Raw genomic sequence first — 56,977 nt, 5'->3', positions numbered from 1 at the left:
TCGATCGCGATGATCGGAGCGCTGCCTGCGGGCTTCGGCTGCTGTGCCCGCGTGATGCCGAGGAAAGTCATCAGCACGATGCACAGGCAGATGAAAAACCTCATGACAGGATGCGGGGCGCGATGGGTGGCGATGGAGCGGATGCGGGAGCGCAGGGCTGCCCCGCGCTGAAAGATGCCGACAAAACCGAGGCTGAGGCCGCGCGGACAAAAGGCGGTTTCGACCTTGAGAAGCGCGTGGCCGTAGGCAATGCGGCGGTCATTGGGCGCGTCGTGAAGCACCTGGGCATCGCACGCGGCTTCGCGATCGGCGCGGATTTTGAAGAAGGCGATCCAGAGCAGGGGATTGAACCAATGCAGCGCCATCAGCACGCACATGACGGCATTGAGGGGGAGGTCGCCGCGTTTGAGATGCATGAGCTCGTGCCTGAGGACGAGCCGTGCCTCCTCGGGTGTGAACTCGCGGTCAAACTCGGCGGGCAGCAGCAGGGTGGGACGCAGGAAACCCGTGACAGCGGGGCTGCTGATACAGGGTGCGATCATGACACGAGGGACCTGGCGCAGATGTATCTCGCGGGAGATTTGGGCGAGCGTGGCAAGGAGCTCCGCGCTGGCGGGCTGGCGCGCTTGTTTGAAGCGGCGCAAGGTGAGCACGAAGGAAAGGCAGCCGAAGACGAGCATGGCCGAGGAAATACCGGCCCAGGTGAGCTGGCAGGCCGCCTGCCAGTTGATGGGAGCAGGCGGCGGGGAGGGGAGGACAGGCGTTTCTGAAGCTGAACGGACCACCGACGGCAGATCGGCCAGGGGCATTGGGTCAAATGCCGGAGGAGGAGCCTGGAAAACCTGCTCAATGCTCCAGCGGCTCTGCGGCAGCACAGGCATGAGCAGCACGACGAGGACCGGCAGCCAAAGTGCGTAGCGCATGCGGGCGCTGAGATGGCGGTGCAATGCCGCCTGGATCAGCAGCGCGGCGAGGGTGAGCAGCGACGCACGGAGGCTGGCGGTGAGAAGCCAGTCGAAAAGCTGAGTGAGCATGTTCATGGTTTTGGTGCGGTGAGAGTGACGCCCTCCTGAACGGCCCATTTGGGAGCCGGATCCTTTTGGTTTTGAGGAATGAGGGTGAATGACACTCCCGGCTTCATGCGGGCGCGGTCATTCGTGGAAATATAGAGGGCTATCTCGCACTCAGTGCTGACGGTATAGAATCCAAGGGTCAGACGTGCCGGTATCTCGGTGCCGTCGGCCCCTTTGAGTACAAACGACGGATCAGATGCGTCAATGAAACGCCGGTACTGGCGGTGGTTCTGATCGGCAAAGTGTTCCGCCGGACGTGCCAGGATGAGTACGCGGTCCGGGATGGTGGAATGCAGCATTTCCTGCGTCAGCCACGCCGGGCGCTGGGGAGAGTCAGCCCAGATGAGACGCTGGACAGTGAGCACGGTGTGGTCCGCCAGAGACTTCACGACAGGATTTGGAATCTGTGCATGCGAGCCAAAGAGGTCGCTCACTTCCAAAGCTGTGAATGGATTGGCGGTGGGGATCTCCGCGCTGCGCTGGCCCAGCGCGTAGCGTTTGCCCCAGGTGGGGGACAGTCCTGCTTCGCTGAGGTCTCGAAAAGTGAGGGTGTGAGTAAGGAGGCCGTACAATTTCTCATCGAGGATGTTTTGCCCGAGCTTGTTGTAGTTCAGCCGTACCCAGCGCCCGCCGATGAAGACTTCATTGAAGGTATGGGCCACGAATCCGCGCAGTCCTTCCATGCCTTCAAGAATGGTTTTGCGCACGCCGTGGTGGGTGACGCCGTGCCTGATCATTTCGAGCTGCGCAGGGTCGTTCCCATCGACAGCCGGTATGCACAGCACCTGGCGCGCGGGAAGACCCAGGGCACGGAAAAGGGTGGTCCAGCACACGGCGGAGGAGGTGCAGGTGCCACGCGATTTGTGGTCGAACATTCCCGCGCCGAAAACTTCGTGCTGAAGCTGCTGCTCAAAGGTCCAGCCCATCCTGCCTTTTTCTCTTTCAAACGCCTTTTCGCAGCCGCTGAGCAGCGCGGGCTTCTCTCCGGAGAAGTCGATGAAAAAGGTGGTGAACATGGTCGCTGGAGGCCTGATGCGCTGGAGCATCCAGCGCGAGACTTTCTCCGCGACTTCGCGGTCGGTGAGCTTTTCTAAATGGATGTCTTCGCTCTCCAGTTCGGCGAGGAGCTGCGTGCGCATCTGATGCGTCCAGTTCGTGGTGATGCCGGGGCGCAGCCAGTCCTGCATGCCTGCGTATTCAGTCCGCCAGGAAGGATTGGCCGTGATGGCTTCAGCCACAGTGTTCAGGGGATAGTGGACCACCTCGATTTCACCGTATTCAGAAGTTTCCTTCAAGAGGGTGGCGTCCTGATAGTCGTCATTCATCGAAGCGAGGTCATAGGGCTTCAACACGCGGATGAGCGTGCGGATGCTGTAGGCGTATTCTCGCCGCTCCTCTGGCATGCCGTCGGGTCTCCCGTCCCCATCGCTGTCTGCTTTGGCAGGGGCGGTAAAGTATTTGTGCTTTTCCGCAAAGTCGGAGAGGCCGTCGCCATCGGTGTCTGGCTCCTGGCTCAGAGCGGCCTGGGCTGACAGCAAAGTCGCTGCGAACAGCGACATGTGAAAGCTTAAGGAGGCAGTTTTCATCCTCTTCACGAATTGAGAGATTGATCGAGCAGCTTTTTGAGCTCCTTCACCTCCTCGGCGGTGAGCTTGCTGTTCTGGGCGAAATGGACGAGCAGGGGCTTGGCGGCGCCACCAAAGATGCGCTGCATGAAGGACTCGCTCTCGGCCCGTACGCAGGCCTCGCGCTTCACGGCGGGAAGGAAGGTGCGGGTGCCGCTGGTGTTCTCGGCGGTTTTGAGCGCCCCCTTTTCCACCAGGCGCGTGAGCAGGGTGCGGACGGTGTTTTCCGCCCAGTTCATGGTGGGGCGCAGGGCTTTGGTCACTTCCGAGGCGGTCTTCGGCGAAGACTCCCACAGGGCCTCCATGATGGCCCATTCAGAGTCGGAGATGTCGGGTGCGGCAGGCATATTTAATGAATTAAAAGCATTTCACTACATCTGTCGTGAAATGGCAACTACAAATGTAGTGAATCTGAATGACCGAGGCTTTTGAGGCGCTGTTTTAGAGTGGTCTCAAAACATAGCTGCCACCTTCAAGCGAGAGTTGATGGCCGGAAAGCTCCGCGATGTATCGGAGCGTCTCATGAATGGAGATGCTTTTCAGCGAGAGGGTGATGGCCTGGCTGGCGGCCCCCGGCTTCACCGTGATGGAAGTTTCACGTTGGTCAGGGTTGAGTTCACGCGACTTGATGCGGACGAAGTCGAGAGCCTCCGCAAGGGTGGCATCTTGGAAATCCACCGTCCGCAAAATCGGCGAAGCTGTGGGGGCGTTCAGCGGGGAGGTTTCCGTTTCGATGTCGGTGATCATGACCGCAGCCGTGTCGTAGCGAAGCCCTGCGTTGGAGATTTCAGCGCAATAACGAAGCGCTTCACTCATGGGAATGTCCCTCAAATCAAGAGAGATAGAGGGGCGTTTGATGCCGGCACGAAGATGCAGGACAAAATTGAGGGGGATATCCATGACCTGCTCGTCCGCGGCATCAATGCAGCCTTGGCTGACCCGAAGATATTCCACGGCTTCCGCAAGGGTGGCGCCTCCAAAACTGACGGTTGGCCGGATTCTTTTTGCCAGGCGCTGTTCGAGTGCGGACGCAATCTGGCTGCTGGGTGTTCGCATGTCTTGTGGCTCGCGGATCGCCACAGCATGCGGCTCGATGGTGTATTTCAAATCCACCAGCTCCGTAACATGCCGCAATGCTTCGCCCAACGGGACGTCTCTTAATGACAGGCTGGAACTGGCGGGCAGCCTCCTCTCGCTCCCTGTGATGATGACGATATTGACGCCGCGGTCCCAAGGTTCGGGAGCCGCCGTGTCGTGTTCACGGCTTTGGATCCGCAGGAATTCGACGGCTTCTGCCAGCGTGACTTTCTCAGTGGGATAGGTCGGAATGATGATGGTGTTCAGCTTCTCTGCGACAGGTCTGTCACGAGGCGCTTTGCTCTGTGCCACCGCTGGCATGGCCTTGCCCTGCCAAAACCAGGCGACGGGCAGAGTGATGCCTGCAACCAAGATGACCGCAGCGGCGAACCTATTCATAGGAACAGACTATCGCAGGACCTGACGGCAGGGGAAGCCTATTCCGGCTCGAATCCTGCTGCCTCGGCGGTTGACACCCCCTCCCCCCGGCGGTAAGCCTGACTCCCCTCAAAATCCAAACTACCTCTAACTAACATGGTCAAAATCGGCATCAATGGTTTCGGGCGCATCGGCCGCCTCGTGTTTCGCGCAATCTGTGACCAGGGCCTCCTGGGCAAGGAAATCGACGTCGTCGCCGTGAACGACCTCGTGCCTGCTGACAATCTGGCCTACCTCGTCAAATACGACTCCACCCAGGGCAAGGCCCGTGAGAACGTCTCCTCCAAGAAGTCCAGCCCCGAGCTGGCCGAGGACGACATCCTGGTGGTCGATGGTCATGAGATCAAGTGCCTCGCCGTGCGTGAAGGCCCTGCCGCCCTGCCATGGCGCGCACTGGGTGTGGACGTCGTCATCGAATCCACCGGCCTCTTCACCGAGCGCAGCAAGGCCCAGGGCCACATCGACGCAGGCGCCAAGAAGGTCATCATCTCCGCCCCTGGCAAGGATGAAGACATCACCGTTGTCATGGGCGTGAACCATGAGAAGTATGACGCCTCCAAGCACCACGTGGTCTCCAACGCCAGCTGCACCACGAACTGCCTGGCCCCGATCGTTCACGTGCTGCTCAAGGAAGGATTTGGCGTGGCCGAAGGCCTCATGACCACCATCCACTCCTACACCGCCACGCAGAAGACCGTGGACGGCCCGTCGAAGAAGGACTGGAAGGGTGGCCGCAGCGCCGCCATCAACATCATTCCTTCCGGCACCGGTGCCGCCAAGGCCGTGGGCCTCGCCATCCCGGAAGTGAAGGGCAAGCTGACCGGCATGTCCTTCCGCGTGCCGACGCCGACGGTTTCCGTGGTCGATCTCACCGTGAAGACGGAGAAGGAAACCAGCTACAAGGAAATCTCCGCCGCCATGAAGAAGGCCAGCGAGACCTACCTCAAGGGCATCCTGAACTGGACCGCCGACGAAGTGGTGAGCACTGACTTCATGCACGACCAGCACAGCTCCATCTTTGACGCCGGTTCCGGCATCGAGCTGAACAGCAAGTTCTTCAAGCTCGTGAGCTGGTACGACAATGAGTGGGGTTACTCCAACCGAGTGGTCGATCTCGTGAAATACATTGTGAGCAAAGGCCTGTAATCCTTAACGAACACAGCAACCTTCAAAGCCTTCGACGGGCCGGCTCACCTGAGCCGGCCCGTTTTGCGTTTCTGCTCATCACCCTCTTTCCCATGCATCTCTTTTTCTGTTTCCAACCATGTCTCTTTTTTCTCAACTGCAGCTCCTGCCCAGATCCTTCTGGGTTCTCGTAGGCGCGACCTTCGTCAACCGGTTCGGCGTTTTCGTCGTGCCGTTTCTCACGCTATTCATCACGGCGAATGGCAACACAGCCGCGCAGGCCGGCTATGCCGTGGCCGCGTACTCACTGGGCGGCTTTATCGCCGCGTGGATCGGCGGGTGGATGGCAGACCGGCTGGGACGGAATGTGACCATGGCTGTCTCGGCGCTCGCGGGTGCGGTCTGCATGATGGCCATGTCCCAGGCGGTGGACTGGCGCACACTGGCCGCGCTGGCCTTCATCACCGGCGCGATCAACGAGGCAGGCAGCCCGGCCGGTGCGGCGCTGGTGCAGGACATTGTGCCGCCGGAGCACCGCGTCACCGCTTATGTGGTGCAGAGATTTGCGGTCAATCTCGCGTGGTCCCTCGGGCCGGCCGCCGCGGGCTTCCTCGCACAATACTCATCCTTTTTCTGGTTGTTCGTGGTGGATGCGACCACATCGGCGGTGTTTGGCGTCATCGCATGGATGTTTCTGCCAAGGGGGCGCCGCACCCCGCGTGAGCACGCAGGCTGGGGCCATGCGTGGCGGTCCATCCGTGCCAACCACGCCTTCCTGGCTCTGTTTGGCGCCTGCGTCTGCGCGGCCTGGGTCTTCCGCCAGACAAACACCACCTTTCCGCTGCACTTTGAGCGCAGCGGGCTGCCGCTGGATCTTCTGGGGCTCGTGCTCGCGCTGAATGGCGTGATGATCTGCCTCTTTGAAGTGGCGCTGGCGAATGGCATGCGCCAGTGGCCGGTCAGGTGGGTGCTTGGGCTCGGCTACATCCTCATGGGGGCCAGTTTCCTCACGTTCCTGATCAGCGGGTCGCTGACGGCGTTCACGCTGATGATGGTGGTGTTCACCCTCGGGGAAATGTCCGCTTTTTCGCGGCAGCAGGCGTACTCGGCGAGTCTCTCGCCGGAGGACATGCGCGGGCGCTACGTGGGCTTTTTGAGCCTGGCCTGGTGCGCGGGCAATACCGCCAGCTCCGCGCTCGGCATGATGCTCTATGATCATCACCCTGAAGTGCTGTGGGTGCTGAATGCCGTGCTCGGCCTGGTGGCGGCGCTGCTGATTCTCTACACACGTAAAACCCAGACGCATGAATCCTGACAAACCCTCTGCCAATGCGGTGCTCAGCGCCGTGGTCGCCTTCGGCCTGTGGGGCGTGCTGCCGGTGTATTGGAAGCAGCTCGGCCACCTGGGCAGCGATGTGGCGCTGGCGCAGCGCGTGGTGTGGACCATGGCCACCGTCCTGCCCGTGCTCGCTCTCTGCGGTGAGTGGTCCGGCTTTCTGCGCTCACTGCGGGAGGCGCGCCTGCTCAGGGCGCATGCGTGGTCCGCCTTTCTGCTGGCCATCAACTGGGGCGTCTTCGTCTGGGCCGCGCAGCATGGGCGCATCATTGACTGCAGCCTCGGCTACTTCATCAATCCGCTGCTGAATGTGCTCATCGGCAGCCGCATGCTGGGAGAGCGCCTGACCGCGCTGCAAAAGCTCAGCATTGGCTCCGCGGCGTTTGGTGTGCTGACCCAGCTCATGCTGGTGGGCAGGTTTCCATGGATCGGCCTCCTGCTGGCGGGAAGCTTTGCGCTCTATGGTCTGGCGCGGCGGCGTTCACCGCTGGGCTCCTTGCCGGGGCTTGCGGTGGAAACCGTGGTCGGCGTGCCTGTGGCGGTCACCTATCTGATCTGGACGCAGCAAAGCGGCATGCCCATCTGGGGTGCGGCCACGGCGCATGACCTGTTCCTTATCGCGGGGCTTGGCATCATCACAACGATTCCGCTGCTGGGCTTTGCGCATGGGGCGCGGCAGCTTCCGTTTGCCCTGCTCGGCGTGCTGCAGTTCCTCGCTCCCACCGGCCAGTTTTTGGTGGGGGCGCTTCTGTATCATGAACCAGTCAGTGCCGCGGCGATGGTCTCGTTTGGCCTGATCTGGCTCGGGGTGCTGCTGTTTTGCAGCGATCTGTGGCTGAGGAAACCACGCAAGGCCTGAGCCACTCAAGGCCGTGCGGCAATCGAAAGCTCGATGATCTTCGCGCACAGATCCGGGAACTCGATGCCCACGGCCTTCGCGGCCTTGGGCAGCAGGCTGCTGCTGGTCATGCCAGGGATCGTGTTCACCTCCAGCACAAAGGGAGCCTGGTCGCTGTCACGCAGCATCACATCCACGCGGCCATAGACTTCGGTGCCGCAGGAGATGAAGGCTTTCATGGCGGCCTCCTGCACGGCCTTGGTCACCTCGGGGCTGAGGGCGGCAGGGCAGTTGTAGTTCGTCTTGCCGGTACCGCTCATCCACGGGTACTTGTTGTTGATGTCGTAGAAGCCCTCGACGGGTTCGATGTGGATGATCGGCAGCACCTGATCGCCGAGAACGCCGACGGTCAGCTCTTTGCCGGCCACGTAATCCTCGATCAGCGTGTCGTTGCCAAATTGCTTCGCGTCCTCGATGGCGGCCTCAAATTCTGCCTGCGTATGACAGATGTGCACGCCGACGCTGGAGCCTTCACGCGGTGGTTTGACCACGAGGGGCAGCGAAATGGCCAGCGGCTGACTGCCATCCAGCGGGTAGGTCTGTGAGCGCGGGGTCGGCACCCCGGCGGCGAGAAAGCGCTCCTTGCTCAGCAGCTTGTCAAAGGCGATGCGGCTGCTCTCCACGCCTGCACCCGTGTAGGGAATGCCGTGGCGTTCCAGAATGGCCTGAATCTGCCCGTCCTCGCCAAAGGTGCCGTGGATCAGGTTCATGGCGATGAAGACATCTTTGGGCACTTCGAAGTCGGGGCCGGTCACGTCCACCTCGACCACGGTGGCGCCTTTGCTGCGCAGCGCCTCGGCCACGCTTTCAGCCGTTTTCAGGGAAACTTTGCGTTCGGAGCCGGGGCCGCCCATCAGCAGGGCGATTTTCTTGTTCGTGAGGTCGAGCATGGTGCAGAGATATGGAATGCGGAGGCCAGATTGGCAAAAGGATTCCTGGCAATGTCCGTGCCATCCGCCACGTCTTTCCCTCACCCCCATGAGTCTTCGCCTCCTTTTTTCCCTGCTGCTCGCCGGCCCCGCCCTGGCGGCGGATTTTGATCTGCTCATCACCCATGCGCAGATCGCGGACGGCAGCGGCGGGGCGCTGGCCGCGGGCAGCATCGCCGTCAAAGGCGGGCGCATCGTGGCGGTGGGCCAGGTCGAGGGATCGGCGGCGGAAGTCATTGATGCCGGCGGCAAGGTGGCCGCGCCGGGCTTCATCGACGCGCACACCCATTCGGAGGACATCTGCCTGATTCCGGTGGCGGAGAATTTCCTGCGCATGGGCGTGACGACCATCATCACGGGAAACTGCGGCCACTCGCGCACGGATGTGGGGAAGTTCTTTGAGGAAATCGAGGAATCAAAAGTCGCGCTCAATGTGGCCACGCTGATCGGCCACGGGTCCGTGCGCGAGCAGGGTATGGGCGGGAGCTTCATCCGGGCACCCAATGCGGAACAACTGGCGACGATGACAGGTCTCGTCGATCAGGCCATGAAAGATGGCGCTGTCGGCCTGAGCACGGGCCTGATCTATGTTCCCGGCTCATTCGCCAAGACAGATGAGCTCATCGCGCTGGCAAAGGTGGCCGCCGCGCACGATGGCATCTACGTCAGTCACATGCGCTATGAGACGGCGCGCATTTTTGAAGCGCTGGATGAGATCGTCCGCATCGCCACGGAGGCAAAAGTCCGCGCTGAAGTCTCGCACATCAAGCTCTCCGGCCCCACCGCCTGGGGAAAGGCCGGCGAAGTGCTTGCCGTGCTCGACAAAGCGCGGGCGAAGGGATTGAAGATCACGCACGATCAATACACCTACACCGCCTCCAGCACCGGCCTGCGCCAGACCCTGCCAGACGCCGCACTGGAGGGCGAGCATGCGGACTTCGTGGCACGCATCAGCGATCCGGAGAAAAAAGCCGCGATCATCGCCAGGATGGCCGAAATGCGCACCCGCCAGGGGCGCAAGGACTACAGCTACGCGGTCATCGCGCGCTGCAAGGCCGATCCTTCGCTCAATGGCAAATCCATTCCTGAGGCCGCGAAGATTCGGCGCGGGAATGATGCGCTCAATGACCAGATCGAAGTCATCCTGGAGATCGAAGCGCAGGGCGGAGCCAGTGCGATTTTCCACGGCATGAATGAGGAGGACCTGCAGATATTCATGAAGCATCCGCTCACCATGATCGCGAGCGATGGCGGTCCGCGCCGCCTGGGCGAGGACGTGCCGCATCCCCGCAGCTATGGCAACAACGCGCGGGTTCTGGGCCGCTATGTGCGGGAGCTGAAGATGTTCACACTGCCCGAGGCCGTGCGCCGCATGACTTCACTGCCTGCACAGAAGTTTCACCTCAAAGACCGCGGCATGATCAAGCCTGGGGCGCATGCGGACATCGTGATCTTTGACCCCGGGAAAGTAGCGGATCCCTCCACCTTCAGCGATCCCCACCACTACGCGGAGGGATTTACTGAGGTCATCGTCAATGGCGGCGTGGTGATTCGCGACAGCAAACTGACGGAAGTACGAAGCGGCGGGCCGCTGCGCATGAACCGGTAGCGGCTCAGGGCTTGCTGGTATCAGCACCCAGATGCCCGTTGCGGAAGAGCCATGAGGCGGATTGATAAAGCGCAATGGTGTCGTCCAACCGGGACTGCAGTGCCGCCGATTTTTCTGGCGTGATCGTCCCCGCTTTGAGATCGACTTTGCCCAGAGTGAACTCCTGCTTGGGCTTGAGCATGGCAAAGTCCCCCTGCGTGATGTAGGCGATCTTTTGGTAGTTGGAGACATAGATGCGCTCCCTGTCCGGCGTGTAGCCAGCAGAGAAGACGTCCTGGCCAAAGGTGCGCGTGGTGTAGCTCCAGTTCATCATGCCAAACAGCGTGGGCACCACATCGATCTGGCTGCACAGGCGGTCATAGGAGCGCGGCTGGATGAGCTGAGGATTCCAGATGATGCAGGGGATGTGGTACTTGGTCACGTCCAGCTCCATCCTTCCGGCGCTGCCGTGGCAATGGTCCGCCACCACGATGAAGATCGTGTTGGCAAACCACGGTTTGGACTTAGCCTTTTCCAAAAAGTCGCCGATGCACCAGTCCGTGTACTTCACGGCGGCCTCGCGCGAGCCTTGCGGCATGTCGATGCGGTTTTCCGGAAAGGTGAAGGGGCGGTGGTTCGACACCGTCATGACGTGCATGAAAAAAGGCTTGTTCGCCGCATGGTTGGTGTCCGCCTCCTGCATCGCCCAGCGGAAGAGATCCTCATCCGCCACACCCCAGGCGTTTTGAAAAGTGATCTCGCTCTTCGGCTTGGTGCCGCGGTCAATCACGCGGTAGTTGTTGCGGGAGAAGTAGGTGCGCATGTTGTCAAACATGGCGTCGCCCCCATAGACGTAGCTCACATCATAGCCGCGGCTGCGGCAGACGGAGCCGGAGGTGAAGAGGTTCGTGTTCAGCGGCCGCCAGACGATGGACTGCCCCGGCGTGGGCGGCACGCTCAGCGTCAGCGCCTCCAGGCCGCGCACGGTGCGCGTCCCCGTGGCGTAGAGATTGGTGAAGAGGATGCCCTCATCCGCCAGACGGTCCAGATTCGGTGTCAGGTAGGAGCGGATCTTGAAGTTTACCTTGAAGTGGCTCATGAAGGCCGCGCTCAGGCTCTCCACGGAGACAAAAACGATGTTGTGCCGCTTCTCCGGACCTTCGTGTTTGATCACGCGGCGCAGATCCCGCGGGTCATCGCTGGCGGGCGGCGTGTCAGCCAAAATCAGAAGCTCTTTGGCACGAACAAGCGCTTTTTCGATGGGGAACTTTAAATAGAAGCGTTCGAATTCGATCTCACTTTCCCAGAAGGCTGCACACCAGGCATAAGGGCCATTTTTGGCTAGCTCACGATTGAAGTTGTTGCTGAAGCGCGGGAGCTGAGACTCTGAAAAAACATTGGAGATGCCCACCACCAAAGCGGCGATGCCCAGAACGGGCACGATGCGCAGCCTCCAGGCGGGATCTCCCGCGCAAATCCAGCGCACCGTGCCCAGCCGCCACGCCACCCAGACCACGCCGGCCCCCGCGAGGGCCAGCCCGGCATAGATCAGCGGCATGGGGTAGGACTGCTGAATGTTGTCGATCACCTCCTGGGTGAAGACCAGATAATCCACCGCGATGAAATTGAACCGCACCTGGAACTCATCCCAGAAGAACCACTCGGCCACGCCGATGAAGATGAAGACCACCGCGTAAAGCAGCAGAAGCAGTGACACCACCCAGCGCGCCGCCCTGCTGCGCCACAAAGCGGCCGGCAGGAGCAGGGTGAGCAAAAACCAAGGCACCACCGCGTAGCAGGCCGCCAGCAGATCATACCACAGACCCAGGCCGAAGGAGCCCAGCAGCGAGGCATCCCATGCGATGTCGTGCCGCCCTTGAGTCATCAGCGCAATGCGGGTGAGCAGCGCAACCGCCAGAAACATGACGGCGGCCACCAGGGCGCCGCGGGCAAGGACTGAGCGGGGAGTCAGGCGCATGACTGAGGATTGCTGGCACGGGGTCATGGAAGGAGGCGGCGGTCGGCCGAAGAGTATCGGGCCCCGATGAAATGCCGAATGATGAAACGGCTTTCAAGATGAAAAAGCTCTCATCAAAGCCCGCGCCGAGGGACCGCATGACAACTTCATCATTTGCCGTCATGGTGGTGCGCGCTTCCTTGCATGCCATGCACATCCTGATCGTCGAAGATGACTCCAAGACCGCCGCGCTGCTGACCAGCGCGCTGCGGCAGGAGGAGTTTGAGGCCAGTCATGTGGGAGATGGGGAAAGCGGCCTGCAGAAGGCGCTGAGCGGAGGTTTTGACGCCCTGCTCGTGGACATCATGCTGCCGCAGCGCGACGGCCTGAGCCTGGTGCGGGAGCTGCGCCGGCAGGGACGCGGCACGCCCGTGATCATGCTTTCCGCCCGCGGCGAGGTGGAGCAGCGCGTGGAGGGGCTGAATGCGGGCGCGGATGATTATCTGCCCAAGCCCTTTGCCATGTCCGAGCTGCTGGCGCGCCTGCGCTCGCTGCTGCGGCGGAATGTGGCGCTCAAGCCCACGGTGCTGGGCATCGCGGACCTGACATATGACACCGGCACGCGCGAGACGCGGCGCGCGGGCAGGCGCATCGAGCTCTCCTCACGCGAGAGCCTGCTGCTGGAGTGCCTGCTGCGCGCGGAGGGCCGCGTCGTCAGCCGGCGTGAGATCATTGTCAGCGTGTGGGAGTATGACTTTGATCCGGGCACCAATCTTGTGGACGTGTATGTGCGGCGCCTGCGGGAAAAGATTGATCGCACCCACTCGCCGGTTCTCATTCACACCGTGCGCGGCCTGGGATACGCGCTGAGCCTCCAGTCATGACACTGCGCCGCCGCATCCTGCTGCACTACGCCGCCACGCTCAGCGTGTCCCTGGTCATCGTGGCGTTCTGGAGCTGGTTTGAATTCACCGAACAGCAGGAGGTGGCCAGGCATGACGGGCTGGAGGCCAGCCTGCGGGAGTCGCCTCTGAAGGAGACGTTTGAGATCATCCTCTTTGGCGGGCTGCCCGCGCTGCTGCTTGGGATCATCGGCGGGAGCCTGCTCATGCGGCATGCGCTGCGCCCGATGGAGGAGCTGACGGAGGCGCTGGAAAAAACCACGACGTCCAACCTGGCCGAGCCCGTGGCACGCAGCGGCAACGGGGATGAACTGGACCGCATGGCCGCGGTTTTCAACGGCATGAAAGAGCGCCTGGGCGCCTCCTTCACCCAGACACGCGAGTTCACCCTGCATGCGTCTCACGAACTGAAAACACCGCTCACCATCCTTCATGGCACTCTGGAGCAGATGATGAAAGACAGCGCCACTCCGGCGGCGCAGCGGGAGCGCATCGCCTCCATGCTGGAGGAGGTGCAGCGGCTCTCGGTCATCGTGAGCCAGCTCGCCTTTCTGGCCAAGGCGGATGCCGGCATGCTGGAGTCCGCGCATGGCGCTGTGGCCCTGCATGACCTCGTGCGGGATCTGGTGGAGGACCTCACGCTGCTTTCCGCCTCGCAGCACATCTCCGTCACCCTCCAGGCATGCCAGCCCGCGCAGGTGACGGGAGATCGCATGCGTCTGCGGCAGCTGCTGCTGATCCTGGGGGACAATGCCGTCAAGCATAACCACAGGAATGGCAGCATCGTGCTGGAGCTGCAGGTGGAAGGGGACCGCGCCGTTTTTCGCATCACCAATACCGGGCCGGTGCTGCCCCCTGAGCTGCGCTCCCGTGTGTTTGAGCGCTTTCTTCGCGGAGATGCCTCCCATGGCAGCACCGTGGAAGGCAGCGGCCTGGGCCTGAGCATCGCGGAATCCATTGCCAAATCACATCGCGGCAGCCTCGCATTTGAAGTTTTGGCGGAGGAGCGCACCCGGCTTGTTCTGAGTCTTCCGTTCAGTAGGTTCTGAGCCCATTAATGACAACCTTTTCACTGGTGGGTTGTTACGAATTTAGCTTGGGTGGAAGACGTTCGTCATGAAATGCTTTTTGTCCTGGCTCACCCTCTCCGCCGCTCTCTCGACCTCATGCATGAGCTATCGGGCGCGTCCCCTTTCGGCGGAGGCCTCTTCGGCGGCATTTGCCGGACGTTCCTTGAGCGATCCCGGCCTCCGGCAGTTTCTGGCAGAGCAAAAAGCCGGGCAAGGCGCCTGGGGCGTCAACCGGCTGGCTCTGGCCGCGACGTATTTCCACCCGGATGTGGCTCTGGCGCGCGCCGAGGCGGACGAAATGGCAGCCGCCATCAAGACGGCGAAACAGCGGCCCAATCCCATCTTCACCTTCGGGCCGCAGTATGCCAGCTTTCAACGCAACAACCTCACGCCCTGGTTCCTGGCGGGAAACGTCTTCTACCAGATCGAAACCGCCGGCAAACGCACGCGCCGCACCGAGCAGGCGCTGGCAGCGGCGGAGGCGGCCCGCTGGCGTGTCTCTGCGCGCGCCTGGGCGGCACGCTCGCGGGTGCGTGCAGCCATGCTGGAACTGCACAGCGCGCGGGAAAACATCCGCCTGCTGGAGACAGAGCAGCGGCTGCATGACGAGGCGATCAAGAAACTCACGGCGCAGATGGAGGCGGGGGATGTGTCGCCGTTTGAGCTCACGCAGGCGCGCCTGGCGCTGAACCGCACACGTCTGGCGCTGCAGGATGCCCAACGTCTCGCGGCTACCGGAGAGGCGAGGCTCGCTGCTGCGGTGGGAGTTCCATTGTCAGCTTTGAAAAGCGTCTCGCTGGACTTTTCCAGCTTCACGCGCCTGCCGGCACAGAGCACCAGCAGCAGCCGGCGTCTGGCTTTGACTCAACGCGCGGATCTGATGGCGCTGCTGGCGGACTATGCGGCGGCGGAGTCTGCGCTGCGGCTGGAATACGCGAAGCAGTACCCTGATGTGCGCCTTGGTCCCGGCTTTGATTACAACCAGGGGCAGAACCGCTGGCAGCTCGGCGTGAGTTTTGAACTTCCCATCAATGGCAACCGCGGCCCCATCGCGCAGGCGGAGGCGAAGCGCAAATCGGCCGAAGCGCGCTTTCTGGCGCAGCAGGACACGATTCAAGGCGAGCTGAACATCGCGCTGGCCGCCTACGAAGCCTCGCGGAAGAAGGCGCAGACCGCCGCCTCATTGTCCCAGGAGGCCGGCGCTGCCGCAGGCACGACGAAACGCATGGTGGAAGCCGGGGAGCTCTCGCCGCTGGAACTCACGCGCCGCCAGATTGAAGCCAGCACGGCGAATCTTGCCCGCATGGCCGCGGAGATCGAGGCGCAGACCGCCGCCGGAGCGCTGGAAGACGCCATGCAGGCCCGCCTTTGATTTTTCACCCGAGCACATCATGAAAATCTTCATCCCATTCGCACTTCTCTTCGCAGCGAGTTTGCTGCACGCCGCAGATTCAGGCGGTGCTGCTCCTGCCGCCGTGACCAAGGAGGGCGACCTTGTGGTCGTCACGCTCAAGCCTGATGCCGAGCAGAAGCTGCGGCTGAAAGTGGTGCCTGTGGAAAAGAAGCGCGTACCAGGCTCACGCCTGTTTTCGGGCGAGGTCGTTTATCCGCTCGCTGGAGAAGGCAGCGGCGTCGCCCCTGTGCTGGGTGGCACACTCGATGAGGTGCTGCGTCTCGCAGATCTGCAGGCCGCTGCGGATGGCCGCATCCTCCAGGCCAAGGTGCAGATCGAGGCGGCGAAGATCGCCCTGGAGCGCGCGCAGAAAGTGCTGAATGCCGAAGCTGGCAGCGTACGTTCGGTGGACGAAGCGAAGACGGCGCTTTCGCTCGCCGAGAGCGCGCTGGCGACCGCGAAAGCCCAGCGTGACATCCTTGGAGATCCCGTGGGCAAGCCAGGTGGCAGCAAACGCGCCTGGGTGCGCGTGGCCATCTACAGCGGCGAAATCAACCTGCTGGATGCCACGGCCTCCGCGAGCATTCGCATGCTGGGAGCTGATGCAAAGAGCCAGAGCGCGGAGCCCGTGACCGGACCGCCCACGGCCAACGCTTTGACAAATACCGTGGACTGGTATTACCAACTGCCAGCGGACAACACCCTGCGTGCCGGAGAGCGTGTGGCTGTGGAGATTTCCACGCGGGGAAATCAGGAGGAGCACCTCGTCATTCCCTTCAATGCGGTGCTGAACGACATTAATGGCGGCCAGTGGGTCTATGTGCAGACCGCCGAGCACACCTACACACGCAAGCGCATCCAGGTGGCCCGCATCTCAGGTGCTGAGGCGGTGCTGGCCAGCGGCCCGGCCGTCGGCAGCAAAATCGTGACAGACGGCTCTGCGGAGCTCTTCGGAACGGAATTCATGACGGGGAAATAACGCCATGCTGAATTCCATCGTCACCTGGGCGCTGAACATGCGCGTGCTTGTCGTTGCCGCTGCGCTCGCGCTGCTGCTCGTCGGCATCAATGCCACGAAGAACGCCCCGCTGGATGTCTTCCCTGAATTCGCCCCGCCGCTGGTGGAGGTGCAAACGGAGGCCCCGGGCCTTTCCACCGAAGAGGTGGATGCACTCGTCACCGTGCCGCTGGAAAACTCGCTCAACGGTCTTCCTTTCCTCAAAACGCTGCGCTCAAAATCAGTGCTGGGGCTCTCCTCCGTGGTGATGATCTTCGACACCGGCACGGACATCCTCAAGGCGCGTCAGCTTGTGCAGGAGCGCTTGAACCTCGCGCAGGGCCGCCTGCCCGCCGTGGTGAAGCCTCCGGTGCTCATGTCGCCTTACTCATCTTTGAGCCGTGTGCTGAAAGTGGGCCTGACATCCAAAACGCTCTCGCAGATGGAGCTCAGCGAGCTTTCCCGCTGGACCATACGCCCGCGCCTGATGTCTGTGCGCGGAGTCGCCAATGTCGCCATCTGGGGACAGCGCGACAAACAGTTCCAGGTGCTCGTGGAGCCCCAACGCCTGCGCGCCGCCGGTGTCACGCTGGATGCGATCACCAAAGCCGCAGGCGATGCGGCGGTGATCAGCGCAGGCGGATTTGTGGACACACCCAATCAGCGCCTCAGCGTGGCGCAGCTTGCCTTGATCGTCACGCCGGAGGATCTCGCCCGCACCGTGGTGGAGTTCCGCAATGGCGCTCCCATCCGCCTGGGGGATGTGGCCGAGGTGAAGATCGGCAATCCCGCACCGATTGGTGATGGCGTCATCAACGACGGCCCGGGCATTCTCCTCATTGTCGAAAAGCAACCCTGGGGCAACACGCTGGATGTGACCCATGGCGTCGAAAAAATGCTGGAGGAGCTAAAGCCCGCGCTGCCCGGCGTGGAGGTGGACAGCACCATCTTCCGTCCCGCCACCTTCATTCAGCTTTCCATGGACCACCTCACCGAGGCGCTGTGGCTCGGCTGCCTTCTCGTGGTCGTCGTGCTCGCGCTGTTCCTCGGCGACTGGCGCACCACCATCATCAGTCTTACCGCCATCCCGCTCTCGCTCGCTGTGGCGCTGCTGTTTCTGGCGTGGAGAGGAGAAACGATCAACACCATGATTCTCGCGGGTCTCATCATCGCGCTCGGAGAAGTGGTAGATGATGCGATCATCGACGTGGAAAACATCCTGCGCCGTCTGCGGCAGAATGCGGTGCTGGCAGAGCCGAAGTCAAAGCTGCGGGTCGTGCTTGAGGCGTCGCTGGAGGTGCGCAGTGCGGTGGTATACGCCAGCGTCATCATCGTGCTGGTGTTCATTCCGGTGTTCTTCCTGCCGGGTCTGGCGGGCACCTTTTTCAAGCCGCTGGCGCTTTCTTACATCCTCGCCATCAGCGCCTCACTCGTCGTGGCTCTCACAGTCACACCCGCGCTGAGTTTGATGCTGCTGAAAGTCAAAACAGGTCAGCATCGCGATGCCCTCGTCGCTCGTGGGCTCAAGGCCATGTATCGCGCTGTGCTCCCCGTGTTTGCACGCAGTCCTTGGCTGGCTCTGCTCATTCTCATCGGTACCTTCGCCTTCACTGGATTCATCTGGCACACGCAGCTCAAAGAAGAGTTCCTGCCCAACTTCAAGGAGCGCGACTTCCTCATGCACTGGCTGGAAAAGCCGAACACTTCGGTCGAGGCGAGCACGCGCATCACCATCGCCGCCAGCAAGGACCTGCGCGCCATTCCCGGTGTGCGCAATCTCGGTGCGCACATCGGCCGCGCGGAGGTCGCGGATGAAGTCGTGGGCCCCGATTTCACCGAACTCTGGATCAGCCTCTCCCCCGACGTCGATTACGATGAGACCATTCACAAAGCGCAGGCCGTGGTGGATGGCTACCCTGGCCTCACCCGCGATCTGCTGACCTTTTTGCGCGAACGCGTGAAGGAAGTCCTCACCGGCGCCAGCGCCAGCATCGTCGTGCGCATCTTCGGCTCGGATCTCGATGTGCTGCGCGATCGCGCAGCCGCCGTCGGCGCCGCATTAAAGGATGTGCCCGGTGTCAGCGCGCTGAAGGTCGAATCCCTCACGCTCGTGCCGCAGATCACCGTCAAGCTGCGACCCGAGTCTGCCGCGCTGCACGGCCTCACCGCTGGCAAGGTGCGCCAGGCGGTCACCACGTTGATCAGCGGCAGAAAAGTCGGCGAAGTGTATCAGGACCAGCGCGTGCATGACGTCACCGTGTGGAGCCTGCCCGCCGTTCGTGCCGACTACACCACCCTGCGCGATCTTTTGATCGAAACACCCGCGGGCGGCCACGTGCGCCTCGCCGATGTGGCAGATCTCGCCATCGTGCCCACGCCGAATGCGATCAAACGCGAAGGCGCTTCACGCCGCATCGATGTGACCTGCAATGTCACCGGCCGTGCTCTCGGTGAGGTGGCCAAGGAAATCGAAGACCGGGTCGGCAAGGTTCAGTTCCCCGCGGGCTACCATCCCGAAATCCTCGGGGAATGGGCCGAGCGCCAGTCCGCGCAGAGCCGCCTGGGCTGGCTCGCACTCGCATCCTTCGGCGGCATTCTCATGCTTCTGCTCGCTGATTTTCAATCACCGCGTCTGGTGGTGCTGATCGCCCTCACGCTGCCGTTTGCGCTCATCGGCGGAGTCATGGCGGCCTGGCTGGGCGGGGGCACCCTGTCCCTCGGTTCTCTCGTTGGCTTTGTCACGGTGCTCGGCATCGCCGCGCGCAATGGAATCCTGCTCGTCAGCCACTACCGTCATTTGCAGACGGATGAGGGCCGCGCCTTCGGTCTCGATCTCGTCTTGGAAGGCAGCGCTGAGCGTCTCGTTCCCATCCTTATGACCGCCTCCACCGCCGCGCTGGCGCTGCTGCCGCTGGTGCTCAAGGGCAACGTGCCTGGCAATGAAATCGAGCGTCCCATGGCCCTCGTCATCCTCGGCGGCCTCGTCACCAGCACACTGTTGAACCTGTTCCTGCTTCCGGCCCTGTACGCACGTTTTGGCAAAGTGAAAAATATTGCATGAGCACCTCCAAGACGCCGGCTCTTCGTCAGCGCCTGCCCGCCACCGTCTGGGCGCTGGGCTGGGTTAGCTTTTTCACGGACGTCTCCACCGAGATCATCTACCCGCTGCTCCCGATCTTTCTCACGACCACGCTTGGCGCCAGCATGGCGTTTGTCGGATTGGTGGAAGGCATCGCAGAGTCCACGGCCAGCCTGCTCAAGATCGCCAGCGGCTGGTGGTCGGACCGGGTGAAAAAGCGCAAGCCGCTCATGATCGCGGGTTATGGCCTCAGTGCGCTCACGCGTCCCTTGATCGCCCTCGCAGCCACAGGCGCGCACGTGCTGGGCGCGCGCTTCATCGACCGCATTGGCAAAGGCATCCGCACCTCGCCGCGGGATGCGTTGCTGGCGGCCTCGGTGCCGCCGGAGCAGCGCGGCGCAGCCTTTGGTGTGCAGCGTGCCATGGACAACGCGGGCGCCGTATTCGGCCCCCTCATCGCCTGGATCATGCTGCAGTGGTTCACGAAAGACTACCGCCTGCTGTTCTGGATCGCCGTGATTCCCATGGTCGGGGCCATGGCCAGCCTGATCTTTGGCACGCGGGATCAGGCCCCCGCTGCGGCACCGGTTGAAGAAAAAGCCCACGTGGCCTTCAAGCTCACACCCGGCTTCAAAAGCTACCTCGGCGCGGTCCTCCTCTTCACGCTGGGAAATTCCAGCGATGCCTTCCTGCTGCTGCGTGCGCAGGCGGTGGGAGTTCCTGTCAGCAGCCTGCCGCTGCTGTGGCTGGCGCTCAGCCTGGTGAAGTCACTCAGCAGTTATCCCGCAGGAGTCTTGAGCGATCGCCTCGGCCGTCGCGGCCTCATCATCGGCGGCTGGTGTGTGTATGCACTGGTGTATGTCGGCTTCGGCTTCGCCAGCCAGCCCTGGCACATCTGGGCCCTGTTCCTCGCGTATGGCCTCTTCTACGGCATGACGGAATCCACCGAGCGCGCCCTCGTGGCCGATTTCTATCCCGACGCCCAGCGCGGCCGCGCCTTCGGCAGCTTCAATTTCATCACCGGCATCGGCGCCCTGCCGGCCAGCCTCCTCATGGGCTGGCTCTGGACGGCCTATGGGCCCTTGGTTGCCTTTGGCAGCGGTGGCGCGCTCGCCCTGTGCGCCGTGATCTGGTTCGGGCTCAAAGTTCCGCGCGCATGAGAAAACGATGCTGCAAATTCAGGACAGATATTTTTCGCCCTTCGCGTAGTCTCACCACACCCACATCCTCATGAAAATCATCCTTGCCCTTCTTTTCACCCTCGGTCTCGCTCATGCCGCCGACACCAAAGCTCCTGAAGGCATTCCCGCTTCCTACCCGCTGAAAACCTGCGCCGTCTCAGGCGAAGCCTTCGGCGGCGAAATGGGCAAGCCCGTGAAGGTCACCCACGAAGGCACGGACGTTTACCTCTGCTGCAAATCCTGCCTGAAGGACTTCAAGGCCGACCCCGCCAAGTACGTGAAGATGGTCAAGGACGCTGCGGCAAAAAAGTAAGCCGCCGGACCACCCATTCGCCCATGTCGCGTGCATCTTGATCCTGCACGCAGGCATCACGCTGGCATTCCTCAGCGCTGAATTCCGCCCGGGACGCGATGCGTCCCGCTTTCCAAACATGCACGGCCACCGGATACGGCCCCACCTTGCGCGGATCACTCCAGGTATGAATGCCGAGCGTCTGCGGATTCACCGCCGCCGCGATGTGCATGGGCCCGCTGTCCACGCTGACGCAGAACTGCGCCCGGCGCATGAGCCAGATCAGCTCGGGCAGGGAGGTGCGGTTGCTCCAGTCATGAATGTGGCCGCCCGTGGGCCGGGTCGCATCTGCGGTCATGCCCACCAGCACCACCGGATGCGGTGCCAGCGCATCGCACAGCGCCTGCAAGGCAGAATTGGAAAGCGATTTCCCCTCGCCCCGTGACCACGGATGCACCGCGATAAAACCCGTCAGCGAATCCGGCCAGCCAGCCGGTGCGGTGCCGGGCGTGAGCTCAAAAGCCACATCCTCCGGCTCAATCCGTATGCCCAAAGCACGTGGCATTTCCAGATACCGGTCCACCGCATGCGCTCCGGCATCCACCGGCACGACGTGATTGTAAAAAAAGCGCGATCCTTCACGTGCATCCGAAAGGCCGATGACGGATTTGGAGCCTCGCCAGGTGCTCACAAGGCCGCTGCGCAGCAGCCCCTGAAAATCCAGCACGATCTCCGGTTCCTCTCGCGGCAGCGTCATCCAGGTGCGGCGCCAGTTCCAGAAGCGCAGCAGTCCCGCCAGGCCCCGGAAGGTTTTGCGGGGGAAGGAGAGCACTTCATCGAGCAGCGGGCTGCCCTGGAGGATGGGCGTCCACTCGGTGTTGGCCAGCCAGCGGATTTTGAGCTGCGGGTGCGCGTCGCGGAGGGCTTTCACCGCAGGCAGAGTGTGGACAATGTCTCCCAGGGAGCTGGGTTTGACGATCAGCGCGGAGCGGAAATCGCGCAGGCTGGGAAGCTGGCGCGAAGAGCCGCTCATTTGCCCAGGGCCAGGCGGTCCGCCAGCAGGGAGGGCAGGCCGGCGGCGCGGATTTTGCTCTGCGCGGTCTCGATGTCGTATTCCAGCCGGCGGATCGAGATCGTCTGCGCCTGCACGTCGTAGATGGCGTAGGCGGCGCGCCAGTCGCCATCACGCGGCTGGCCCACGCTGCCCACGTTGACAAAGTACTTCACCCCGCGCTGCAGCTGGATGTCCGTGCCACGGGCGGCGCGAACGGCGTCGTCCTTTTCAAAAATGCGGGGCACGTGGGTGTGGCCGTAAAAGCAGACCTGGGTAAACTGGTAGCTGAAGCTCGCCATCGCGTCGAAGCGGTTGGTCACGTAGCCCCAGTTGCCGGGGGAGTCGAGCGTGGCGTGGACGATGGTGAAGTCCCGCACCTGGCGCACCAGCTTCAGGTCCCGCAGCCACTGACGCTGCTCCCCGGAGAGCTGTTCACGTGTCCAAAGCAGGGCGTTCTGCGCCAGGGGGTTGAGCTCTTCCAGCGAACTCTCGCAGGCGGCGCCTTCATCGTGGTTGCCGCGCACCACGGGGCAGCCCATGTCCTGCACGGTTTGCAGGCACTCGGCCGGATTGGCGGCGTACCCGACGATGTCGCCCAGGCAGACATAATTGGAGCAGCCCTGCTCCTGAGCGTCCCACAGAACGGTCTGCAGGGCTTCAAGATTGGCGTGGATGTCTCCGAAAATGGCGAATTTCATCGTCTAAGGTTGGCGGCGATCAGCCGCACCTTCGGGACATGCGCAGGGAAATCAAGCATTTCGGCATCAGAAACATTCCTTCCATTAAGGGGCTGCTGAGGGGTGGTCGGTGGAAAAGCAAACGGGGCGGATCACCCGATCCGCCCCGTCGCTTGATAGAGAGTCCAACAGCCAGAAGGAACCACTATTTGAAAGTTGTGACTGAACCGTCTCCAGTTCGTTGTCTGCGGGTATTCTTCCACACATCGAAAACGATGCGTCAGGCGCTCGTAAATGAGTTGTAAGGCAGTTGTAAATCGGCCTTCAGCGATGCTTAAAGTCGTTCGTAATACCGAAATTCTAAGCCCTCTGCCTGGCCGACGACCTCCTTGAGCCGGAAGAGGTGCTCAAAAGGCGGCAGGAGCACATCGCCCTCGTAAGGCTGGGTGATCCAGGTGAGGTAGAGCCCGTCGCACCGGGGCAGCAGCTCTTCGAAAACGCGTGCCCCGCCGATGACGAAGACGGTCTCCGCCTCGCCGCACACCTGCGGGAGTTCAGCGGCGCTGCGAATCACGGTCACTCCCTCGCGCGGCTCCATGGTGTGGCTCAGCACGATGTTCTGGCGCCCGGGCAGCGGCCTGCCGATGGAGTCGAAGGTGGCGCGGCCCATCAGGATGGGGTGGCCGAGGGTGGTGCGTTTGAAAAACTTCAGGTCCTCCGGGAAATGCCACGGCAGTTTGCCCTCGCGCCCGATGACGCGGTTGCTGGACATGGCGACGATGGCGATGAGGCGCATGGAGGGAATGACGAAACCCGAATGTCTAATGACGAATGTTTGCCTTACCAGAGGTCGATGGGTTGATGCGGCTCGGGGCGGATGATCTCGGTTTCGGGAATGGTTTCGTTGAAGCGGTTGGTGAACCACATCTGCGCGGGTTCCTCGCCATGGACGAGCAGGAGCTTCTTGGGCTTCACCTTCTCGATGTATTCGGCGATCTGCTCGCGCGAGGCGTGGGCACTCAGGTCAAAGCTCTCAATGCGGGCCCGCAGCTCCACGGCGGGCAGGTCCCTGGCCAGCTTGATCTTGGTGCCGGGGGTGGCCGTGCGGATCTTGTAGCCGGGAGATTCGGGATCGGTGTAGCCCACGAAGCAGACGGTGTTGCGCGGGTTGTCCAGGAACTTCTGGGCGAAGACATTGGAGACGGTGTGCTCCGTCATCATGCCGCTGGAGAGCGCATAGAGTGTGCGCGGGCTGGAGACGAGCTCCTGGCGCTTTTTGTTTTTCCGGGGCACGAGCATTTTCATGTCGTCCAGCAGGCGGAAACCGGGGTAGCTGCGGCGGCTGCGGGAGGCGTAGTGGTCGTAGAGCACGGTGATCTTGGTGCTCAGCCCGCCGATGTAGAGCGGCATTTCGGGAATGAGGCCCTCCTCATTGAGCTCGTGGAGCATCATCATCACCTCCTGCGTCTTGCCCAGGGCAAAGACGGGGATCATCACCGCGCCGCCGGCTTCATGCGTGTCGCGGATCACGCCGGCCAGGCGTTCCTTTTCATTCTTGCGGGAAAAGCCCTCCGGGCGCGCGTAGTCGCCACGGGTGGTCTCGGTGATCATCACATCGATGCCGCTGGTGGGGAAATCCGCGGCGCGGCAGATGGTCTGCGCTTCAAAGTTCACATCGCCGGTGTAGAAGAGCGTGTTGCTGCCTTCACGGATCAGCACGCCGGTGGAGCCGAGGATGTGGCCGGCGTCAAACATCGTGGCCTCCAGATTGGTGTCCGGGAGTTCAAAGGGGCGGTCGATGTCGCGGTAGATCCACTGGGCGCGGATCTCATCCAGCTCCCGGTGGGTGAAGAGGGGGTATTCGGTGATGCTCTCCTCCTCGCGCTGCTTGGTCATCACATTCACGGAGTTGTGCAGCATGGCGGAGGACAGCTCGCCGGTGATTTCCGTCATGAGCACCGGCGTGTGGGGCTGCTTGCGCTGCAGCACCGGCATGGAGCCGATATGGTCGTGATGCGCGTGGGTGATGACCACTGCCTGGGCCGACTGGTGCGGCAGCGGGCCGAAATCTGGCAGCGCGCCGTAGCCTGCCTGCTTGGGGTGCATGCCGGAGTCGAGCACGACGCGATGTTTACCGGCTTCGAGGAGGTAGGAATTGGCGCCGATCTCACGCCGGCGGGTCAGGTTGCGAAAACGCATGCAGTAATTTTTTGGGGGAGGGGGAGGCGGACACTAAGGGGCCGCCTGTGTTCCACAAGAGCTATTTAGACCTCTGGTGCCCGCTCTGTTATTCGGTTGTCGTCAGCCTTTCTCGTTTCATTTTGCGGCATCATGCGCCACCAACTGCACCGGCTGCCGGGGATCTCTGTGAGTGTGTTTTACCTCTGTCTGGCCGGTTCGGCGCTCCTGGCGGCCGAGCGTGTCTGGAAGGATGCCAGCGGCCAGAACGAGGTGCGTGCCGAACTGGTCAGCCACAAGGGGGGCAATGTCCTTCTTCGACGTGCGGACGGGATCGTCATCACCGTGCCGCTGGGCAGTTTGAGCAAAGAGGATCAGGAGTTCGTGGTTGGCGCTCCTCCGCCCGGGGAGGTTGACGTCTTGGTCGGAGAACTGGAGGAAATAGTGCTCCAGATCCCCAAGCCCATGTTCATCAGCGCCCCCGTCGTAGATCTAGGACTTCCCAACATGGAGAAGTTCGACGCCTCCAAGCGCATCAAGAGTTTCATGGCGCTTAAAGGCACCGTGAATGTGGCCAGGGGGAAAAAGGTCACCGCTTCGGATGCCGCGCCCATCATTGGCACGCTGGACCTCGTGACTGATGACGACGCCGATGGCGCCGACGGCAGCTTCGTGGAGCTGGCCCCTGGCAAGCAGTGGCTGCAGATTGACCTGGAAGCCGCGCACACACTGCAAAAAATCGTGGTATGGCATTATCACAGACAAGTTCGAGCCTACCTGGACGTGGTCATTCAGGTCTCGAATGATCCGCAGTTCAAAGAGGGTGTCACCACCCTGTGGAACTCCGATCATGACGACACCTCAGGCTTTGGAAAAGGCAAGGATCCCACGTATGTCGAGACCAACCACGGCCGCATCATTGAAGGCAAGGGTGCCAAAGCCCGCTATGTCCGTCTTTGGAGCAACGGCAACACGAGCGACGACATGAACCACTACTGCGAGGTGGAGGTCTTTGCCGTTCCGGTCAAGTAAGCGGCTGTGTCTGCTCCTTTCGCCCCGCGATCCGGGCAAACACTGCGGATACGGCCAGCAGGGCCGCGGGAAGGGTGGGCGGGCACCAGATCATGCTGGACTGAAAGGCCAGAAAGCATGCCACCAGCGCCGCGAAGATGCACAGCATGCCGCGCAGCAGGGCCTTCCGGCGGGGAACGAAAACGGCCAGGCACACTCCCACAAGGCTGGCGGCGCCCCAGATGATCCATTGCGCCCAGGTGGGAAGCAGCCGCAGGCGGGGCAGGGCCAGCACCTGGGCGAGCGCCTGCGCGTGCAGGCGGGCCAGGCCGTTCGGGCTGCCGTCATCGGTGCCGATCACGATCACCTTGTCCCCGGAGAGATGAGCCTTGTCCTGTGGCGAAAGGGCGTCAGCCAGTTCGGAGGTCATCAAATTGAGCGCGTCCACTTCAGGCACGGGCTGCTTCGGGTTCACGGTGAATTCGCCCGCGGTCGAGAGCGGGACAAAGGAACCGTTGGAGAGGTAGGCTCCCGCGCCAGGGCCCAGCAGCAGGCGCTGGGCGGCATAGGGTGTTTTGGATATGCGTGCCAGAGACTGGGCCAGGACGGTGGGCAGCAGGCGGCCGCTTTCCTGCACGGCGTAGGGCAGCCTGGCGGAGCCCTTGGCATCCGTTGGGATGGAGACGCCCAGCTCCGCCTGCCTCCGCATGAGATCATCTGGAGGTGAAATCAAGGCCCCCAGAGGAGGGACGGTGGCGATGTCTCCCCGCACCTTTTGAAAAGGAGGCAGCGAGTCTTCGAGCCCGCCCAGAAAGGCCGGCTTCCCAGGGCTGGCGGCGAGCTGGGCCTCCACACCCAGAACGATGCTGGGAAAGGGCGTCAGCGCCTGGGCGGCCTCACTCACAAACTCCGGGGATGGACGTCCCCAGAACAGCGTTTCGGGAATCACCAGCGCCGCAGGATTGTAACCCTGCAGGCCTTTCAGAACCATCTGCCAGTCCAGCGGGCGCGGCGGCCATCCGGCGTACTCCGCCTTGTCCGCCGCACGCATTTTCACCAGGACGACCGGCGAGGATGCGCTCGCGTCATTTCCGGGTGCGACAAAACGATCCCGAGCATTGGCGACGAGGAAGTCCAGGAACAGCTCATCCACCCGCTGAAACCGCCCCGCCCGATGCTCGCGATCCAACCACCAGCCGAGGCTGCCGAGGAGGATGACGAGAATCAGGGCACGGATCATGGCATGCGGTGCCCGGTGAAGTTCTCCCGTTTAGGGGGCGGGCGTTTCCGCCGGAACGTCCGTGATTTCGCGCTTTTCAGCGGCAAATTTCAGACGCTTGGTTTCTTCGTCATGCGAGACCTTGACGATGTCGCCCTCGCGGATGTCGCCGCGCAGGAGATGTTCGGCCAGAGGATCCTCGATGTTTTTCTCCACCGCACGGCGCATCGGACGCGCGCCATACTGCGGATCAAAACCTTCCTTCATGAGGAACTCACGGGCGCTGTCATCGAGCGAGATGTGGATGTTCTTCTTCTTGAGGCGGGTGACCACCTTGCTGACTTCGAGGTCCACGATCTTGTTGAGCTGCTCCTTCTCGAGCATGCGGAAGATGACGATGTCGTCCAGGCGGTTGAGGAACTCAGGCTTGAAGAACTTCTTCGCGGCTTCGGTGATCTTGCCCTTGATGCCGGCGTTGTCAGCGGCGTCTTCCTGCATGGCCATGAAGCCCAGGCTGGTCTGGCGCTTGATCTGCTCCGCACCGATGTTGGAGGTGAGGATGACGATGGTGTTCCGGAAGTCGATCTTGCGGCCGAAGTTGTCGGTCACCTGGCCTTCTTCCAGAATCTGCAGCAGCAGATGCATCACATCCGGGTGCGCTTTTTCGACTTCGTCGAACAAGATCACGGAGTAAGGGCGGCGGCGCACGGCCTCGGAAAGCTGGCCGCCCTCTTCATAACCGACATACCCCGGAGGCGCGCCGATCAGACGGCTGGCGGTGTGCTTCTCCATGTATTCGGACATGTCGATCTGGATCAGCGCCTCGGCGGTGCCAAACATGAACTCGGCCAGGTTCTTCGCCAGGAAGGTCTTGCCGACACCGGTCGGGCCGAGGAAGAGGAAGGAGCCAATCGGACGGCGCGGGTCCTTGAGGTCCGCGCGGGAACGACGCAGCGCCTTGCTGATGGCGATGACGGCTTCGTCCTGGCCGATGACCTTGCCCTTGAGCTCGGTTTCCATCTTGAGGAGCTTCTCGGCTTCGGCCTGCTCCATGCGCTGAAGCGGCACGCCGGTCCACTTGGACACGACGGACATGATGTCCTCTTCGGTCACATCCACGATGCGTTCCTGATTGTTGGAGCGCCAGGTTTCCAGCACGTCGTCAAAACGCTTCTTCGCGTTCTTCTCGCGGTCGCGCAGGTGGGCGGCTTTTTCGAAGTCCTGCTCCTTGATGGAGCCTTCCTTCTCGACACGGATCTCCTCGATCTCGGCTTCGATCACCTTCAGCTCCGGCGGGCGGGTCATGGCGGCGATACGGGCCTTCGAGCCGGCCTCGTCCATGATGTCGATGGCCTTGTCCGGCAGGAAGCGGGCGGGCAGGTAGCGCGAGCTCAGGTTCACGGCGGACTTGAGGGCGTCTTCCGTGTACTTGGCCTTGTGGTGCATCTCGTATTTGCCACGCAGGCCAAAGAGAATGCGGATGGCGTCCTCCACGGAGGGCTCCTCCACCTTCACGCTCTGGAAGCGGCGCTCGAGCGCGGAGTCCTTTTCGATGTACTTGCGGTACTCGTTCAGCGTGGTGGCGCCCACGCACTGCAGCTCGCCGCGGCTCAGCGCAGGCTTGATGATGTTGCTGGCGTCCATGGCGCCTTCAGCACCGCCGGCGCCCACGATGGTGTGCAGCTCGTCGATGAAGAGAATGACGTTCTTGTTGCGGCGGATTTCATCCATCACCGCCTTGATGCGCTCTTCAAACTGGCCGCGATACTTCGTGCCCGCGACCATCAGGGCGAGGTCGAGGGTGATCACGCGCTTGTCGCGCAGGATCTCAGGCACATTGCCGGCGGCGATCTCCTGGGCCAGGCCTTCCACGATGGCGGTCTTGCCCACACCGGCTTCGCCGATGAGCACCGGGTTGTTCTTGGTGCGGCGGCAGAGGATCTGGATGACGCGGGCGATTTCTTCCGAGCGGCCGATGACGGGGTCCATCTCGCCCTTGATGGCGAGTTCGGTGAGGTCGCGGCCAAAGGCTTTGAGCGCCGGAGTCTTCTCGTTCTTCTTCTTGTCGCCGGCCGGAGTGTTGCCGGTGGGGCTGACGGGTTCGCTTTCCTCCTCTTCCTCCCCTTCGTTCTGGGAGGAGAAGTTGGGGTCGAGTTCCTTGAGGATCTCGCTGCGGGCCTTGTCGAGGTTCACGTCCAGATTGCGCAGGACCTGGGCGGCCACGCCTTCGCCTTCGCGCAGAAGGCCGAGGAGAATGTGCTCCGTGCCGACGTAGCTGTGGTTCAGCGCCTTCGCTTCCTTGGAGGCCAGGGCCAGCACCTTCTTCACCCGCGGGGTGTAGGGGATGTTGCCGACCATTTTGGTTTCAGGTCCGGAGCCGACCTGCTGCTCCACCTGCATGCGCACGGTCTCGAGGTCGAGCCCGAGCTTGGTCAAAACGTTCACAGCGACACCCTGGCCGAGCTTGATCAGACCCAGGAGGAGGTGCTCCGTGCCGACGTAGTTGTGGTTGAATCGATCGGCCTCCTTGCGGGCAAGGGCCAGGACCTGTTGGGCGCGTGGGGTGAAATTATTCATCATTGGGGGTGGAGGGGCTGCCTCCGGGGTTGGATTGAGATGGTGGAAAGCTACCCGGCCCGTCGATGGATTGCAACCGGGCACGGGTTAAATCAGCGCGCATGCTGTCGCGCTCTTCAGGGGACAATTCACGCGCAGCATTGAGCTGCAGATGCGCGGGCTGGATTTCAAGAAGAAGCATGTCGATCAGGCTGCGGTCGCAGTTCCCGACGAGGTCGAGATCAGCGCCCAGACGCAGCATGGAAAGCAGGTTCAATGCCTCTTTCGAGGTCAGGATGTGCGCATAGCGCAGAATGGCGAAGGCCCGGCCGATCTGGTCCCGCAGCATCGTCTGGTGGTCTTCCTTCAGCTTGGCCCGGGCCGTCACTTCGGAGCGGACCACGCCCTCGATGACTTTTTCGATCTGGGCGATGATCTCCGGCTCCGCCTCCCCCAGCGTGTGCTGGTTGGAGATCTGGAAAAGGTTGCCCAGGGCTTCCGTGCCCTCCCCATAGAGACCGCGCACGGCCAGGCCGATCTTGCCGATGGCCTTGATCACCGGGTTGATCTGCTCCGTGAGCACCAGCGCCGGCAGGTGCAGCATGACGGAGGCGCGCATGCCTGTGCCGAGATTGGTGGGGCAGGCGGTGAGGTAGCCGAGCTTCGGGTCAAAGGCGTAGGGCAGCATGGCTTCCAGCTCCGTGTCCACGCGGTCCACCACCTCAAAGGCGCTGGCCAGGTTGAGTCCGGGGCGGATGCCCTGGATGCGGAAGTGGTCCTCCTCATTGATCATGATGGAGATGCTCTGCTTGCGGTCCACGACCACCGCGCAGCCGGAGGACCGCGCCGCATGCTCGCGGCTGACGAGATGGCGCTCCACCAGGACCTGTTTGCGGATCTTGCTCAGGTCCGTGTAGTCCTCGCTGTAGCCGTCCCGCATTTCCGGCAGGTCTTCCACCACGGGGCGCGCGCGCTCCAGCAGCTCGATGCGCTGACGCTCCTGGCTGAATCCGGGAAAGGGGTAGCCGCGCAGATTGCGGGCCAGCCGCACGCGCGAGGTCATGACGACGTCCGAATGAGGCCCCGTGCCCTTCATCCAGTCGGCAGGGTTCTTGATCAGGGTGGCGAAACGCATCATGAGAGTACGAAATGGGACGTTGCAGCAGAGATACGCGTTGAATGACGCGGATGGATCATTCCACCTGTGGAGCCCTTCATTTGGAGGCCTTGGGCTGGAGATTTTCGATCTCGGATTTCAATCTGGCGGCATCCTCGTAGCGTTCCTCTTTGACGGCCAGATCGAGCTCGGCGCGGAGCTTGGCAATGTCCGGCGGCGGCACAACGGGAGGAGGCGGCGGCACAGGCGCCTGAGGGGGCGGCTCCTTCAGGGGGGAGATACGCTGCCGTGGCAGCATCTGTGGCGCCGCGGGGCTGGTGTGGCTGGGGCGCTTGCCCACATGCCGCGTGCCCTTGTGCATGTTGCGCAGCAGACCGTCCAGCCCTTCGCGGAAGGCGGTGTAGCATTCCGGGCAGCCCATGCGGCCGATCTTTTTCAACTGGGACGCGGTGAAGCCGCAGGCGTCGCAGACGATCTCCATCGTGTCTGTTTCCGTCCGGTGAGACGGGCTGAGAAAGGCCTCCGCGAGACCGAAGCCGGTCTCCTCGGTCACGCCCTTGGCCTTCGAGCAGGTCTCACACAGGTTCACCGTGGTCATCTGACCGTTGATGATCTGGGTGAGAAACACCGTGGCCTCATTCTCGCAAACGTCGCATTTCATGGAAGTAATCGTGCATGCCTTTCATGCCACACTGGGTGATACGAACGGCAGCACGTACTGGTTATGACAGGTATTCGCCCCCGTCAACCGATGCCCTGAGCCTCCAGCCATTCATCCAGCTCGGCCTGAAGCTGGGAATGCTTCGCAAAACTGTAATGAAATGTCCGAAAACCCAGACGGGCCGCCGTGGCGATGTTGGGCTCCAGATCGTCGATGTAAAATGTGCGGGCGGGATCGAGGCCGAGCTGCGCCGCCGTCTTGAGAAAGATCTCCTCGCCCGGCTTGGCACAGCGCGCCGTGTGCGAGTACACGCCGTTCTGGAAGTGCTGGAAGATGGGGAACTCCCGCAGGAAGTAGGCCTTGTGCAGCTCGTTGGTGTTGGAGAGCAGGTGCATGGGCAGCCTGCCAGCCAGGGCGCCCAGCGTCGCATGCATCGGCTCATTCTGGGTAAAGATTTCGCACCAGATCGCCTCCATCTCCGCGGGCGTGCCGCGGAAGCCGGTGCGCGCCATGCCCTGGCGGATGAACTCCGCGTCATCCATGTCGCCCACTTCATACGGGGCCTTGATGTCGTCAAACAACGTCAGCACCGTCTCCGCGGGGTGGTCGCACTGCTGCGCCAGCCGCCGGGCGGCGATGCTGAAGTCGAAATCGATGAGAACTTTGCCGACGTCGGAAAGGATGGCGGGCTGGGGCATGGCTGTAAATGCGCGCTGGAAATACGGTGCCAGATTATTTCATCAGCTCGGCCAGCTTCGGACCAATGGCGTCAGCCCAGATCTGGTAGCCGGCCGCGGAGAGGTGCAGGAAGTCGGGCATGATCTCCTTGGTCAGCGCGCCGTCGGGCTGCGGGAACTTGCCGCCGATGTCGAGGAAGAAAACGTTCTTGCCGTCATCCAGCTTGGCGATGATGGCGTTCACCTGCTTGAGCTTTTCGTTGGCGGCGCCTAGCTTGCCGGTGGGCTTGTCGCCGCGCGGGAAGACGGCCAGCAGGAGGACCTTGGCCTGCGGCTGTTTTTCACGGATGGTTTTGACGATGGCGGCGACTCCTTTGGCGATGCCTTCGGCGGGATCGGAACCCACGTTGTTCGTGCCGATCATGAGCACGCAGGCCTTTGGCTTGAGAGGCGCCTCAAGCTCACCGTTTTGAATGCGCCACAGCACATGCTGCGTGCGGTCCCCGCCGATGCCGAAGTTCGCAGGTTCGTACTGGCCGAAAGCCTTGGACCAGACGTCCTTGCCATTGCCTGCCCAGCCCCTGGTAATGGAGTCACCGAGGAAGACGACCTGAGCCTTGCCCTCCTTGGCGACGGCCACGAATGACTCATGCAGCTTGGTGAAGTCGGGGTTGACCTTGCCGTCCTTCCCATACTTCTCCGCGGGCACGTCAGGCGCCTGGGGCGGCATGGCCACCGCGGGAGCGGCCGGAGCTGCGGCGCCTTCAAGGCCGCGGCCACTTTGAGTTCCAATGATGCCGCCAACGGCTGCACCGCTCAGGCCGCCTATGACAGGACCTTGAGCCGGAGTTTGGGCCCGAGCGGCCGCGGAGATGAGAAGAAGGGTGGAGAGAGCGAATGATGTAATTTTCATGCATGCGCATTGTGGCGGGCTGCTCGTGCCGAGGCAATGCGAAAGAGCATGGGGCTCCATTCGTTTAGTCACCCCGGCGCTGCCAGCCTCTCCCGGCCCCTGCATCGCCGGCTTCTGGCGGCGCGTGTTTTTCCTTCACCAAGATTGACGTGATCCGCCGGTTTTGACTAGCATGACCGGGAATTCCCAAAATTCAATCAACCACAACCACACACTATTATGCCAAGCAATCAAGGTGTCGCCTATATGGGGACCGGTAAGGTAGAGGTTCAGAGCATCGACTTCCCAAAACTGGAGCTGCGCGAACAGAAGCGCAAATGCCAGCACGGGGTCATCCTCAAAGTCGTCAGCACCAACATCTGCGGCTCCGACCAGCACATGGTGCGCGGTCGCACCACCGCTCCCCAGGGCCTGATTCTCGGCCATGAAATCACCGGCGAAGTCATCGAGACCGGCCGTGATGTGGAGTTCATCAAGAAAGGCGACATCGTCAGCGTGCCCTTCAACATCGCCTGCGGCCGCTGCGCGAACTGCAAGGAAGGCAAGACTGGCATCTGCCTCAATGTGAATCCTGCCCGCCCCGGCGCTGCCTACGGCTACGTGGACATGGGCGGCTGGGTCGGCGGTCAGGCCGAGTACGTCATGGTGCCCTACGCTGACTTCAACCTGCTGAAGTTCCCGGACCGCGATCAGGCCATGGCCAAGATCAAGGACCTCACTCTCCTCTCCGACATCTTCCCCACCGGCTACCACGGCGCCGTTTCCGCCGGCGTTGGCCCGGGCGCGACCGTCTATGTCGCAGGTGCCGGCCCCGTCGGTCTTGCCTGCGCAGCCTCCTGCCATCTCCTCGGCGCCGCCGTCGTCATCGTCGGTGATTTGAACAAGGAGCGCCTCGCCCAGGCCCGCCGCTTCGGCTGCGAAACCGTGGACGTTTCCAAGAGTGCCTCCGTGCAGGAGCAGATCGAAAACATCCTTGGCGTTCCGGAAGTGGACTGCGCCATCGACTGCGTGGGCTTTGAAGCCCGCGGCTGCGGCCACAACCACAGCAAGGAAGTTCCCGCCCAGGTGCTCAACAGCGTTATGGAGATCACCAAGGCAGGCGGTGCCATCGGCATCCCCGGCCTCTACGTCACGGGAGACCCGGGTGCCGTGGATGAAGCCGCCAAAGTCGGCAGCCTCTCCATCCGCATCGGTCTCGGCTGGGCCAAGAGCCACACCTTCGTCACCGGTCAGTGCCCCGTCATGAAGTACCATCGCCGCCTCATGATGGCGATCCTGCATGACAAGATCAAAATCGCCAAGGCCACCAACGTCCAGGTCATCTCCCTGAAGGGTGCTCCGAAGGGCTACACCGACTTCGACAAAGGTGCCGCCCGCAAGTACGTCATTGATCCGCACGGCATGATCAAAGCCTGATCTTTTCAGTCCTGATTGGTTGCGAAGCCCTCCTTGCTGCAAAGCAGGAGGGCTTTTTTCTTCTGGAGTACGATGGGCACTCCTGCCCGTCGATCAACGCTCCCGCCACCTCCCTCAATCTGCGAGACACAGCAACGTGTCGTCAAGGCCGTAGGTCAAGCGCGTGCGCATGCTGACGACACCTCTCCCAACCCCACGCTTCGTCACAGCGTCTGAATAAACTTGTCCGCCTCCGCAATCGACCGGTTCATCTGCTCCAGCAGCCGCTGAATGTCTCCCTGGATGTTGTCCGCCGTGCCACGCAGCGAGCCGATGGCCGCGGCGTTCAGGTTATGCTTCAAATAAAGCACCTGATCATGAAACTGCCGCAGCACCGGCTCCATCGTTGCCTCTGCTGCATGGAGTGAACGCGACAGCGGCTCAAACCGGCTGCGGGTGTCCGCCAGTTTGCGGCGGCTGTCCGCGGCCAGGGAGGCGCTCTCATACTGGCGGATCTCGCCTTCCCATTCGCGGAAGAGATCGCGCGCCACCGTGTCCACCTCGCGGATCTGGCTGCGCACCCGGTCTGCCTGGGACACGCAGTCTTCGTATTCGCCTTTGAAGCGGTTGTAGGCGGACTCTAGGTTGCCGCCGCTGTAGTTGGTCAGCTTTTTGAGCTGGGTCAGCGCATCCTGGAACTGCGCTCCCGCGTCCTTCTGCTCGCCACGGGCCTTTTTGACCGCGCTCTTGAGCAGGTCACGCTTTTCGTACCCCAGCTTTTCCCATGCGGCATAATAAACGGTGCTGCAGGCCGTGAGCGCGGCAGCCAGCGCGAAGAGGAAAAGCCGGGAACGCATGCGGAAGCGGATCAGAATCAGCCGACGAATTTCAAGGTGCCCACCTGGCCGGCGGCCATGGCCGCGTGCTGGGCGTCGGTGCAGGCGGAGTTGGTCGGGGCATCGGCGGGGGCCTCGTTCTTTTCCAGCAGGCCGTTCTCGCTCATCCAGGCCTCCACTTCAGCGCCGCTGATGTCGGCCAGCATGGTGCCGTTGATTTCCACGCAGGGGGAAAGCGGCTGGCCGCTCTTCTGCTCCATCTCCCAGCGGAACGCGGGGTTCTTGATGATGTCCTTCTCTTCGTAGGGGAGATCGTATTTGCGGAAGATGGCGCGGACGCCTTCGCTCCAGCCACAGTAGGTTTTCAGGTAGGCGGTGATTTTGGGTGTTTGCATAGCGCGTTGGGTTACGCCCCCAGCCTAGCGGACGATGCAGCGAATGCAAATGCGCTGTCCGGTTGGAAAATTCCCTTAAAATTCTCCGTGACGAGTTTCTCCATCGGCCCTTGAGTTGCACCATGAACGAACGCAGCGCTTTCGCCATTCCCGGCATCCTCGTCATTTTTGGGGCCCTGGGCCTCACGGCCTTCACCGTCTACAGGGATCCCCAGTTGATCCCCGCCATGGCGGTTCCGGCGGCCATTCTCGGCATTGTGGTCATCAAGGGGATTGCCGTTGTCTCTCCTAATGAAGCCCTGGTGCTGACCTTCTTTGGCAAATACAGCGGCAGTGTGGTGGAGAACGGCTTCTGGTGGGTCAACCCCTTTGCCGGACGGCAGAAGATCTCGCTGAAGATCGCCAATTTCCAGAGCGAGCAGCTCAAGGTGAATGACGCCCATGGCAACCCCATCGAAATCGCCGCCGTGATCGTCTGGCGTGTGGTGGACTCCGCCAAGGCCACCTTTGCCGTGGAGAACTGCAACAACTTCGTCCGCCTTCAGGGAGAGACGGCGCTGCGCCATCTCTCCAACCTCTTCCCCTACGAGCCTCATGCGCCGGGAGAGATCGCCCTGCGCAGCCACCCCGCGGAGGTGGCCAGCCAGCTCCGCGCGGAGCTGGCGGAACGCACCAGCGTCGCGGGCATTGAGGTCCTGGAGGCCCAGCTCAGCCACCTGGCCTACAGCCCGGAAATCGCCCAGGCCATGCTGCGCCGCCAGCAGGCGCAGGCGGTGCTGGCCGCGCGCCAGATCATCGTGGATGGCGCCATCAGCATGGTGGAGATGGCGCTGCGCAAGCTGGAAACCGACGGCATCGTGCAGCTCGACTCCGCCTCCAAGTCCACCATGGTGAACAATCTGCTCGTCACCCTGGTGTCTGAAAATCACATCCAGCCCGTGCTTTCGACTGCGTCGATGAAGGGCTGAGGGCCGTGTTCCGTCACAGGGTCATGCTCTTGACCGGCGTCTCCTCCCAGCCGTCCGCCTGGTTCAGGACGAGGCTCAGTGTGGTCATCACGGTTTGCGCGGAGTAGGGCTTGGGCAGGAAGTGCCGCACGCCCATCTCGGCCACCTTGGCGGGACCGCCCAGGTGCGAGACGCCGCTGGAGGCGATGATTTTCACGTCAGGGTTGATGCGCTGCAGCATCTGGATGGTCGCCGGGCCGTCCATGACCGGCATCATCATGTCCGTCAGCACCACCGCGATCTCTGCATTGTGCTGGGAGTAGAGCGCCACCGCCTCCACGCCGTCAGCCGCCACCAGGGTGCGGTAGTCCAGCGCCTCCAGCGTCTGCCGCGTGGTGGTACGGATGGCCTCCTCGTCATCCACGATCAGAATCAGCTCGCCGTTGCCATGCGGCATCGGCTGCTCCTGGACTGGCGGCTGCTCCTGCGCGGGCGGCGGCAGGCTGCATCTGCCGGTGTTCGGCACGGCGGGCAGGCAGATGGTGAAGGTGGTCTCCTGGCCTGGCTCGCTGGTGACGGTGACGAAGCCGCCATGGCTCTTGGTGATGCTGAGAACGGTGGAAAGGCCGAGACCCGTGCCCTTGCCGACTTCCTTGGTGGTGAAGAAGGGGTCGAAAATCTTGTCCACCACCTCGTGGGGGATGCCGCTGCCGGTGTCGCTCACGCTGAGCATGACATAGGCTCCGGGTTTGGCGTCCATCTGCTTGGCGGCCGCGGCTTCATCCAGGATGGCGCTGCGCGCGGTGATGGCGATGGTGCCGCCACCGGGCATGGCATCCCGCGCATTCACGCACAGGTTGAGAAGGATCTGGTGCAGCTGCGTGGCATCGCCCAGGAAGGAGGGCAGGTCCTCCGGCAGGCTGCTGATGCAGTGGATGTTCTTCGGGAAGGTGTCCTGGACGAAGTGCTGGATGTCCTTGATGAGCGGCCCGGCGTGCAGCTCCGTACGCTTGCCCTCCACGCCGCGCGCAAAGGTGAGGATCTGCCGCACCAGGTCCGCGCCGCGCCGGGCGCTGGCTTCAATGCCGCCCAGAATGGCAAGCGTGCGCTCATTGGTATGCGTGAGCCGCAGCAGCTCGATGGACATGAGGATGGGCGTGAGAACGTTGTTAAGGTCATGCGCGATGCCGCCCGCCAGCGTGCCCACGCTTTCCAGGCGCTGGGCGCGCAGAAACTGCTGCTCCAGCTTTTTCTTTTCCGTGACGTCCGTCACGATGCCGAGGAAGCCGGTGACCTCGCCGTCGTCGTCCAGCATGCAGGTCATGCTGAGGGACACTGCCACGCGGCTGCCGTCCTTCCGCACATAGCTGCACTCACGCTCGCGGATGATGCCGCAGTTCGCGTAGGCCACGTAGATGTCGAAGCCCGGCGCCACCGCCATGCCCGTCTCCCGGGCGAGGTCTCCCGCCATGCGCTCCAGCTCGGGCGAATCGTGAAACAATTCCGGCGTGAGGCTGCCGACCACCTCCTGGCGTGAGTAACCGGTCAGCTTCTCGGCGCCGCAGTTGAAGGTGGCGATCAGGCCCTTCGTGTTCATGCTGATGATCCCGCAGGCCGCGCTCTCCAGCACCGCATTCTGCAGATAGGTCAGCTCCTGCACCCTCAGGCTGGTGTCGATGAGCCGCTCCATCGTGGAGATCTGGCCGCGCGTCAGCAGCAGCGCCGTGCCCAGGGTGATGCCTCCTGTCACGGCCATCTGCAGCCAGTTCAGCAGGGTCAGGTGCTCGTTGATGTCGGTGTTGACCACGATCATCTTCTGGGCCGCCTGCTCCAGGAAGCCCGCCATGGCATCGCAGTGCTCCGTCAGTTTTTCGCCCATGCCGCCGAGCAGGGTCACGGTGGCGTTGGTGCGGGGGTAGAGCTTCTTCATCACCCCGGCCGCTTTCAGATAGCTGGCATGGGCCTCCTCCAGCTTTTTCAGAATATCGGCCAGTTGCCTCCCGGTGGCGTGCCTCACCAGCGTGCCGGAATGGATGGACTCCTCGCAGGTGTTCATGAGACCCCACACAAGGTCAATGCGCCCCAGGTAGTAGGTTTGCAGCGGCTGTGTGCTGCGCTCGGCCTGCAGCATCAGGCGGCTCAGCACCTGGCTGTCCGTGCGCTGCCGCCCCAGCAGGTTCACGGCGTTCACCGTGGAGGAGCGCTCCTGCTCCAGGCTGGCGCCGATGCTCCCAAACACCACAAAACTCAGCACAAGCAGCAGCGCGCACCCGCCAAAGATGAGCCACAGACGTCTGAAAAAGTGCCTCAGATTGGGCAGCTCCTGGCGCGCCGGCAGGGAGAATACGGGTTTCTTCAAAAAATTGGTCACGCTCATCGCGTGATACCATAGGTGAAGCGCCGCTGGCATCCCTTGGCAATTGATTCAAAACCGCCTAAGCCTTTGCCGGGTCACCGCACGCGCGCCTCCGAGCCTTTTAAATGCCGAAATTCACTTCCACCCCAGCTTCTGCTTCAAGAACTCGAACGTCCCCACGCCGTGGATGGTGTGCGGGCCGTCGAAGTGCTCGATGGTGGTGCGGTCGCCGATGAGGAGCTTGTTGTACAGGCGGCGGACTTTGGCGTACTCGTAGTTGACCCATTCGTCGATGCCCACGCCGTCATTGTGGCCGCGCTCGACCATGAAGGGGCGCGGGGCGATGAGGGCGGCCATTTCGGCGTAGTTGAAGGTGCGGCCCATGTTCCATTCCCAGATTTCATACTCATGGGTGTGGATGTAGCTCATGGGCATGTCGCTGCTCACGCATTTGCGCACCCATTCATTGAAGTCGCCGCTGCAGATGCTCAGGCAGTAGTCCTTGAGCACGGCGGGCGTACGCATGGCGGATTTGCCGCCGTAGCTCAGGCCGTAGAAGGCGATCTTCTCCGGCTGGGTAAAAGGCTGCGCCTTCAGCCATTCGAGAATGCGCTGGTGCTGGCCGTTGATGACACTGTAAAGCGTGAGCCCCAGCGGGTTGAGCTTCCGCTGCAAAGTGCGGAACGCATCCTTGCCACGGTAGGGATTGTGCGGGGCGAAGGTGATGAAGCCCTGCTCGGCCAGCCGCAGCGTGAAAGCCTTGTAGGGAGCATACGCCTTCTGCGTCTCATCCGTGGTGATCGTGTCCTCCGGAATGCCCTCCAGTCCATGCTGGCAGACAACCACAGGCCGCTTCTCCCCGGGCTTGAGGTCCTTCGGCAGGCACAGCCAGCCCCAGGCAAAGACATCCTCCCACACATCCATCGTCACCTCGTAAATCCTGACCTTGTCCGTCTCGCGCACGAATCTGCTTTTGGCATTCACCGGCAGATTCGGATCCGGCAGGCGGCCGATGACTTCATTCCAAAAACGGTCGCGTTCGCTGGCGGTGTGCTTTTCAAAGTCCGCCACGGATTTGAGCGGCAGCTTGTCCCAGAACTCCTTTTTACGCTCCAGTTCCGTCGTCACCAGCAGGCGCTGCGTGAAGGCCTCCAGCTCACGCACCATGCGTTTCTGGCGCGTCGCGTCCACCTTGGCGCGCTGCTCGTTTTTCTGCGGCATGATCGGCTCGATGCGCTTCACAAGCTGTCCCGCCACATCCGCGGGCAGCAGATGAGTGACCACTTCCTTCAGGCCATGCTCCTCGGTCGCCAGCATGAGCCAGTCGCCCGGCACGAGGGCTTTGGCACGGGCGCCTTCCGCCTTCACAGCTTCGAGCGAAGGTTTGGTGACTTTGCCGGGCGCGGCGATGTTGCGTTCCCCCGGCTTCGCCTCGGGCGGCCCCTGCACATTGGGGAAGCCGAGGTTTTGCACCACCAGTGGGCGCGGCCCGATCAGAGAGGCCACTTCGGCATCGCCAAAGTCGCGCAGCAGATTGAAGACATTGCGGTAGATCGGCTCGGCCCACACGCCTTCCCGCGGTTCAAAGCAGCCCCAGACATACACCGAGCTGATGCGCTCGTCGATGGCACCGGAATACAGGGCAATCAGGCCGCCTTCGCCGAGTCCGGCCACCAGCAGCGGCAGCTTGGGCTGCGTGCTGAAATAATCGACCAGTGACAGCATCTTCTGCACTTCGTAGCCGATGATGTGCCGCCCCAGCTCGTAGGACTGGCGGTAGATCCACTCACGGTGCGGCACGTTCGTCTTCACGCCAAACTTGTCGTTCGTGCTGAACTCGCTGCCGCGGCTGACGATCGCCGGAATGACGATTTCGCAGCCGCTGTAGGCCAGCATCGCATCATTCGCCAGCTTCTCTGGATCGGTGTCGGCATCCGGGATGTAGATCACCCGTGCCACGGGCTTGTCTTTCGGCTGAATCAAAATGCCCTCGCCATGCACGCCGTCAAAGACTGGCCAGCGCACCCGCAGAATGCGTGCGGCGTCGGTTTCTGCGAGCAGCGCAGGAGATGAGGTGTCACCCACCAGCTCCAGCGCCGTGATGGGCAGGCGCTCATCCACGGCACCGAGGATGGCCTTCAATTTTTCGCGCGTCGGCTTGCGGCCTGTCTTCGACTGCTCGATGAGGCGCAGCGCCATCTTGTCGATGCCAGCCACCATGGTGGCGGAGAAATCAGGATTGGGCTCCAGCGGCTGCGTGCCCGGCAGAATTTGCGCCTGCAATGATGATGCGATGAGAAGGGAGAGGAGGAGAGGTCGGATCATGGAAGATCAAACGCCCTCTGCGCCCGCCGCCTTGCGGCTGCGTCTTCACTCATGGCTGCTTCTGCTCAAACAGCCACGTCCAAAAGTCTGGATTGTCATAGGTCCGCGTCCACGAATCATGCCCCACTCCGGGATAGATGGTGAATTTGACGGGGGCGTCGATCTTTTTCAGGGCATCGTAAATCTTCTGGCTGTTCTCGATGGGAACGGCGCCGTCCTTGTCGCCGTGAAAAATCCAGCAGGGCATGTGCTTGAGACGTGCAGCCGTGACCCAGCGCACTCCTGCGCCGCCGCAGATGGGAGCAATGGCCGCGTAGGTGTCCGGATACTCAAACGCCGTCTCCCAGGTGCCAAAGCCACCCATGCTGATGCCGGTGAGATACACCCGCCTGGGGTCCACGCTCAGCGTTTTGATCAGATGATCCGTCACCGCTTTGACGCCGTGCGGATTCCACAGGTGGTTGTTTTCACACTGCAGGCTGGCGATGACGGCCGGAAACTTCTGCCCTGCGGCCAGCAGCTTTGGCGGGCCATGCTTTTTGAGCAGTTCCAGATCATTGCCACGTTCGCCGGAGCCGTGGAGAAAGATCACCAGCGGCCATTTTTGATCCTTGTTTGCTTCGTAGCCGTCGGGCTTGCTCAGAAGGTAGCGGTAGTTGACCTTGATGACGAAATCGCCGGTGAATGACTCCGGCGTCTGGGTGTCCGCGAGCAGGAGAGAGGTGGAGGCGAAAAGGAGAAGAGCGGCGATTTTGAACATGGAAGCACCAACGTGACGCATGCGCGATGACTTGCCAGTCAGATCACTGCGGCCGCATCTTTCCAGTGCCGGGCAGGGCGCTGAAGAAGAAATAGCGTGGAGAGCGCAATAGATCTCCGACTTCACGGATGGCCATGCAGAAGAGCAGTTCATCCAGCCGGCCGGCGGCCTGAGGGTGGTTCTTGAGATGCTCGTCCAGAAAACGGCGCAGGCGCTTGTTGGCGTTGAATTCGGAGGGCAGGCTGCCGAGGTTCAGCAGGAGCAGCAGCACGATCACGCAGGCGGCGACAAGGAGGGCGTTCCGGCCGATCAGAATGCGGCCGATCATCAATCCCACGATGACGAAAACAGCGGCCATGGGTACATAGCGGCTCATGCGGATGCAGCTCTGCCGCCATTTGAATTCGCCGAGGGCATCACCCGTTTGCAGCGCGTGCGCCGCCTCATGCAGGGCGATGGCCCAGGCGGACAGGGTGGTGCCCTGTGCGACGTCACGGTGCAGAAACAAACGGCGGCGGGTGGGATCGAAGTAGTCTGTCACGAGGGCGTTGTGCTCCACTATCTGCACATCCTCCACGCCTTCGGATTTCAAAAACATGAGGGCGATTTCACCGCCGGTGTGCGCCGTGGGTGCATTTGCACGGGAACCCTTGAGCATCATCGAGGCATGCCGGGCCTGCGTCCAGCGGGCCAGGGTGATGCCAAGTACGAGAGCAGCGATGATGACAAGGAAGAGCATGGGAAGAGGCGGGGATCACCCTCGCAGCAATACGGGGGCTGGCAAACCCTCCATGCGTTGATCTTGCGTCAGGGCAGGGACCGTGATTGCATGCCTGCATGATTCGCTTCGCCATCCTCTGCCTGCTTGCCGCGGGTCTCTCCCATGCTGAAGACATTTTGGGACAAGGTGACTTTCGTTACCGCGTCGTACCCAACTGGGGACGTGAGGCGCTGGCGCAGGTGCATGTGAAAAACGGTCATGCCGTGGCGTTCGATGCGCAGGGGCGGCTGCTGTTTTTGACGGATGATGCGCGGAACAATGTGATCATTCTCGATGCGAAGACGGGTGCGCTGATCAAGCACTGGACGGCGCGCATGCCGGGAGCGCATGGGATGAGCGTGGTGAAGGAAGGAGGGCGTGAGGTGCTCTTCATCACGGACACGCAGCTGCATGAGGTGCGCAAGCTGACGCTGGATGGCGAGGAGCTGGCGCAGTATCCGTGGCCGCAGGTGGCGAAGCTGCATGCGAGCGCGAATGAGTACCGGCCTTCGAAGACGATCCATTTTCCGAACGGGGAGTTTTGTGTGTTTGACGGGTATGGGAAGGACTACATTTTTCACTACAAGGGTGATGGGACGCTGCTGAGGTGGTGGGGTGGGAATCTGGGGGAAGGGGAGGATCAACTGAAGCATTGGGGGCCGCATGGAGGGGCTTTGAATGTGTCGGATTCGGCAAAAAAACGCATCATCATCGCCATGAGCGATCAGCAGGAGATTAAGAGGTTTACCGAGGACGGGCATTTCATTGACAAAATCGCGATGCCGGGCGGGAATCCGCGGGACATTGTGTTTTGGGGAGAACATGTGATTGTGCCGCATCTGGGGGACCAGTGGCCGAAGGACAAGAACTCGCCGGGGTTCATTTCGATTGTGGACCGGGAGTATCGGATTGTGTCGAACATCGGGGCGCCGGGGGCGGTTTATGAGGGCGGGGTGCTGCAGGTGATGAAGAGTGACGGGAGGACCTTCATTCATCCGCATGGGGTGGCTGTGGATGCTGAAGGGAATCTTTATGTGGCGCAGTTTGCCTCGGCGGCGGCGCCGCTGCTGAAGCTGGAGAGGGTGAAGTGAGTTTGGTAACGGAGATGACGGCCTACGGAACACACGGAACAAACGGAAAATGACCCTGTCCCAAGCCTTTTCGGAGTATTCCGGGTGTGGCCCAGGCCATCTGTTCTGGCTTTTAAGGTGGATGCAACTTTTGGGCGGTGCGTGGGTTATTAGCTGCGATGAACACGGAGACCAGCTATCAGGTTGCCAAGAAGACGGAGCGGCGGAAAATGGCCGGCATGCGTCTTTTGGTTCTATTTTTTGCGCTCGCCACGGCGGCTGTGGCCCAGTCTGAAGGAGGGGAGAAACCCACGCCGCCGCCACCCCCGCCGCCGAAGCCGGGGGAGCCGCCGCCACGTTCTGAAGGGGACCGCCATGGCGGGCCGGGGATGATGCATGGGAGAGGGGGGCCGCCGCGGGGGTTTGACGGGTTTGAAAAGCTTTCCGATGCGGAGAAGGCGAAGGTGCGCGCGGCGTTTGAGAAGGCGTGGCAGCGGCCGGAGGTGATGGAGGCGCGGGACAAGGCGCTGCGGGCGAACGAGGAGATGCGCAACACGCTGCACGGGGCGCTGAAGGAGATTGATCCGGAGGTGGTGGGGATTTTGGAGAAGATCAAGCCGCAGTTTCCGATGGACCAGCGGGGGCTGCCGGAGATGCCGAAGCCGGACTCTCCGCAGTTTGCGCAGATGGCGGCGATTCGGATGGGGGCTGAGCTGCAGTCGATCTCAAGGCCTGAGCGACGGGATGAGGCGCGGGGATTTCATGAGCGGCTGATGCAACTGCCGCGGGTGAAGGAGGCGCTGGCGAGGATGGATGCGCTGCCTCCTGGGGAGCGGCTTGAGGCGTTCAAGAAGTTCCGTGAGATCTATCGCGAGGCGGCTGGGCAGGAGTTTATGAAGTTCCGTGAGCGGATGGGAGGAGAGTCGAAGGAGGGGGGATTTCGTCGTCCGCCGGCGGAGCAGGACAACAAGCCGGGGCCGCCGCCGGGGCCTCCTCCGGGGCCGCCGCCTGGGGAGCCGAAGAGGTGAGAGGGAGGGGAAGTTTGCGGTCCATCCTTCGCTAAGCTTCGGAGGAGACCTTGTTGCGGTGGTTTGCGATTGTTGGCTGTGGTTTGTCCGGAGTTCCGGAGGTTACAACGCAGAGATTAGAAGACCGCAGAGTGGGGGAGGGGGAATTGGCGGTTGTTGGCAATGGTTTTTCCGGAGTTCCGGAGGGATGGCCGGACTGGGAGATGTGGTGGCGGTGGGAGGTTCGGGTTTGCCGCAGTGGGGCAGAGAGGCAGAGGGGGCGAGAGAGAGGAGACAATGAGACCATCAGATGGCCGAAAGAGCGGAAAGAGGATGAAAAAGTGGGGGACGGAGACTGGCGGACAATGGTTGGGGAAGCGGGAGAGGGAAGACCGTGAGACGATCCGATGGGGAGACAATCGGATGGCCGAAATCCGTGCTTCGCCCTTTGGGCTACGAAGGACGGAGAATGGGAAAGAGAGGGAAAAAAAAGAAGAGGATCAGGCTGCGGGCTGTCAGATGATCCAGAGGGGCAACGCCCATCCACGGAGGGCAGCCAGAGATTGGGAGAACGCGGAGAGGGCTGTTGAGGAGTGACTTGATTGGGGGCTGCCCGTCCTTCGCTCTTCGAGCTTCGGAGGGTGCGCTTCGCGCAGAGGCGGCTTTGGGAGGCTGCTGATGGGGATGAGGTGGGTGAGTTGAGGAGATGCGGGTGTCGTTCGCTAAATTTTCTGCACCCCGCCCCCAACTATCCCGTTTAATACCTCATGGCTTTCGATGTGGCGTCCCGGACAAACCTGTCTCTCCACCAGTGCGAATGGTTTACAAAAAGCATGACAAATCCGCTGCCTAGACGCAGCAATTTCTTGCTATTCAATGGGCCTCCGCTTTCTTAACCGATATCCCTCGTTCCGGACCCAAAGAATGCCTGACGATCTCCAGTTTGATGTCTTTCTGAGCTACAGCACCAAGGACAGAGAGGTCGTCTACGGCATCGCGGAACAGCTTAAGAGTGACGGCGTAAAAGTTTGGTTTGATGAATGGCAAATCAAAGTGACGGAGGGTGTAAATTTGGGTGCCAAACCCTCTCTTAAGGAGAGGGCTGCTGCAAAGCTCAGGGATGAGCTAGATAGAAAGAAAAAGATAGAGGAAGGATTGGAGCGTTCACGTATGCTGGTGCTCTGTATGTCAGCCAATGCATTCGGGACCGATTGGGCAGAATTGGAGCCTTACACCTTCCGCTTCCGCGACCCACTGAACAAGGAACGTCGATTTTTGCCTTTGCGCCTCGATGATACTCCAATTAAAGCTTCATTAGCACAATTAGTTTATTTGGATTGGAGAGCGTCGTCCAGTCCCAAAGAGTATGAGAGATTTGTGCGATTTTGTGTTGGGACACGCCATAGCGCATCACAGTTCAACATTGATAAACATATCCCGTTTTGCATTGGTCAAGCCGCGGCTATAAATTGTGTGGAAATAAGAAAGTCGCATAGACAGATTATTACTGGTTCAGCAGATGGCACCATTCGCTTATGGGATGGCCGAACAGGGCAATGTCTACGAATCATGGAATGTCATCAAGGTGCCATCAGGTGTTTGGCTATTAGTCCCGACAGTGCAAGCCTTTTGTCAGGTTCAACAAACGGAAGCGCGCTCCTATGGGATCTTAACAGCGGCGTGTTGGTTCAGGAGTTCGAAGTTAATGATGGATGGATCGTAGGTGTTCAATTTCTCGATGATGGGCACAGGGCCGCAGCAAAATCTTATAATGGTGATGTCTGGCTACTGGATCTAGACACAGGGCTTGCCTCTGCGTCGGCTGGGGGAATGTTTTCTTATGCTGTGTTTTCAAAAAATTCAGGTAGCTGGGCTCTTATCGACTCGGTAAGGCTTGGGAAAACATTGGAAGTTACAGCTGGCACTTGGGCGGAAAGTAAAAAGGACAAAAAAAAGAGTTATTGGATAGAAAACAAGACTACCCTGAAAGGCCACTCAGCCAAAATATGGTCTATTTCGTTTAGTAAAAGTGGTCGGAATGCCGTTTCGGTTTCCGTCGATCGAACTGTGCGGTTCTGGGACCTAGATCGTCAGATGTGTCGTGGCATTGCAAAAACCGATTCGTTTTGTTCCGTGCTGAGCCTTGGCAGCGAAAGTGACATGGTGGTGGTTGGCTCACTAAGTCAGACAGCTACATATTGGGATATACGCAAAGGTGAGATTGTTCGGAAGTTCAAAGGGCACAAGAAAGGTTCTGGAATTCATGCTAGCGCTTTGTCGTGTGACAATGCGTTTGCTGTCACGGGAGCGGAACATGGTGAAATGTTGATGTGGGAAACTGCATCTGGGAGGCTGCTCCATAGGTTCGAAGGTCATGAAGACAATATCGGTATTATCGCCATAGCCGAGAATGGAAAATTCGTTGTTTCAGGTAGTGATGATTGCACGGTTCGAATTTGGTCGTGCGAAGACGGAAGTCGTCTGCACATACTCAAGGGACACCAAAAACATATTACATCGATTGCGGTTGATCGAAATTGCCAGCGTATCGTTTCCGCTTCTGTCGATCAAACATTACGTGTCTGGAATGCACAGTCAGGGGAGTGCGTTTTCGTCTTGGAGGGACATAAGTCAGGTGTTTGGTCTACGGCTATTAGTAAAGATGGCCGCTGGGCTGTGTCCGGCTCCGGAAGTGAACAATTGCTTCAGGATTACATTGTACGTGTTTGGGATCTGAACTCTGGTTTATGTGTCAAGGAACTTGTCGGCCATACCGACGTAGTGATTGGCGTTCAGATACTCAACAATGGAAAAATTATTTCTGGCGGCGGTAATGGATTGGTTTATTCATGGGAATATACTCTTCCTTGCGATGAAGACAGCTTGACTTCGAGATGGGATGACCAGGTTCAATATTCCAATGCTAAAGTCCTGCTTGTTGGGGAAACTCACGCGGGAAAAACCGGATTAACAAATCGTCTAGCGAATGGCGAATGGAAGCCGAGCGAAGATTCCACAGTGGGAGCATGGTCCACACAACTAAAGTTGAAAGACGATAACATCGGGCAGGGGGTAGATCGGGAAATTTGGTTATGGGATTTCGGTGGGCAGGCGGATCAGAGGCTCATTCATCAGCTCTTCATGGACAGAGCCGCGCTTATATTGTTGCTGTTCAATGCTGATCAGGACGATGTCCTCCCAGGACTGCGTGACTGGCAAACGGCTCTACGACGCAGCGTAAAGGAGAAAATCCCATGCTATCTTGTAGCTGGACGAATTGACACCGGTTTCAAGGCGAGCCGAGGAAAACTACAAGCCTTCGCGAGGGAACAAGGTCTGGTGTACCACGAGACAAGCGCGAAAACGGGGGAGGGCTGCGATCAACTACGTATAGCTATGATTTGTAGCATCCAGTGGTCACAGATGGAAAGGCGGACGTCGCCACGCATCTTTAAACTGATAAAAGATGAAATCCTGAAACTGCGGGACGAAGGGCTGGTGCTACATACATTCAAAGAATTACGTGAATTATTGTGGCGGCGCCTCCCCGACGAACCACGCTTTACTGATGAAATATTACAGACTGTTGTTGTTCTTTTGGACGGCCCTGGTGTGTTGAAGGAACTTGATTACGGGACTTATATTTTGCTCGCACCAGAATGGATTAATGCATACGCGCAAGCCGTGATTCGCACTCTACGTAGTGCGGAGAATGATTTGGGCGTTTTGCCAATCCGAAGCATCGCGGAAGGTAAGTTAATTTATCAAAGCATAGGACGCGACGGGACTGCGGTGGAGATGAAACGTCTGCCTCCTCCCGAGGAGCGCATCGTTCTAAGCGAGATGGAGCGCCAGCTAGAGCGGCGAGGCCTCTGTTTGCGCCAAGGAGATAAGCTCGTTTTTCCGAGTCATTGCGGACGTGATCGTCCAGCCGTAATAGAGCACCCATCGGTCTTTGTGAGCTATGCGGTGAAGGGATTTCTTGATGACATCTATGCAACGCTGGTGGTGAAGCTGGCGGATAGCGAGTCTTTCAAACTCAAGGAGCTCTGGCGCGACGCTGCGGACTTTGTAACGCTAGCCGGCGACTACCATATGGGAATTAAACTCACGCGTGAGAGCGGCAGTGATGGAGATATCAGTGTGTATTTCGGAAAAGGCGTCACACAAGAAGAGCAGGTGATTTTTGCAAATTATATCGATGCCCATCTTGGGCGGTCTTGCGAGGAAGCTCAGCGATTGCGGCATTACGTTTGCCCTCATTGTAACGCTCCCAAAGGCAACTCTCAAGTTTTGATGAGAAAGTTAATGGAAAAAAAGCAAGACGCCGACACGGAATGCGATGGGTGTGGCAAGCGATTTCTTCTGTGGGATGCTTTAGAGAAAAAATTTGCCAGTGATGAAGTGATGAAACAGGTAATTGAACTGCAAGTTGTTGATTCCTTGAGGCTCGATTCACGTCGCAAAGGTAAGTTGCTCGCTCTTGAAGTTGGTGCACGCATCACTAGCGCAGACCAAAAATGTTTCGAGATACCTGCCACCGAGGATGAAGGTATCGATATGGAACTGGAGTTCACGGACGACGAGGGAAGAGGCACGGGCCAACGCCTTTACTTGCAACTCAAGTCTGGTAACTCATACCTTGAAAAGCGAAAGAGCGGCACGGAGATTTTTACAATTAGAGAACAAAGATGGGTAGAGTACTGGTTGGCGCAATCCAATCCAGTGATGCTGGTGATCGGCACATTCTCCGAGGGCGGTGTGAGAGCTGCGGGAAAGGACAAAGTGGAATTCTCTGATGTGCGCTGGATGGAAATCAGTAGTGTTCTCAAGCGAGAAAGTGCGAACGGAACAAAACCGGTTAAACAGATCGAGTTTAAAGGTGAGCGGCTGGATATGAGCAGCGTGCGGCGGTGGCGGGAGAAAATGCTGAAAGTCTGACGAGGCCGTCCAAATAGAAGAGTCTTCGCTATTTGGAGTGGGTACAACACGGACGCTGCCATTGGAACGAAGCATCGTCCACCAGGGTATTAAGTGTCAAGGAACTGCCTGAGGTGGGTAGGACTGTGCTCTTCTCGAAGCCCATAGCGACGGCTTTCCGAAGGGCAAGCTGCTAAATGGCGCGGTGTGGTGGAGAAAGCTTTGAGTTTGCTTTCCGGAGGGGGCGTTTTTATCCAGGGGTGGCGCTCCTTCGTCGCTGACCCCTGGCTACCTTCTTGATTTGCCTGCGGCTGTCTTCGCTTCGCTACGGCTCTCCGGGATCGAAGAGCGGTCGTGCGATGCTACATGCTAAAAAAGAGACAAGCCGAGCTTGCCGCTTCCGCGAAGGCTGTGGTTCGCGATGATCTCGCAGTCAGAACAGCTGATGCTGTGAGATAAGGGCGGTCTTTGAAGAGGGGGAAATCGGGATCAATCTCCGCCGCCGGCTTCTTTGCGGGTGTTGCCGAAGGCTTCTTTGATGGAGGCGGCGGCGTAGTCGCGGTTGAGTTTGGTGATCCAGCGGACGCTGATGCCTTTGGGGCAGGCGGCTTCGCATTCGTATTGGTTGGTGCAGTTGCCGAAGCCTTCCTTGTCCATCTGGCGGACCATGCCGAGGGTGCGGCGGTCTTTTTCGGGGCGGCCCTGGGGGAGGGAATTGAGCTGGCCGGCTTTGGCGGAGACGAAGAGCATGGCGCTGGCGTTTTTGCAGGCGGCGACGCAGGCGCCGCAGCCGATGCATTCGGCGGCGTCCATGGCGGCGTCGGCGACTTCTTTGCCGATGGGGATGGCATTGGCGTCCTGGGGGGCGCCGGTGCGGACGGTGACGAAGCCGCCGGCCTGCTGGATGCGGTCGAAGGAACTGCGGTCGATCATGAGGTCCTTGAGGACGGGGAAGGCGCGGGCGCGGAAGGGCTCGATCCAGATGGTGTCTCCGGTGCGGAACTTGCGCATGTGGAGCTGGCAGGTGGTGGTGGCTTTTTCGGGGCCGTGGGGGATGCCATTGATCTGCATGGAGCACATGCCGCAGATGCCTTCGCGGCAGTCGTGATCAAAGGCGACGGGGTCTTCGCCTTTGGAGATGAGGCGCTCATTGACGATGTCCATCATCTCCAGGAAGGAGGCGTGATCGGGGATGTCCGGGGCGTCGATGTCCTGGAAGTGGCCGGGCTGGGTGCCGTTCTGACGCCAGACTTTGAGGTGCAGATTGAGTTGAGACATGGAGGGGCAATTATGAATGATGAAAATTAGGCGGCGAGGGCGATTTCGTGGCTGATCTGCGCCAGGTTGAGGTGGATCCAGCGCGTTTCGCCGACGTAGTGGTCGAGGGCTTCAGTGGCGCGGGTCTGGAGCTGGGCGACAGTGAAGCGTTTCAACTGCGCCAGGGCCAGAATATCGGCCTGATCGTTGGAGGAAAATCTGGAGAGCTTGGAGACTGCGAGGTCAACGGGACAGAAGACGAGCAGGTGGATGAGACGACGCTCGTTGCCGATGCCTTCCCATGCGATGCAGCTCTCGCGATGATCGGGATGCAGGAGGGCGAAGGTATCGTTGTAAGTGGTGTCGAAGTAGATGCTGGAGCGGGTTCCCGTCTCGCGCATGTAATCGATGACGAGTTCTTCAAAAGGCAGGATCAGGCGACGGGAGAAGGTGGCGTCCACATCATCCGTGTAACGTGTGCCGCAGTAGTAGTGAACGGCCATGCCACCAGCGAGATACATCTGGACGGGCTCGCCGGCGTAGCCGCTCTCGCGCAGGAAGCCGTCAATGCGGTCCATCATTTCTCCCATGGCACGGGTCAGATCTGGATGAAGGCTATGCATGACGCAGCCTCCTTTTGAGCGAGTTGGCGAACCGTGGGGTGTCGAAGCGGAGGGAGCGAGCGAGGGTGCCGAAGGTGGTTTCGGCTCCGTTCAGCAATTTGCGAGCGGCGGAGCGGAGGCCTTGCTGATGGCCGAACCAGTCCACGCCGGCGAGGAAGAGGCAGACGGCGGCCATCTCCTGCTTTTCGATGGGGGCGAAGGTGGTCCACGCGTCTTCGCGGAACTCCCCGCGCTGGGTGGCGCAGAAGTGGAGGAGTTCGGACTCGGATTCGCGGGTCATTGCCTGGCGGAGGATGATTGCCTTACTTGTAGCTGCGGACGGCGAGGTGGACTTCTTCGAAGGTGAGGGGCTCTTTGTTGAGGATGGGCTGGCTGAGATTGCCGGTGTATTCCCAGGCGGCGGCGTAGCTGAAGTTTTCGTCGTCGCGCTTGGCTTCGCCATCGGGGTACTGGTACTCGGAGCGGAAGTGGCCGCCGCAGCTTTCTTCGCGGTGGCGGGCGTCGAGGCAGAGGAGCTCGGCGAACTCCATGAAGTCGGCGACGCGGCCGGCTTTTTCGAGTTCGGGATTGGTGAAGTCGCCGCTGCCGGGGACTTTGACATTTTGCCAGAATTCTTCGCGGAGCTCGGGGATGCGCTTGATGGCTTCGGTGAGGCCTTCGCGGGTGCGGGCCATGCCGCATTTGTCCCAGACGAGGAGGCCGAGCTCGCGGTGGAAGCTGTCCACGCTGCGCTTGCCGTTGATGTTGAGGAATTTTTTGGTCTGCGCGGTGCAGTTTTCGACGGCCTTTTTGAACTCGGGGTGCTCGGTGGTGATGCTGCCGGGCTTCTGGCCGACGAGGTAGTTTGCGATGGTGGTGGGGATGACGAAGTAGCCGTCTGCGAGGCCCTGCATGAGGGCGGAGGCGCCGAGGCGGTTGGCGCCGTGGTCGGAGAAGTTTGCTTCACCCAGCACGTGGAGGCCGGGGAGATTGCTCATGAGATTGTAGTCCACCCAGAGGCCGCCCATGGTGTAGTGGACGGCGGGGTAGATGCGCATGGGGCGCTTGTAGGCGCTCTCTCCGGTGATGCGCTCGTACATGTCGAAGAGATTGCCGTAGCGCTCGGCGATGGTTTTGGCGCCGAACTGCTGGATGGCTTCTGCGAAGTCGAGATAGACGCCGCGACCGCCGGGGCCGACGCCGCGGCCGTCATCGCAGGCTTCTTTGGCGGCGCGGGAGGAGATGTCGCGGGGGGCGAGATTGCCGAAGGAGGGGTATTTGCGCTCGAGGTAGTAGTCGCGGTCGGCTTCGGGGATTTGATCGGGGGCTTTGCCGCAGTCTTCTTTTTTCTTGGGGACCCAGACGCGGCCGTCGTTGCGGAGGGACTCGGACATGAGCGTGAGCTTGCTCTGGTAGTCGCCGCTGACGGGGATGCAGGTGGGGTGGATCTGGGTGTAGCAGGGATTGGCAAAGAAGGCGCCTTTGCGGTGGGCGTAGCCGCCGGTGCAGAGGAGCACGGCATCGCCGGCGTGGGACTCGATTTTGCCGGTGACGAGGTCGCGGGTGACGATGCCTTTGGCGTGGCCCTCGACGGTGACGAGGTCGAGCATCTCGGTGCGGGGGTACATCTTGACGCCGCCGGCGGCGATTTCCTTGTTGAGGGCGGAGTAGGCGCCGAGGAGGAGCTGCTGGCCGGTCTGGCCGCGGGCGTAGAAGGTACGGCTGACCTGGGCGCCGCCGAAGGAGCGATTGGCGAGCATGCCGCCGTATTCGCGGGCGAAGGGGACGCCCTGGGCGACGCACTGGTCGATGATGTTGACGCTGACTTCGGCGAGGCGATGGACATTGGCCTCACGGGCGCGGAAGTCGCCGCCTTTGACGGTGTCGTAGAAGAGGCGGTGGACGCTGTCGCCGTCGTTCTGGTAGTTTTTGGCGGCATTGATGCCGCCCTGGGCGGCGATGGAGTGGGCGCGGCGGGCGCTGTCCTGGAAGCAGAAGCATTTTACCTTGTAGCCGAGCTCCGAGAGGGTGGCGGCGGCGGAGGCGCCTGCGAGGCCGCTGCCGACGACGAGGACGGTGAACTTGCGCTTGTTCTTCGGATTGATGAGCTTGGAGTCCTGCTTGTGCTTGGACCACTTCATGGCCATCGGGCCGGAGGGGATGTTGGAATTGAGGGACATGACTTTTGAAATGTCGAAGGACGAAGGGCGAAGGACGGGGGCCGAATGACGAAACCAGAATGAGGAATGACGAATGCCGGAGGGATCAGCGGCCGTAGTGGAAGAAGTAGATGGCGACGGGGATGGAGCAGTTGCCGATGAGGATGAGGAGGGCGAAGAGGTAGCCGAGCTTTTTGAAGAGGGGCTCTGATTTGTCTGTGGAGATGCCGAGGGTCTGGAAGAGGCTGCTGAAGCCGTGGCTGAGGTGGCTGGTGAGGAGGACCATGGCGATGATGTAGAACGCGACGGCGGGGAACCAGGAGAAGCCGGCGATGACCATGCGATAGACGTCATGCACGGTGTGGCCTTCGAGGGTGGTCTTGTAGGTGCCGTAGTCGTTGCCGGCGTGGATGGTGAAGTGGAGGAGGTGGTAAACGATGAAGGCGAGGATGGTGAGGCCGCTCCAGATCATGATGCGGGAGGAGGGGCTGCAGACCTGGGCCTTGTGCTGGGCGTAGGCGGAGGTGCGGGCGGCGCGGTTTGCCCGGGTGAGGGAGATGGTGGCGACGATGTGGATGAGGACGGCGAGAAGGAGGCCGAGGCGGGCGAGCCAGACGCCGGTGCCGTGGAGCATGGTCTGGAGCATGTGGCCGTATTCATTGATGGCGTCGCGGCCGACGAAGATCAGGAGATTGCCGATCATGTGGCCGACAACGAAGCCGAAAAGGATGAGGCCGGTGAGGGCCACGAGAATCTTTTTGCCAATGGAGGAGGCGTAAAATCGGGAAAGGGAGTCAAAAACAGCGCTCATGTGGGGAGGGCTTTCATCATGAACATACGAAGGGGCTGCGCAAGCCGGAGCGTGCATTTTTCGATGGGGGTGGCTGCTGCGAAGGGGTCTCAATGGGGGGGGGGTAAGCGCGATGCCTAGCGGGGCTGGATGCTGGATGCTGGATGCTGGATGCTGGATGCTGGATGCTGGATGGTGGATGGTGGATGGTATCAGAGGCGAATGCGGAATTTTGGGGATGCCTGTGTCGTTTGAGCCAGTGATCATCAGGTGGATGCGGGAGAAGCGAGGGGACAGGCTGGCGGCATCACGGGGATGTGAACCGCGTGTGCGATGGGTCTGGAAGGGAAAGGTGGTGCGCCGTGGGCAGGGCTGTTTTCAGCCCACAGGGCGAAGGCGCAACTGACGCAGGCTGTAGAAAGGTGCGGCTGATTCTGAAATGCGCCTGGCTCCGTGCTTGCGACGTGGGCCGAAGTGATCGCGGTGGGTGGTGAAGATGTCTTCGACGAAGGCTTTGCTGCCTAGGACGAGGCCGTCGGTGAAGTAGCGGACGCGGAGGCGGACCAGCTCTGCGGGGCTGAGTTTGCCTTTGGCGGCGAGGACTGCACGGGCGGAGTCGGCGGTGATGCCGCGGCGCATGATGGTTTCGTTTTGGGCGTCGCGCACTTCGCGGCCTTCGTCGTGAAGGAGGCAGCGGTAGGCTTCGGCGGCACCGGCGGATCGCCAGCCGTCCACGGGTTTGCCGAGGGCTTTGCAGAGACCGCGCTGGGCTCGGCGGCTACCGCTGAGGGCTTCGGCGTAGCCGCACCAGCGGTAGTCTTTGGGGTCTTTGACAAGGCCGGCGCGGACGGGGTTGAGATCGATGTAGGCGGCCATGGTGCGGAGAGGCTCGCCTTTGCCTTCGACGAGGACGCTTTTGAAGCGATCCATCCAGAGGGTGCCGCGGCGGGAGTGGCGCTTGTTGTACCAGCGGCTGAAACGCTCTTTGATTTCTTTGACGAAGAGGGAGAGATCGCAGAAGCGTTTTTTGAGGGCTTCGATGCGCTGGGAGGCGAGGGCAGCCATGCCGCGGGTGCGGAGGTCGGCGAGTTCGTCGCGGAGGAGGGCGAGGTAGGCGCGGCTGTAGAGGATGCTGAGGTGATCGAAGAGCTTTTTTTCGCCGTCGGGGCCTTCGAAGCGCTGGAGCCAGGTCTGGCGGTGAGGCACTTCGGCAAGGAGGTGGAAGTGATTGCGCATGATGCAGTAGGTCACGACTTTGATGCCGGAGAATTCCGCCATGCGCCAGATGATGCGGCGGAGGGCTTCTTTTTCGACGTCGTCGAAATGCACTTCGCCGCCGCAGGTGCGGGACATGACGTGGTAGCAGTAGGATTCGAGGGGGCCTTTGCCGAGGATGCGATGCCTGCCGCCGGACCAGGAACGCGCGGCAGGATAGAGGCCGGTTTTGGCATTCACGCCGACGAGTTGCTCCTCAAGCGGGAGGGGCTGAGGATGAGGGGATTGGGGGAGTTTCATGGGGTGGAAGGTGGGAGGGAAGTGAGTGGAGTCAATTAACTAAATGCCTGGCATTATTTTATTGTCGCGTTCTGGCTGCGCAGGCCGCGCCGCCACCCACCGCAACCTTGCCGGCCAAGTAACCCGAGGCACAAAGAGGACGGGCATTTGGCGGTTGTTTATTCTCGACCTAATCAAAGGTTCGAATGTAGGCGTTCTCATGCAATCCCTTCTTATCTATGAAGTAGTTGAGAAACCCGCGCGCTACTGGCTTACCTTCATAACGAAGATCGCTTTCTGTCACCTCAAGAACGGCTCCGTCCTCAAATGTTACCGTGAAGGGCGGTGAAAGAGAGAGCTCTCCAAACTCTGCGGTGCCTGCGTCCCACGTCTTGCCTTTACACACTCGAAGATACGACCAAAAGTGCCATTCTACCGCCCCATTTACCACTTTCAGATGCACGTGTGGGGGTGTCGGACGACGCTTCTGACAACACACTAAAATGGGTGCAACCCAGAGGGCTCCAAAGCGGAAGAATTCTCTGAGTTTCATGTGGGCATGGGGTGCTGTGAGAATGATCTCAGGGGGAGTCGCGTTCGATGGCGAGGGCGATGCCCATGCCGCCGCCGATGCAGAGGGAGGCGATGCCGCGGCGGAGGTTGTTGTCTTCGAGGTGGTGGAGGAGGGTGACGAGGACGCGGGCGCCGCTGGCGCCGATGGGGTGGCCGAGGGCGATGGCGCCGCCGCGGGGGTTGAGCTTGGTGGTGTCCAAGTTCAGTTCTTTGGCGCAGCCGAGGGCCTGGACGGCGAAGGCTTCGTTGATTTCGATGGCGTCGATTTCGTGGAGGTTCCAGCCGGTGAGGGTGCAGAGTTTTTTGAT

46 protein-coding genes and 1 pseudogene (1 of these 47 cut by a window edge) are annotated in these 56,977 nt (G+C 61.1%); 17 read left to right on the top strand and 30 right to left on the bottom strand.

The features are described from left to right. The 4 genes from ACILSQ_RS10815 to ACILSQ_RS10800 form a co-directional block, all read right to left on the bottom strand. Positions 1-1,040, bottom strand: the beginning of a protein-coding gene (locus tag ACILSQ_RS10815) for a M56 family metallopeptidase (protein WP_395743636.1). The gene continues 1,789 nt to the left of window position 1, outside the view; the window shows 1,040 of its 2,829 coding nt (coding positions 1-1,040); the start codon lies at positions 1,038-1,040; its stop codon lies beyond the left edge, outside the window. Next, a complete protein-coding gene (locus tag ACILSQ_RS10810) occupies positions 1,037-2,632 on the bottom strand; it encodes a transglutaminase domain-containing protein (RefSeq protein WP_395743635.1) in 1,596 nt (531 codons plus the stop codon). The genes ACILSQ_RS10815 and ACILSQ_RS10810 overlap by 4 nt, the downstream gene beginning before the upstream one ends. A 32-nt stretch (positions 2,633-2,664) precedes the next feature. Next, entirely contained in the window at positions 2,665-3,045 is a 381-nt protein-coding gene (locus ACILSQ_RS10805; RefSeq protein WP_395743634.1) for a BlaI/MecI/CopY family transcriptional regulator, read from the bottom strand. A gap of 94 nt (positions 3,046-3,139) precedes the next feature. Beyond that, positions 3,140-4,174: a hypothetical protein gene (locus tag ACILSQ_RS10800; RefSeq protein ID WP_395743633.1), complete on the bottom strand. Its 1,035-nt coding sequence runs from the start codon at positions 4,172-4,174 to the stop codon at positions 3,140-3,142. Between the two features lie 135 nt (positions 4,175-4,309). Between ACILSQ_RS10800 and gap the strand changes: the two genes are divergently transcribed. The 3 genes from gap to rarD all read left to right on the top strand — a co-directional run bounded on the left by gap (position 4,310) and on the right by rarD (position 7,533). Then, positions 4,310-5,359, top strand: a complete 1,050-nt coding sequence (gene gap, locus ACILSQ_RS10795; protein ID WP_395743632.1) for a type I glyceraldehyde-3-phosphate dehydrogenase — start codon at positions 4,310-4,312, stop codon at positions 5,357-5,359. A 118-nt stretch (positions 5,360-5,477) separates the two neighbouring features. After that, positions 5,478-6,653 (top strand): MFS transporter, encoded by a 1,176-nt coding sequence (locus ACILSQ_RS10790; RefSeq protein WP_395743631.1) that lies wholly within the window; start codon positions 5,478-5,480, stop codon positions 6,651-6,653. After that, positions 6,643-7,533, top strand: coding sequence for an EamA family transporter RarD (gene rarD, locus ACILSQ_RS10785; RefSeq protein ID WP_395743630.1), 891 nt, complete (start codon positions 6,643-6,645; stop codon positions 7,531-7,533). The genes ACILSQ_RS10790 and rarD overlap by 11 nt, the downstream gene beginning before the upstream one ends. A gap of 5 nt (positions 7,534-7,538) precedes the next feature. On the opposite strand, the gene ACILSQ_RS10780 is transcribed toward rarD, so the two are convergent. Continuing rightward, the gene (locus tag ACILSQ_RS10780) at positions 7,539-8,462 is read right to left on the bottom strand and encodes a D-alanine--D-alanine ligase (protein WP_395743629.1); all 924 of its coding nucleotides are present in this window, start codon (positions 8,460-8,462) and stop codon (positions 7,539-7,541) included. An 88-nt stretch (positions 8,463-8,550) separates the two neighbouring features. On the opposite strand from ACILSQ_RS10780, the gene ACILSQ_RS10775 reads away from it, so the two are divergent. Then, a complete protein-coding gene (locus ACILSQ_RS10775; RefSeq protein ID WP_395743628.1) occupies positions 8,551-10,110 on the top strand; it encodes an amidohydrolase family protein in 1,560 nt (519 codons plus the stop codon). 4 nt (positions 10,111-10,114) lie between these two features. Here ACILSQ_RS10775 and ACILSQ_RS10770 read toward each other — a convergent pair whose 3' ends face one another. Beyond that, positions 10,115-12,067, bottom strand: a complete 1,953-nt coding sequence (locus ACILSQ_RS10770) for an LTA synthase family protein (protein WP_395743627.1) — start codon at positions 12,065-12,067, stop codon at positions 10,115-10,117. Positions 12,068-12,204: 137 nt separating this feature from the next. Between ACILSQ_RS10770 and ACILSQ_RS10765 the strand changes: the two genes are divergently transcribed. The 7 genes from ACILSQ_RS10765 to ACILSQ_RS10735 all read left to right on the top strand — a co-directional run bounded on the left by ACILSQ_RS10765 (position 12,205) and on the right by ACILSQ_RS10735 (position 20,981). Continuing rightward, a complete protein-coding gene (locus ACILSQ_RS10765) occupies positions 12,205-12,930 on the top strand; it encodes a response regulator transcription factor (RefSeq protein ID WP_395743626.1) in 726 nt (241 codons plus the stop codon). After that, positions 12,927-13,997 (top strand): sensor histidine kinase, encoded by a 1,071-nt coding sequence (locus tag ACILSQ_RS10760; protein ID WP_395743625.1) that lies wholly within the window; start codon positions 12,927-12,929, stop codon positions 13,995-13,997. The genes ACILSQ_RS10765 and ACILSQ_RS10760 overlap by 4 nt, the downstream gene beginning before the upstream one ends. Positions 13,998-14,064: 67 nt before the next feature. Beyond that, positions 14,065-15,390, top strand: a complete 1,326-nt coding sequence (locus ACILSQ_RS10755) for a TolC family protein (RefSeq protein WP_395743624.1) — start codon at positions 14,065-14,067, stop codon at positions 15,388-15,390. A gap of 19 nt (positions 15,391-15,409) precedes the next feature. Continuing rightward, entirely contained in the window at positions 15,410-16,390 is a 981-nt protein-coding gene (locus ACILSQ_RS10750) for an efflux RND transporter periplasmic adaptor subunit (RefSeq protein WP_395743623.1), read from the top strand. 4 nt (positions 16,391-16,394) lie between these two features. Continuing rightward, positions 16,395-19,469: an efflux RND transporter permease subunit gene (locus tag ACILSQ_RS10745; RefSeq protein WP_395743622.1), complete on the top strand. Its 3,075-nt coding sequence runs from the start codon at positions 16,395-16,397 to the stop codon at positions 19,467-19,469. Next, positions 19,466-20,647 (top strand): MFS transporter, encoded by a 1,182-nt coding sequence (locus tag ACILSQ_RS10740; RefSeq protein WP_395743621.1) that lies wholly within the window; start codon positions 19,466-19,468, stop codon positions 20,645-20,647. The genes ACILSQ_RS10745 and ACILSQ_RS10740 overlap by 4 nt, the downstream gene beginning before the upstream one ends. 70 nt (positions 20,648-20,717) lie before the next feature. Then, positions 20,718-20,981 carry a hypothetical protein gene (locus ACILSQ_RS10735; protein ID WP_395743620.1) on the top strand — a complete coding sequence of 88 codons (264 nt, stop codon included), beginning with the start codon at positions 20,718-20,720 and terminating at the stop codon, positions 20,979-20,981. Here ACILSQ_RS10735 and ACILSQ_RS10730 read toward each other — a convergent pair. The 4 genes from ACILSQ_RS10730 to ACILSQ_RS10715 all read right to left on the bottom strand — a co-directional run bounded on the left by ACILSQ_RS10730 (position 20,956) and on the right by ACILSQ_RS10715 (position 24,890). Then, positions 20,956-21,993: a glycosyltransferase family 9 protein gene (locus ACILSQ_RS10730; protein ID WP_395743619.1), complete on the bottom strand. Its 1,038-nt coding sequence runs from the start codon at positions 21,991-21,993 to the stop codon at positions 20,956-20,958. The genes ACILSQ_RS10735 and ACILSQ_RS10730 overlap by 26 nt on opposite strands. After that, positions 21,990-22,712, bottom strand: a complete 723-nt coding sequence (locus ACILSQ_RS10725) for a metallophosphoesterase family protein (RefSeq protein ID WP_395743618.1) — start codon at positions 22,710-22,712, stop codon at positions 21,990-21,992. Before ACILSQ_RS10725 ends, ACILSQ_RS10730 begins: the two co-directional genes overlap by 4 nt. A 313-nt stretch (positions 22,713-23,025) precedes the next feature. Then, positions 23,026-23,487, bottom strand: coding sequence for a dihydrofolate reductase (locus tag ACILSQ_RS10720; RefSeq protein WP_395743617.1), 462 nt, complete (start codon positions 23,485-23,487; stop codon positions 23,026-23,028). Between the two features lie 44 nt (positions 23,488-23,531). Then, a complete protein-coding gene (locus ACILSQ_RS10715) occupies positions 23,532-24,890 on the bottom strand; it encodes an MBL fold metallo-hydrolase (RefSeq protein WP_395743616.1) in 1,359 nt (452 codons plus the stop codon). Between the two features lie 132 nt (positions 24,891-25,022). Here ACILSQ_RS10715 and ACILSQ_RS10710 point away from each other — a divergent pair, with 132 nt between their 5' ends. After that, positions 25,023-25,901 (top strand): SHD1 domain-containing protein, encoded by an 879-nt coding sequence (locus ACILSQ_RS10710; protein ID WP_395743615.1) that lies wholly within the window; start codon positions 25,023-25,025, stop codon positions 25,899-25,901. Here ACILSQ_RS10710 and ACILSQ_RS10705 read toward each other — a convergent pair. The 6 genes from ACILSQ_RS10705 to ACILSQ_RS10680 all read right to left on the bottom strand — a co-directional run bounded on the left by ACILSQ_RS10705 (position 25,894) and on the right by ACILSQ_RS10680 (position 33,023). Continuing rightward, on the bottom strand, positions 25,894-27,120 hold the full coding sequence (locus tag ACILSQ_RS10705; protein WP_395743614.1) for a hypothetical protein: 1,227 nt from the start codon (positions 27,118-27,120) through the stop codon (positions 25,894-25,896). The genes ACILSQ_RS10710 and ACILSQ_RS10705 overlap by 8 nt on opposite strands. Before the next feature lie 30 nt (positions 27,121-27,150). Further along, positions 27,151-29,676, bottom strand: coding sequence for an ATP-dependent Clp protease ATP-binding subunit (locus ACILSQ_RS10700; RefSeq protein ID WP_395743613.1), 2,526 nt, complete (start codon positions 29,674-29,676; stop codon positions 27,151-27,153). Continuing rightward, the gene (locus tag ACILSQ_RS10695) at positions 29,669-30,793 is read right to left on the bottom strand and encodes a protein arginine kinase (protein ID WP_395743612.1); all 1,125 of its coding nucleotides are present in this window, start codon (positions 30,791-30,793) and stop codon (positions 29,669-29,671) included. Before ACILSQ_RS10695 ends, ACILSQ_RS10700 begins: the two co-directional genes overlap by 8 nt. 76 nt (positions 30,794-30,869) lie before the next feature. Beyond that, positions 30,870-31,433 carry a UvrB/UvrC motif-containing protein gene (locus ACILSQ_RS10690; RefSeq protein WP_395743611.1) on the bottom strand — a complete coding sequence of 188 codons (564 nt, stop codon included), beginning with the start codon at positions 31,431-31,433 and terminating at the stop codon, positions 30,870-30,872. An 83-nt stretch (positions 31,434-31,516) separates the two neighbouring features. Then, complete coding sequence (locus ACILSQ_RS10685) at positions 31,517-32,131, bottom strand: HAD-IA family hydrolase (RefSeq protein ID WP_395743610.1); 615 nt, start codon at positions 32,129-32,131, stop codon at positions 31,517-31,519. Between the two features lie 34 nt (positions 32,132-32,165). Continuing rightward, positions 32,166-33,023 (bottom strand): platelet-activating factor acetylhydrolase IB subunit, encoded by an 858-nt coding sequence (locus tag ACILSQ_RS10680; RefSeq protein ID WP_395743609.1) that lies wholly within the window; start codon positions 33,021-33,023, stop codon positions 32,166-32,168. A gap of 219 nt (positions 33,024-33,242) precedes the next feature. On the opposite strand from ACILSQ_RS10680, the gene fdhA reads away from it, so the two are divergent. Then, positions 33,243-34,439, top strand: coding sequence for a formaldehyde dehydrogenase, glutathione-independent (gene fdhA, locus ACILSQ_RS10675; protein WP_395743608.1), 1,197 nt, complete (start codon positions 33,243-33,245; stop codon positions 34,437-34,439). Between the two features lie 203 nt (positions 34,440-34,642). On the opposite strand, the gene ACILSQ_RS10670 is transcribed toward fdhA, so the two are convergent. Then, the gene (locus ACILSQ_RS10670) at positions 34,643-35,275 is read right to left on the bottom strand and encodes a DUF2959 domain-containing protein (protein ID WP_395743607.1); all 633 of its coding nucleotides are present in this window, start codon (positions 35,273-35,275) and stop codon (positions 34,643-34,645) included. 17 nt (positions 35,276-35,292) lie between these two features. Continuing rightward, entirely contained in the window at positions 35,293-35,649 is a 357-nt protein-coding gene (locus ACILSQ_RS10665; RefSeq protein ID WP_395743606.1) for a glutaredoxin family protein, read from the bottom strand. Between the two features lie 122 nt (positions 35,650-35,771). Here ACILSQ_RS10665 and ACILSQ_RS10660 point away from each other — a divergent pair, with 122 nt between their 5' ends. Then, positions 35,772-36,617 carry an SPFH domain-containing protein gene (locus ACILSQ_RS10660; protein ID WP_395743605.1) on the top strand — a complete coding sequence of 282 codons (846 nt, stop codon included), beginning with the start codon at positions 35,772-35,774 and terminating at the stop codon, positions 36,615-36,617. A gap of 13 nt (positions 36,618-36,630) precedes the next feature. On the opposite strand, the gene ACILSQ_RS10655 is transcribed toward ACILSQ_RS10660, so the two are convergent. The 4 genes from ACILSQ_RS10655 to ACILSQ_RS10640 form a co-directional block, all read right to left on the bottom strand. Then, positions 36,631-38,973, bottom strand: coding sequence for an ATP-binding protein (locus tag ACILSQ_RS10655; protein ID WP_395743604.1), 2,343 nt, complete (start codon positions 38,971-38,973; stop codon positions 36,631-36,633). Positions 38,974-39,087: 114 nt separating this feature from the next. Beyond that, complete coding sequence (locus ACILSQ_RS10650) at positions 39,088-41,277, bottom strand: alpha/beta hydrolase family protein (RefSeq protein WP_395743603.1); 2,190 nt, start codon at positions 41,275-41,277, stop codon at positions 39,088-39,090. Between the two features lie 49 nt (positions 41,278-41,326). Further along, positions 41,327-42,037, bottom strand: coding sequence for a prolyl oligopeptidase family serine peptidase (locus ACILSQ_RS10645; protein WP_395743602.1), 711 nt, complete (start codon positions 42,035-42,037; stop codon positions 41,327-41,329). 43 nt (positions 42,038-42,080) lie between these two features. Beyond that, a complete protein-coding gene (locus tag ACILSQ_RS10640; RefSeq protein WP_395743601.1) occupies positions 42,081-42,776 on the bottom strand; it encodes a zinc metallopeptidase in 696 nt (231 codons plus the stop codon). 98 nt (positions 42,777-42,874) lie between these two features. Here ACILSQ_RS10640 and ACILSQ_RS10635 point away from each other — a divergent pair, with 98 nt between their 5' ends. From ACILSQ_RS10635 to ACILSQ_RS10625, 3 genes are all read left to right on the top strand, one after another. After that, positions 42,875-43,888 carry a hypothetical protein gene (locus tag ACILSQ_RS10635; protein WP_395743600.1) on the top strand — a complete coding sequence of 338 codons (1,014 nt, stop codon included), beginning with the start codon at positions 42,875-42,877 and terminating at the stop codon, positions 43,886-43,888. A 158-nt stretch (positions 43,889-44,046) separates the two neighbouring features. Next, on the top strand, positions 44,047-44,895 hold the full coding sequence (locus ACILSQ_RS10630) for a hypothetical protein (RefSeq protein WP_395743599.1): 849 nt from the start codon (positions 44,047-44,049) through the stop codon (positions 44,893-44,895). A gap of 903 nt (positions 44,896-45,798) precedes the next feature. Further along, positions 45,799-49,815 (top strand): TIR domain-containing protein, encoded by a 4,017-nt coding sequence (locus tag ACILSQ_RS10625; RefSeq protein WP_395743598.1) that lies wholly within the window; start codon positions 45,799-45,801, stop codon positions 49,813-49,815. Positions 49,816-50,283: 468 nt separating this feature from the next. On the opposite strand, the gene ACILSQ_RS10620 is transcribed toward ACILSQ_RS10625, so the two are convergent. From ACILSQ_RS10620 to ACILSQ_RS10585, 8 genes and pseudogenes are all read right to left on the bottom strand, one after another. After that, entirely contained in the window at positions 50,284-51,072 is a 789-nt protein-coding gene (locus ACILSQ_RS10620) for a succinate dehydrogenase/fumarate reductase iron-sulfur subunit (RefSeq protein WP_395743597.1), read from the bottom strand. A 26-nt stretch (positions 51,073-51,098) separates the two neighbouring features. Next, the gene (locus tag ACILSQ_RS10615; RefSeq protein WP_395743596.1) at positions 51,099-51,674 is read right to left on the bottom strand and encodes a DUF6036 family nucleotidyltransferase; all 576 of its coding nucleotides are present in this window, start codon (positions 51,672-51,674) and stop codon (positions 51,099-51,101) included. Next, positions 51,667-51,954, bottom strand: a complete 288-nt coding sequence (locus ACILSQ_RS10610) for a hypothetical protein (RefSeq protein ID WP_395743595.1) — start codon at positions 51,952-51,954, stop codon at positions 51,667-51,669. The genes ACILSQ_RS10615 and ACILSQ_RS10610 overlap by 8 nt, the downstream gene beginning before the upstream one ends. Positions 51,955-51,976: 22 nt before the next feature. After that, a complete protein-coding gene (locus ACILSQ_RS10605; protein WP_395743594.1) occupies positions 51,977-53,833 on the bottom strand; it encodes a fumarate reductase/succinate dehydrogenase flavoprotein subunit in 1,857 nt (618 codons plus the stop codon). Positions 53,834-53,918: 85 nt separating this feature from the next. Then, positions 53,919-54,623: a succinate dehydrogenase cytochrome b subunit gene (locus ACILSQ_RS10600; protein ID WP_395743593.1), complete on the bottom strand. Its 705-nt coding sequence runs from the start codon at positions 54,621-54,623 to the stop codon at positions 53,919-53,921. 357 nt (positions 54,624-54,980) lie between these two features. Then, positions 54,981-56,117, bottom strand: a complete 1,137-nt coding sequence (locus ACILSQ_RS10595) for a transposase (protein WP_395743592.1) — start codon at positions 56,115-56,117, stop codon at positions 54,981-54,983. A gap of 169 nt (positions 56,118-56,286) precedes the next feature. Continuing rightward, positions 56,287-56,649 (bottom strand): hypothetical protein, encoded by a 363-nt coding sequence (locus tag ACILSQ_RS10590; RefSeq protein WP_395743591.1) that lies wholly within the window; start codon positions 56,647-56,649, stop codon positions 56,287-56,289. Positions 56,650-56,677: 28 nt separating this feature from the next. Further along, a pseudogene (locus tag ACILSQ_RS10585) lies at positions 56,678-56,977 on the bottom strand (acetyl-CoA C-acetyltransferase); the annotation flags it as partial.

Origin of the sequence: Prosthecobacter sp. (assembly GCF_044227185.1) — a bacterium.
In the GTDB taxonomy this organism is placed as follows: domain Bacteria; phylum Verrucomicrobiota; class Verrucomicrobiia; order Verrucomicrobiales; family Verrucomicrobiaceae; genus Prosthecobacter.
Note: the sequence above shows the minus strand (reverse complement) of the source record. Positions and strands in the feature narration are given on the sequence as shown.

What these genes read in the sequence shown, in the direction of transcription:
- fdhA (WP_395743608.1), top strand. Translation starts at nt 33,243, where the DNA reads ATGCCAAGCAATCAAGGTGTCGCCTATATGGGGACCGGTAAGGTAGAG.
- ACILSQ_RS10655 (WP_395743604.1), bottom strand. Translation starts at nt 38,973, where the DNA reads ATGAGCGTGACCAATTTTTTGAAGAAACCCGTATTCTCCCTGCCGGCG.
- rarD (WP_395743630.1), top strand. Translation starts at nt 6,643, where the DNA reads ATGAATCCTGACAAACCCTCTGCCAATGCGGTGCTCAGCGCCGTGGTC.
- ACILSQ_RS10780 (WP_395743629.1), bottom strand. Translation starts at nt 8,462, where the DNA reads ATGCTCGACCTCACGAACAAGAAAATCGCCCTGCTGATGGGCGGCCCC.
- ACILSQ_RS10715 (WP_395743616.1), bottom strand. Translation starts at nt 24,890, where the DNA reads ATGCGTTTTCGCAACCTGACCCGCCGGCGTGAGATCGGCGCCAATTCC.
- ACILSQ_RS10770 (WP_395743627.1), bottom strand. Translation starts at nt 12,067, where the DNA reads ATGCGCCTGACTCCCCGCTCAGTCCTTGCCCGCGGCGCCCTGGTGGCC.
- ACILSQ_RS10680 (WP_395743609.1), bottom strand. Translation starts at nt 33,023, where the DNA reads ATGAAAATTACATCATTCGCTCTCTCCACCCTTCTTCTCATCTCCGCG.
- ACILSQ_RS10590 (WP_395743591.1), bottom strand. Translation starts at nt 56,649, where the DNA reads ATGAAACTCAGAGAATTCTTCCGCTTTGGAGCCCTCTGGGTTGCACCC.
- ACILSQ_RS10595 (WP_395743592.1), bottom strand. Translation starts at nt 56,117, where the DNA reads ATGAAACTCCCCCAATCCCCTCATCCTCAGCCCCTCCCGCTTGAGGAG.
- ACILSQ_RS10755 (WP_395743624.1), top strand. Translation starts at nt 14,065, where the DNA reads ATGAAATGCTTTTTGTCCTGGCTCACCCTCTCCGCCGCTCTCTCGACC.
- ACILSQ_RS10635 (WP_395743600.1), top strand. Translation starts at nt 42,875, where the DNA reads ATGATTCGCTTCGCCATCCTCTGCCTGCTTGCCGCGGGTCTCTCCCAT.
- ACILSQ_RS10650 (WP_395743603.1), bottom strand. Translation starts at nt 41,277, where the DNA reads ATGATCCGACCTCTCCTCCTCTCCCTTCTCATCGCATCATCATTGCAG.
- ACILSQ_RS10600 (WP_395743593.1), bottom strand. Translation starts at nt 54,623, where the DNA reads ATGAGCGCTGTTTTTGACTCCCTTTCCCGATTTTACGCCTCCTCCATT.
- ACILSQ_RS10735 (WP_395743620.1), top strand. Translation starts at nt 20,718, where the DNA reads ATGAAAATCATCCTTGCCCTTCTTTTCACCCTCGGTCTCGCTCATGCC.
- ACILSQ_RS10670 (WP_395743607.1), bottom strand. Translation starts at nt 35,275, where the DNA reads ATGCGTTCCCGGCTTTTCCTCTTCGCGCTGGCTGCCGCGCTCACGGCC.
- ACILSQ_RS10660 (WP_395743605.1), top strand. Translation starts at nt 35,772, where the DNA reads ATGAACGAACGCAGCGCTTTCGCCATTCCCGGCATCCTCGTCATTTTT.
- ACILSQ_RS10740 (WP_395743621.1), top strand. Translation starts at nt 19,466, where the DNA reads ATGAGCACCTCCAAGACGCCGGCTCTTCGTCAGCGCCTGCCCGCCACC.
- ACILSQ_RS10625 (WP_395743598.1), top strand. Translation starts at nt 45,799, where the DNA reads ATGCCTGACGATCTCCAGTTTGATGTCTTTCTGAGCTACAGCACCAAG.
- ACILSQ_RS10790 (WP_395743631.1), top strand. Translation starts at nt 5,478, where the DNA reads ATGTCTCTTTTTTCTCAACTGCAGCTCCTGCCCAGATCCTTCTGGGTT.
- ACILSQ_RS10775 (WP_395743628.1), top strand. Translation starts at nt 8,551, where the DNA reads ATGAGTCTTCGCCTCCTTTTTTCCCTGCTGCTCGCCGGCCCCGCCCTG.
- ACILSQ_RS10615 (WP_395743596.1), bottom strand. Translation starts at nt 51,674, where the DNA reads ATGCATAGCCTTCATCCAGATCTGACCCGTGCCATGGGAGAAATGATG.
- ACILSQ_RS10610 (WP_395743595.1), bottom strand. Translation starts at nt 51,954, where the DNA reads ATGACCCGCGAATCCGAGTCCGAACTCCTCCACTTCTGCGCCACCCAG.
- ACILSQ_RS10720 (WP_395743617.1), bottom strand. Translation starts at nt 23,487, where the DNA reads ATGCGCCTCATCGCCATCGTCGCCATGTCCAGCAACCGCGTCATCGGG.
- ACILSQ_RS10665 (WP_395743606.1), bottom strand. Translation starts at nt 35,649, where the DNA reads ATGCAAACACCCAAAATCACCGCCTACCTGAAAACCTACTGTGGCTGG.
- ACILSQ_RS10725 (WP_395743618.1), bottom strand. Translation starts at nt 22,712, where the DNA reads ATGAAATTCGCCATTTTCGGAGACATCCACGCCAATCTTGAAGCCCTG.
- ACILSQ_RS10705 (WP_395743614.1), bottom strand. Translation starts at nt 27,120, where the DNA reads ATGATCCGTGCCCTGATTCTCGTCATCCTCCTCGGCAGCCTCGGCTGG.
- ACILSQ_RS10640 (WP_395743601.1), bottom strand. Translation starts at nt 42,776, where the DNA reads ATGCTCTTCCTTGTCATCATCGCTGCTCTCGTACTTGGCATCACCCTG.
- ACILSQ_RS10695 (WP_395743612.1), bottom strand. Translation starts at nt 30,793, where the DNA reads ATGATGCGTTTCGCCACCCTGATCAAGAACCCTGCCGACTGGATGAAG.
- ACILSQ_RS10700 (WP_395743613.1), bottom strand. Translation starts at nt 29,676, where the DNA reads ATGAATAATTTCACCCCACGCGCCCAACAGGTCCTGGCCCTTGCCCGC.
- gap (WP_395743632.1), top strand. Translation starts at nt 4,310, where the DNA reads ATGGTCAAAATCGGCATCAATGGTTTCGGGCGCATCGGCCGCCTCGTG.
- ACILSQ_RS10685 (WP_395743610.1), bottom strand. Translation starts at nt 32,131, where the DNA reads ATGCCCCAGCCCGCCATCCTTTCCGACGTCGGCAAAGTTCTCATCGAT.
- ACILSQ_RS10605 (WP_395743594.1), bottom strand. Translation starts at nt 53,833, where the DNA reads ATGTCCCTCAATTCCAACATCCCCTCCGGCCCGATGGCCATGAAGTGG.
- ACILSQ_RS10620 (WP_395743597.1), bottom strand. Translation starts at nt 51,072, where the DNA reads ATGTCTCAACTCAATCTGCACCTCAAAGTCTGGCGTCAGAACGGCACC.
- ACILSQ_RS10690 (WP_395743611.1), bottom strand. Translation starts at nt 31,433, where the DNA reads ATGAAATGCGACGTTTGCGAGAATGAGGCCACGGTGTTTCTCACCCAG.
- ACILSQ_RS10760 (WP_395743625.1), top strand. Translation starts at nt 12,927, where the DNA reads ATGACACTGCGCCGCCGCATCCTGCTGCACTACGCCGCCACGCTCAGC.
- ACILSQ_RS10765 (WP_395743626.1), top strand. Translation starts at nt 12,205, where the DNA reads ATGACAACTTCATCATTTGCCGTCATGGTGGTGCGCGCTTCCTTGCAT.
- ACILSQ_RS10710 (WP_395743615.1), top strand. Translation starts at nt 25,023, where the DNA reads ATGCGCCACCAACTGCACCGGCTGCCGGGGATCTCTGTGAGTGTGTTT.
- ACILSQ_RS10730 (WP_395743619.1), bottom strand. Translation starts at nt 21,993, where the DNA reads ATGAGCGGCTCTTCGCGCCAGCTTCCCAGCCTGCGCGATTTCCGCTCC.
- ACILSQ_RS10750 (WP_395743623.1), top strand. Translation starts at nt 15,410, where the DNA reads ATGAAAATCTTCATCCCATTCGCACTTCTCTTCGCAGCGAGTTTGCTG.
- ACILSQ_RS10630 (WP_395743599.1), top strand. Translation starts at nt 44,047, where the DNA reads ATGAACACGGAGACCAGCTATCAGGTTGCCAAGAAGACGGAGCGGCGG.
- ACILSQ_RS10645 (WP_395743602.1), bottom strand. Translation starts at nt 42,037, where the DNA reads ATGTTCAAAATCGCCGCTCTTCTCCTTTTCGCCTCCACCTCTCTCCTG.
- ACILSQ_RS10810 (WP_395743635.1), bottom strand. Translation starts at nt 2,632, where the DNA reads ATGTCGCTGTTCGCAGCGACTTTGCTGTCAGCCCAGGCCGCTCTGAGC.
- ACILSQ_RS10745 (WP_395743622.1), top strand. Translation starts at nt 16,395, where the DNA reads ATGCTGAATTCCATCGTCACCTGGGCGCTGAACATGCGCGTGCTTGTC.
- ACILSQ_RS10805 (WP_395743634.1), bottom strand. Translation starts at nt 3,045, where the DNA reads ATGCCTGCCGCACCCGACATCTCCGACTCTGAATGGGCCATCATGGAG.
- ACILSQ_RS10800 (WP_395743633.1), bottom strand. Translation starts at nt 4,174, where the DNA reads ATGAATAGGTTCGCCGCTGCGGTCATCTTGGTTGCAGGCATCACTCTG.